Here is a 57,671-nt window from a genome sequence, read left to right as displayed (position 1 = left end):
ATCAGCGCCGCGGCCGCCGACGCCCTCGCCGACACACCGGACACACCCGCGCCCCGCCCCCGGATACGCATGCGGTACCAGGGCGACAGCGACCGCCGGGGCCTGAGATTCGATCAGCACCACGAATCCCGCACCGACACAGCGGAATCGGATGTGGGCGAGAACCCGGACGCCACCGAGCGCGGCCTGCCCGAGGACGGCCCCGCCCGCACGGCCAACCCCCCCGACCTGACGTCCGACCACAGCGAAGAGTCCACACACGACGGCCACGCCGGTTCGGCCGAGGACCGGACTCCGGCAACCAGCGGTGAATCCCCAACCGGGGACAGTGCGTCGCACTCCGGCGCGGGTCGGTCCGATACAACTCCCGTCGAATCGCGTAGCGGAGACAGCTCGTTCCTCACCGGCACTATCGGCCCGCGGGACGAGACGGCGCCGGCTCGAGTCGGCGACCGCGAATCCTCTGCCGCCGCCCATGGTTTCGACACCACCCCGTCTGGCCACGACGCACCGCCGGTCGGCGAGAGTCCGGCCGCCGGTACCGCCAGCGCCCCGCCCGCCACCGATGCCACGGATCCGGTGCGCGATGTCTCCGAAACCGCTTCGGGGGCAACCGGATCCCGTCCTGACACTCCGGCGCCCGATACGGACCGCTACCGAAACGTCCCGCCCGTGATAGGGGCATAATGGCTTCCTGGTCGTTCGACGAAGAGCAATTCGCGGCCCTGTGGTACGGGCCCGCGAACGACCGGATGCTGTACCCCCTGCACTATCTGTCCCAGTTCGGTCACGTCAACGAACGCGACCGCCACTGGGCGCGGATCCGGCACGAATACTCCGAACAGGGCCGGCTGAGCTGGAACGAGGCCGATCTGCTGCGCCGGGCCTTCACGGTCCTGACCGATCCGGAGGTCTGGGCCGAGATCCACGGGGTGTCGCAACAGGCCGGGCCGATCCGGGTCGCCGCCGCCCGGCACGACCGGCATGCCGCCCTCGCGATGCAGTTCACGCGGCGGTCGCGGATCGAGGTGTCGATCACGGCCGCCGACCGGCTGCCGGACCGGCTGGCGATGCTGCTGCCGGAGCACTCCCCCGGCACCCGGCCCGCTGAGGCATTCGCGGCCGCCGACCTGTATCCGGAACGGCAACCGATCCTCCGCTATACCGGCGAATCCACGCCGCTGCAGCGATATCGCCGTCTGGTCCGCCGTCCCGCCGCCGGCGCCGGGGTGATCACGGTGTTCCGCGGCCCGCGCCGCCAGGGCCACCGGTCGCCGCGCAAGGTCGGCACGATGCGCTGGTACGACATCGACGACGACGGCCGCTACATGGAGACCGGCAGCCGCACCCTCACCGTCCGCCCCGCCGACTCCGCCTCGGTCCGCGGCGCGATCACCCGCCTACTCGACCACGCCCTCCTCGAATACCGCGAATACGTCGAGGATCTGGGCCACGCCCGCCAGCGAGTCGTGGACGCCCCACCCGACCCGGCGGCCCCGCACCTCCGCCCATAACGACAACCCCACCGAGGACTCACTCGCCGGCGGACGCGCCCGGTCCGATCGCGGCGTACCGGGCGGCGATGGTGCGGACGGCCTCGTCGACTACCTGAGCGACGCGTTCGGGGCTCACCTCCCAGTCCGGCACCAGGAGTGTCGGCCAGAAGACGTAGTTGGAGATCATGCCCAGGAACTGGGTGGCCGCGAGGTCCGCGTCCTCGATCCGCACCGTTCCCGCCTCGTGCTCGGCGAGCAGGTAGCTGCGTACGGACTCGAAGTAGGGCATCTTCCCGCGCGAGAACTGCGCATGGGCCAGTTCGGGAAACCGGGGCAGCTCGGCGATGACAATCCTGAACAGGTCGGTCATCTGGGCGCGGCCCAGCAGCTCGGCGTACCGGCGACCAAGGAGGCTGAGCCCATCGACGACGTTGCCGGGCGGCGGAGGATCCTGCTCGTCGGCGGTCGACCAGGACTCGGTCACGATGGCGTCGAACAGGGCGGCTTTGCTCGGAAACTGCTTGAACAGGGTGGCCCGCGAAACCCCCGAGCGCTCCGCGATCCGCGCCAGTGACGTCCGGTCATAACCCAACTCGAGAAACAGTGCGGTCGCGGCCGTCACGATCAGCGCGCGTTTCTCCTGGGCGACACGCTGGTGATACGTCGTAGCGCCCTTGCCCATAGGCCGAGTATACGAGGTGAGTGGCTTGACTCACCCGCTGCCGCCCACCTAGTGTCGGGATGGTGAGTCGATCGACTCACCACTGGCCGCCGTTCACCCCGGCCTCTCACCTATGTACCGAAGGAATATCCCATGCCTCGCTTCGACAACCAGACCGTGCTCGTGACCGGTGGAGCCGGTGGTCAGGGCTCGAGCCACGTGCGCGCCTTTCACGCGGCGGGAGCGAACGTCGTGATCGGCGGCATCGACGCGGAACGCGGCGCCGCGCTCGCCGACGAACTCGGGAAACGCGCGCTTTTCGCCCGCCTCGACGTCACCGACGAGAGATCGTGGTCCGCCGCCGTACTCGCCGCCGAAAGCACCTTCGGCGCCCTGCACGTGCTCGTCAACAACGCGGGTGTGCAGAACCCGCCCGCGACGATCGAGACCACGGACCAGGCCACGTGGTCGCGCATCCTCGATATCAACCTCACCGGAACCTTCCTCGGCATCAAGGCCGCCGCCCCCGCGCTGCGCCGCGCGGCAGGCGGAGCCATCGTCAACATCGCCTCGACCATGGGCCTGGGCGGCACGGCTCACTACGCGCCGTACGTCGCCAGCAAGTGGGCCGTACGAGGACTCACCCGAACCGCGGCACTCGAACTCGGCCGAGACCACATCCGGGTCAACACCGTCCACCCCGGCGTGATCGCGACCCCCTTCATCCACGAACCAGCCGCAGGCGCCACAACGGCAATCGCCAACTTCTACACACCCGAACCGTTCGCAATCCCCCGGCTCGGAGAACCGGCCGACGTCACCCACCTGCTCCTGTTCCTGACCTCATCGGACGCGTCGTTCATCACGGGATCGGAGTACGTCATCGACGGCGGACTCCTCCTCGGCCCCGCCCTCCAGGCCGAGGCCGCGTGAGCACCCAGGACACGACCGGGTCGAACGACTCCGCCCGAGACGTCATCACGACCAGCGCGGCGAAGGTCGAACAGGAATTGCAGAGCGCGCCCATACTCACCCGTCGGGCATCAACACGAGTGACGCGATGCGCCTGGTCCGCCCTTCGCCTGGTTCGTTCGCGGCGAAGCGGGCCAGCAACTTCCCCAGTTCGGCAGTGAATTCGCCGAACTCCTGGTCCGAGAGCCACAGCGCGGATTGCCGAAAGGCGATGCCGTCGCGCTCGGGGGCGATCTCGTCACGGGCGAGGTAGCGGTCCAAATCGCCGGACAATCCCGCGACGAACACCGTGAACATCGTTCGAAGCTGGTCGGAATCGACCCCGCCGCTGCCCTCGTCACTGGCGCCGGCGCCGATCGCGTACGTGCGTTCGACCGTGCCACGGATCCGCCGTTCGGCGACGACGGCGAGTACACCGGCTTTCACCAACACTCCGACGTGGCGATACAGGGTCGTCGCCGCCACATCGGGCAGGTGCTCGGCCAGCTCACCTGTGGTGAGTCGGCGCCCGATCAACGCTTGCACGATCCGCCACCGCACCGGTTGGTGCAACAGGTCGGCCAGCGAGGGGCGAGGCGAAGACATTGCCATTACTCCCAACTTTGGTAATAATCCTTGTATCAGGATTATTCTAAGTTTTCGGGAGCAGAAGTGGCCGAGGTGTATGTCGAACAGGACAGCGTGCGAATCGAACTGCGGTGCTGGGAACGCATCTTCGCTGGTCAACGCAAGCGACTGCGCATCCCCATCAAATCGGTGATCACAGCCGAGCGTGTCGATCGGCCAACCAGATACTCGGCGACGCCGGGCGGACGTGCCGGGTTGCTCGTCACCGGCGTCGTGAAGATCGGGCGATGGGGCATCGGAACCTCCAGCAAGCTTTTCGTGAGCGTTCGCCGGTCGGTCCCGGCGCTCCGACTGGTGGTCGACACACCGACCGCTGAACAACTCGGGTACGACACCATCCTGGTCAGCACCCGTCGGGTCGACCAGCTCGTCGATTCGATCGAATCGGTGTGATGACCGCCGCGGCGCCGGCTCGGGCCCGCTGGAAACGATTGACAGCATTCGCCGTGCTCGTGGTCGTTGTCCTGCTCGCCGGATATCTGAGTACGGTCGGCGTCCTGCGTTCACGCACTCTGGTGCTGCCGATGCCTACCGGTGCGCACCAGGTCGGACGCGCGATCATCACCGCCGACAACATCGCACCCGGAACCGAAGAACCCGGCCGTGCCGCGTGGGTGTGGTATCCGGCGGACCCGCGATCCAGCGATGCCGCACCCGAGGGCGAATATGTCCCCGACGGCTGGCGTGGATCCCTCCCGCCGACATTCGGTCTCGGCTGGTTTCTCCAGGACGTGGGTTCGGTGCGGTCGTGGTCACACCACGGTGCCACACCGGCCGGGGGGCGATGGCCGGTCGTGATGATGCTGCCGGGCTTCGAAAATGCACCTTGGATGTACACCAGCATCGGTGAGGAACTCGCAAGCCATGGCCACGTCGTCGCGCTACTGGTGCCGCCCACCACACCGGCACGGGTGGTGGGCTCACAGGCCCGCACAGCCATCGAATCGGACCAGCCACCGCCGCCCGCGGAGGTCGACCGCCTCATCGGCGAGCAATCCGCCGACCTCATCGCCCTGCTCGGTGCGCTCGGTACGGCATCGGAACGAATGTTCGGCGCGCATCTCGATACCGACAATGCGGTGTTCGCCGGTCACTCCCTCGGCGGCGGTGCCGCGGTGGCCGCGTGCGAACTCGAACCCCGCTGCGCCGGATCGATCAACCTAGACGGCCCCCAACCCGACCTGCCTGGCGGTGCGCCTGCCAAACCGGAATTGCTGCTCGGAGCAGACAGCAGCTGTGCAGTTGTCACCCCTTGCTCCGCCGCGGGCGCGACCCCGGACTTCGTGCAGTGGATACAACAACGGCGCGAGGCGGTGCCCCCACAGCGATCGGCGACCATCACGGGCGCCGGGCACAACGGTTTCGGCGACCCCGTCTCCTACTTTGTCGCCATACCCTTCTCCGACATGGCCGGAACCGGCTCGATACCGGCCCCGCGCATGCACGCCGTACTCCGATCAGTAATGACAACATCGGTAGCCCAGCTCCGCACCGGCAAACCGATCAACCTGTCCAGCTCAGCGGAAACACCTGAACTTGTTCCGCGCTGATGGATCTGTACAACCATGCGGGTGGTCGGGGTCGATACGCCGGTCGCCGGAATCGGGGTGGGGCTGGCGATCCCGATCAACGCCACCTCGCGCCGCATCATCAGCACCCCGCTGGCGGACGGGCGGGTGCGCCTATCTCGGCGTCGTCGGCGTGCCCATCGAACTCACCACCGACTGATCTCCTGAACCGCCCGCGGTGTGATCAACTCAGTCTTATAGAGGCCGTGGTGAATTCAACTGGTCGTCGCAACATCTCACGGGTGAGGGGTTGTGATGGGTGTGCCGAGGCAGCGGGCCTCTGATCGGGCGACGCGACCGAAGATGCGGTCGCCGGGACGACCGTCGAGTTTGAGTCGCGAGCAGCGGCAACAGTTTTGGCGGAACATCGCCGTAGGGATGCCCAGTGAGGATGCAGCGGTGCAGGCGGGTTTCTCATCGGCGGTGGGATCGCGATTGTTCCGCGAAGCTGGCGGAATGCCGTCGATCAACAGGGACCCACTCTCGGGCGCTACCTGTCGTTGCAGGAGCGCGAGGAGATTGCGCTGCTGCGCGCCCAGGGTCTCGGCGTGCGCGAGATCGCACGGCGGATCGGTCGTTCGCCGTCGACGGTCTCGCGAGAGCTGCGGCGCAACGCTGCGACCCGCAGTGGGTACCTGCATTACCGAGCGTCGACCGCCCAATGGCACGCGCAGCGGCGCGCGTGCCGGCCCCTACCGGCCAAGCTGGCCGCGAACGATCGGCTGCGCGAATACGTCCAGGAACGGCTGTCGAGGATCGTCACCGGCCCGGATGGGACCACCGTGCCGGGCCGGCCGTGGCGTGGATCGGCCGCCGCCACGGTCCTCGCAAAGATCGCCGGTGGGCAAGTTCCTGGAGCCCGGAGCAGATCTCCAACAGGCTGAAGACCGACTTCCCGGAGGATGATTCGATGCGGATCTCGCACGAGGCGATCTACCAGTCTCTCTATGTCGCCGATCGCGGCGGGCTGGCTCGCGAGGCGACCGCATGCCTGCGGACCGGGCGGGCGCTGCGGGTCCCGCGCGCCCGTACCCGCGGGCGCGGCAAGAAATTCGTCAACCCCGACATCCTGATCGACAAGCGCCCCGCCGAGGCCGACAGCCGCCGCGTCGCCGGACACTAAGGAGACCTGATCCTCGGCGCCGACAGCTCCGCGATCGGCACCATCGTCGACCGCGCCACCCGGTTCACCCTGCTGCTGCATCTGCCTCGCATGAACGGCCACGGCACCCAGCCACGCACGAAGAACGACCCGCCCCTGACCGGACACGGCGCCGACGCGGTCCGCCAAGCCATTGCCGAAACCTTCGCGGAGCTGCATCCGACGCTGCGCCGATCACTGACCTGGGACCAGGGCTCGGAAATGTCCCGGCACGCCCGGCTGCGCGCCGACACCGGAGTGCCGATCTACTTCGCCAAACCACACAGCCACTGGCAACGAGGCACCAACGAGAACACGAACGGCCTTCTCCGCCAGTACTTCCCGAAGGGAACAGACCTCAGCCGGCACTCCGTCGACAATCTCGCCACAATCGCGCACATCCTCAACACCCGGCCCCGCAAGATCCTCGGCTGGCGATCCCCTGCCGAAGCCCTGGCAGCCCAGATACACTCGCTCCCACAGGATTGTGTTGCGACGATGGGTGGAACCTGAGCTGCGATCATTGTGGTGCACAATATTTTTCACGTCCCATCCCTCGCGTTCACGCGTCCAGAGAGCGTGGTCGATCGCGTCGAGCACCGGCGCGGCGGTCATCGACGTGGACGCGCGCCAGCCGATGATGCGCCGGACCCCGAATCCGCCGTTCGACCGGCTCAGCTCGACCTTGCGCGACCACGATGGCGCAGAACGGTTTTCGGCGGCGGCGACGTTGACCTACGCAGCGGTCGGCGAAGCGGACGTCGACAGTCACCGCAAGGAACAGGCACTGATCGACAAGCGCGCGGCGCAGCGCCAGCAACGGCGAGAGCGCGCGATCGCCGCCGGTACCGCCGCGCCACCGTCGAAACCGGCCGACCCGCGGCTGCGCGGCATGATCGACACGCTGCGGGTCGAGGCCGCCACCGTGCGCGAAGAGGTCCCCGACGCCGATCATTGCCGCGAACAACTCGCACTCGCCCAGGCCACCGTGCAGGCGGCGACCGAGGCGGAAACGCGGGCACGACGCGAGGGAAACCTGGCGGAGATCGAACACGCTCGCGTGCTGACCACCGAGGCATACGCCGGCGCGGCGTTTCTCGCTTTCTGTAGATGTCGCGAGACTTTCGCTGCCAATCGCGTCTTACCGATCCCGCCGGGTCCGACCAGTGTGATCAAGCGTGTATCGCGCAGTAGCGGTGTCACGGTCGCGTCCAGTTCGACCGCGCGCCCGAAGAAATCTTTCCGATCTCACCCGTGCGGGTCGCCGGGAACTGTCATCGTGCGGTCCTGATGAGTTCGGATCATTGCGCCTGCGAAAGATTCTTCCGGCGCCGGGGCCGCTGAGATTTCCGGCACCGCTGAGCGGAATCCGCACTCCGATCCATATCTCACCATGCGATTCGCCGTCTTCCCAAAGATGGGACGATATGGGGAACGAGAATGGGATGGCTCTCTGTCTACGCTCGGGCGGAGAAGTGATCTAGCACATAGGTAGCCGATAGGCACAAATTGTATAGGTCGCCTTCGGGTATCGATTATCCCGTCCGAATGTCCGCGATATGTGGTGCGGAGTGGCGACGATATGGATAGAATGTGCCCCGGTCGTGATCGGTAAACATTCTTTGCGCTGACCGGAAATCGCGGTTCATGTCGATTCGGTCTCGATTATGGGAAGTGCCCGCGAGCGCACTGATGCCCTCAGGACCACCGTCGTGCCTGTCGTTCGCGGAAGAGTGGGATGTCAGATGACCGAGCCGAGAGGTGACGATCTCACCGAGCGGATCGTGACCGGGTTGCGTGAACTCGCCCCGCCCGGGTGGCAGCGGCTGGATGCGTGGTTCGCGGTGACCGTCGTGGCCGAGACCGGGCTCCTGATGATCGACGACGGCACGCAGTCGGTGCAGTGCCCGGTGCCGGACACGGTGTGGACCGCCGTCCGACAGCACCGGTCGGCGTCGGTCCGCTCGAACGACGGGCCGTGGTGGCGCTTGCTGGTGCGTGTCGATGCGGACGGCTCCGACATCGTCGCCGATCACGGTGTGGAGCCCTTCCCCGTCGAGCAATTGTTCGCGCCGGATGCGTATCTCGCGGATCTGGAACGCTATCCGCGGGAACGGCTGCCGGTGTGGCTGGCGGCCTATGTCGGGCGCGGCGTACCGCAGTCGAGGCCGCCCGGGCACGCCGCCGATCGGGCGCGCGCGGATGAGCGCGCGGGTGTGCGGGCGGTGGCGGTGACCGAGGAGTTGCCGGATCTCACGGCGCTCTGGGCTCGGTGGGCGGCGCTGTCGGCGGCATTCGTAGCGGTCAGGTCGGAGCGGGGCCCGCGGATCGTCCCCTCGGTGGGCATGTTCGAGGGCGCCGCGCGCAGCGGTTCGATATTGACCCTGCTGCCCGGCGACCGGGCCGTGCTGTCGGGTGGAGTGTGGGAGGCCCCGGTATTGGATGCCGCCTACAACACGGGCGCCGCGATGCCGGATTTCTTTGCGGGAGCCCCGGAGTGGGTGGCGGGCCCGGTGCTCGATCCGCGTGCGACGGTCGGCCTGCTGTCGTTTTGTTACTGGTGGGAGGACGGGCAGTGGTACCGGGGTGAGTCGGCGCCGATGTCGGAATGCGCCGAGGCGATGCCCGCGGTGTGGACGGCCGACACCGTGGCTGGCGTCGTCGGCGGACTGATCGGCGACCGGACGAGCGGAGCGCGGGCCGCGGAGCAACTGGTCTCCGCCGCGCAGACCGGGACGGTGAATCGCGCGACGATCGCGGACACCTTCGGCCAGGACGCCGACATCGACGGCGCACTGTTCCAGTTCATGGTCGCGGGGTTGACGGCCGCGCAGACGGACCGGATCGCCGAGGCGGACGCGGTCGAGCTCGTCCGGGACCACATCCGGCAGAGGGGTTACGACACAACGGGATATCAGCTGTCGGGGTTGCAGGCCCATCGTGTCAATGTGGGCTGGCTGGTGCGTTCGCCGGTGCCCGCGGGTGAGGTCGCCGTGCACCGCGCGGTTTTCTACGTCGCCGACGACGGAGTCGTGGAACGTTCGACGTCGTCGGTACCGCTGTCGGCGTTCGTGGCCGGATTCGAGCGACGGCTCCGCTTCCGCCGGGACAGCCGGACCGGGCGGGACGGGATGGTGTCGTGAACGAGCGGATTCAGCTGGATCCGGACGATCTGCGAGATCAGGGCGCGCGGCTGGTCGACCGCGTCGGCCAGACGTATTCACGACTGCATGGTTGCCTGGCACGCGCCGAAAGGCGCTGGGGCGACGACGATTGGGGCCACGCGTTCGCCAGGAACTTCACACCCCATGCCGATCAGCCGCTCGCCGGTCTGCGGGCGATGGAGGACAGCCTCGACGGTGTGGCCAGTGGAATCACCAACGCCGCAAAACAATTCGAATCCCAGGACCTGAGCGGCGCCGGGGCGATGGACCTGCGCCTGGAGGCGTTACGCCGCGGCACGCTCGGTGAGGTGGTGCGCGGGTACCGGCAGTGGCGCGCGGAATCGACCGGCGGCACCGCCGAGTCCGGTGGTTTCGATGAGGAAGGGGCAAGTGCGCAGGCCAAGGCGTTGCATACTGCGCTGGTCGGCCGCCCGGGCGGGCGTTGATGGGCGAGCCGCTGCCGTCGAACGCCCTGGTGCAGGTGCGGGAACTATTCGACAGCTTGCCCGCCGGTGGGCGGGAACTGATCGAGATGTCGCTGTTCGGGGGGATGCTGCCGGCGCAGGACGTGCCGCGGATGCGGTGGATGGCCGCGGAATTGCGGGCCGCGGCCGCGTCGGCGAACGATCACGCGGACGACACCGAAAGCCTGCTGGCGCGGGAGAATTCGGTCGGCGCGTTCGGTGACGGGGTGCGCGAGACGTTGCGTGTGCATCGCGAAGGTGCGGGCAGGCTGCGCGACGAGGCGCTGCTCATGGCCGATCAGGTGGACGGCGCGGCCAACGACGCGGAGAAGACGCTGTGTGTGATGTACGCGTTCGGCATTCAGCTGCTCTGGCAGATCGTGCGGATCATGGCGGCGGCCACGGCGGCCGGGCCGTCCGGGCAGGTGGCCGCCGCGGCGGTGGTGGACTCGAAACTGGCCGCGGGCCGGGCCGAGATCGCGGCGATGCGGGCGGGTTTGAAACATGCGTTGGAGAAGGGGGTGGCGCATGCGGCCGCTCGGCGGTCGGCGCTGGGGCCGCTGCGGCTCGCCGTCACATTGGGTAAGTCCGCGGCCCTGCCCGTGGGTGTCGACGCGGGCGTGCAAGCGTGGCAGGTGATGCGGGGATTCCGCGCCCCGGTAGCTGTCGGCGCGAATGGTGAGAACCCGAACGGAATCGATACGACGTCGATTCTGGCGGCGGGCGTGTCGGGTGTCGGCGGCGCGCTCGGCGGAATGCTGACGAGCCGGTTCACGCCGAAATTTCTTCCCGGGCTGGCGAACAGCCGGTTGCTGCAGGGACTCGTGAACGGGACCGCCGGTGCGATATCCGGTTTGGGCGCGGCGGCATTGGTCACTGGTTGGCCGGAGAATTTCGGCCAGGTGCTGGCACCGCTGCTCAATGGCGGGTTCGCCGGGGCGGTGCATGCTCATCCGGCCGCCCACCCCGGATCGGGTGCGGCGCCGCGCACGAGGATCGACGGCGGTGGCGCCTTCACCCGGCCCGACCTGTCCGAAGCCCGCGCCGCATCGATCCCCGCTCCGCGCGAGGGGGAGGCCGCGCTACGACCCGCCGCTCCCCTGCCGATCGAGGTCCCGGCGGAGTCCAGACGAGCGTGGGAGAGCGCGAAAACGGCTTGGCGGTCAGGTATGGGCCCGGCGCCTGCCGGGCTCGCGCCGACACCGCCCAGCGAGGCGCCCCGCCGCGACCCGGCGGCCTCGCGTCCGGCCTCCGGTGTGGCCGGGCGTCCCGAGAGTCCGGCGCCGGCCGAGCCTCCGCGGCGAGACGAATCGGCGGCCCGCGCACCGGCGGCGGTACCGCGATCGGTCGAGGGCGGTCGAGAGACGTCCGCGCCGCCGAAGGTTTCGGCGAGCGCTCCCGATCGCCCGGTCGGTACTGCGCACGAAATGACTGCCGCCGCAAGCGAAGACGGTTCACCTGGGGATGGCGGACGTAGCCGGAGCGGCGAGCAGCGGACCGATGCCGCCGCGGCCCACGCGTACGAGACTCCTGCCGCGGGTGAGCACGGGTCGGCGGCGAACTCCGAGAAGGACGTTGCGGCCGCGGATTCCGGCGGTGGTGACGATTCGTCGGTGCCGCACGCCGAGGCGCAGGCGAAGGAGACATTGGCGGCATTCACCGCGAGTTCCGCTGAACAGGTGCCGGAGGAGTCGCGCCTGTCCAACCTTTCCGACGACGTTCTGCAGGCCGGGTTGTACGACCTCGACGAGCGGATGTCCACGGTCGCGACCATGGAGCTCATTCGCCGAGGCACGGTCAGTGACGACGTCCCGGACGGGAAGGTGCTGCGGCCGAAACAGCTGGAGGCGTTGTATGCGCTGAACACGAGCCCGGTGGAGATGAAGCCGGGCGAGGGCAAGTCGCTGGTGTTCATGGCGGCCGCGATTCAGCGGGCGGTGCACCATGACGCGTGTCTGCTCGTAACGACGGCCGATGGGCTGGCCAATCGCGAATTCACCACGTACCGGCGGATGCTGTCCGGCTTCGGTATCGACGTCCTACGGGCCGACCAGCGCAATGGTTTCGGGCAGTTCGAAGGGCGGCGGGCGATCGTGGTGGCCACCGGCGAGACGGTCGGACACCTGTGCAATGCCGGTAAGCAGCCGCCGCGCCGGGTATTGATCGATGAAATCGACGGGATCATCGACCGTGGCGAGCAGACATTCCTCCAATCGGAAGGAGTCGATCTGGCCGCGCCCGAGGCGACGGCGAAAGCGGTATTCGACGCGCACGATTTCCTCGCGAGAGGGCTCGCGACACCATCCGATAAAGGAGGGTTGTCACACGAGGATTTCGGGCTCGTGCGGATCACCGAAAAGGTCGATGTACAACGGTCCGACGGAACCTGGACGGTTGAAGACAAGCACTGGTACCACGGTCGAGCGGAGCTGACGCCCGCGGGGCGGGAGAAAGTCGAGGCGCTCCGGGGCGGGAACGAGCTTCTGAAAGGGATGGGCGTGTCGCGGCTCGAAATGGCCGCCGCCGCCGAGTTCACCTGCCGCAAATCGGTCCACTACGTGATGAAGGCCGGACGGATCGTCATCGTCGATCAGAGAGAACACGGCCTGCAATACAACCCGAACACGTCGAGTGAGTCTCGGTGGAGCGCCGAAAAGGGCAAGGCGAGTCTGGCCCAGGCCGTCGAGGCCAGGGAGATTCGCGCAGCCGAGGCCGCGGGCGTGAGCGCCGAACAGCATGGGATCAGAGTGCGCGCCGACGCCGAGTCCAATAGGAGGATCACCGCGGCCGAAATCTACGGCACCGATCGATTCTTCGTCGAGGTCACCGGCGCCTCCGGCACTCTCAAAGACCTCAACCCGGTACTGAAGAATATTTACGGCCTGCAAGAAGCGTATGAGGTCGGGCGGTTCACGGCGCACGGACTGGTGCAGGGTCAGCCCGAGGTGGTGCAGGACACCCGCACCAAATTGAACACCATCGCGGGATACGCCCACGAAATATCGGATGGGGGTGCCGGCCGCTTCCAGATGATCCTGTGTCACCGCAACGACCTGGTCGAGCAGCAGGTCCAGGCATTGCTGCGGAAAGGAGTGCCCCGGGAGGCGATCGAGTCGGTCGATGCCGACCGGATCGCCGGATGGGGCGCCGACTGGGAAACCGAGCTGCAGAAGATCTTCGACGTCGCCGGCGAGCAGGGCAAGATACTGGTGATCAACCGGCAGGGTCAGCGCGGCGTGGACATTTCGGTGTCCGAGGCAGTGCTGGCCGACGGCGGTATGCATGTGTGGCTGACCGAGGTCCCCGAGCAGTCCTACATCTATGAGCAGGCTACGAACCGCACCGCCCGCAAGGGGGAATTCGGCACCGCGCAGGCGTTGATGTCGCCGCAGGATGCGCTGATCCGCAATGCCATGCATCTCTATGGGGTGCGCGAAACGGTGGTCCACTTCAAACAAGCCGCCGAAGCTCACGAAAAAGCCCCGACTCCGGAAAACCGGCACAAGCTCGCCGAGGCCGGTGGCGAATTCGGCTCGCTGGTGGGCCAATTGCAGCAGCGCGCCCTCCACCACGCCAACGCGGACTTTCTCGTCCGCTATGCCGACAAGTCCGCCGACCCGGTCGCGGCGCTCGAATCCGCCCTCACCCCATGGCAACCGAGTGACGAGGACACCGGCCAACCACCGCAGAACTCGGCCGCACGCCTTTCCGCGCTCCTGACGACCCCGGTATCGGCTATTTCCGGGGCCGTAGCCGAATTGGAGCAGGCAGGCGAGGCGGATCCGCTGGGCAGGTTGCTGGGACAGGCGAAGCTACCGGCCGCCGTCGTGGAGGCGCTGCGGCAGGAGGTCGACGCGACCGCTCCCGGGGCGGCCGTGTACAACGGCCTGCTCTCCGATGAAAAAGCGCTCGAGTTGCTCACAGACCGGCGCGACAAGCTGGCCCTGCAGCTCGGGCTGAAATCTGGGGACATCGAAGGCGCCGAAGGCATGCGCAATGTCGACCGCGCGCTGACCGAGGCCAGGGCCGCCCTGGCCACGGCGCTCGTGAACAAGGTTCCCACCTCCGACATCACCCCCGCCACGGCCCGCCGCATCGTGGGTGAAGCGTTCACCGACTACCTGGCCGCCGTCACTCCGTCTCCGTCCGCTGACTCGGCCGCCGAGGACCCGGCCGCCGAGGACCCGGCCGCCGAGGACCCGGCCGCCGCGAAGGTCGTCGATGCGGCATCGGTCTACCTGGCTACGGCGGCTCTTCTCGCCCGAGTCGTCGAGATCCACCGCCGCAGCCCCAACAACTGCGTCAACAACGCCGTGACCGGGGTCCGGGTGCTGACGGAAAACGCGAACCTCTTCGAAACGCTCGACAATAATTTGCACGGCTATAACAGGCAGGACATCGGTCGGATATTCGGCGCTCCATTGGAGAAGACCACATCGCTGGAAGAAGTGGCAGAATCTCTGAAGAGGCGGCCGGGAGGCATCTCGGTTCTCGTCTACAAATGGAAGCAAACGGAAATACAGGGCGCCATCGGCGCCGACGACCATATGGTTCTCGTGGTCAACGACAGTGACTCACTCGAGCATCCGAACCTGGTGGTGGTCGATCTGGCAACCTCCAGGGACGGCGAGTACGAAACCGATTTCGGTCCGCAAGACCTGAAGAACCGCGAAGCGCTCCTGAAGAGAGCCGTCGAATTCGACGACTGGCGGGAAAAGCAGCAGAAATTCCTGGGCAAACTCTCCTCCGCCGACCGCGAGTTCTCCACCATCGAACTGACAGGGGATGGCAGTCTCGTATCCGGCACGTACCTCCGTGACGCACCCGCCGAAGAAAGCCTGCCCGAGCGCCCCGCGATCTCCCTTGAAATGGAGGCCGAGTTCGAAGGAAAGAGTCAGCCGGCGCTCGCGAAGCCGCAGGGACACCTCGAGCGGGCCCTCGCGCTGATCGACAGCTTCCGAGGTCCAGCGGAAACTGCGCGGGAGGCAAAGTCTTTCGTGAACAAGTGCTACGCGCAGTTCCGCCAGGAACTATTGGACCATGCGGGCAGTAGCGAAACGGCACTGAATATCAACCTGGCGGCCGAGACATACGTCGCCGGACTCGTCTTCGATATCCAACGCGCCGCCAATGAGACACAGGTAGCGCTCCCCGCTATCCTCGCATCCCTCGAAAAGGCCGAAGCGTCCGAGCCCGATGCGTCGAAGGCCGACGTCTCCATAACCAGATTGAGGGAACTCGCCCAACGCCTACTCTCCCCCGAAGACCTCGAGGCGCCCTCGAATACTCTCGGCGAGCCGCCGGATGTCGTCCCAGCCGAACCGAAGGAACTCATCGGCAGCAGGCCCGCGGCGGATGCGCCGGGAGGCCGCGAGGGCTGGTGGGGTGAGGTCGCCGCGGCGGTCCTGAAACCGGTCACCGGCGATGCGAAAAGGTTGGTCAGCGAAGGGGGTATCCCCGAATTCCGTTGGCTTACAGTCGCATTGGGGTCCCTCGCCGGATACTTTACGACAACGGGCGGGGTTGCGCTGCGCAGCCTCGCCGACGAGCCGTTCGCCGACATCCTGCCCCTGTGGAATCGGCTGGGCGAACTCGCCGCCGAGTTCGAAAATCGAGGGTTCGGGCTCTGGCACGAGCGAACCATGTACCAACTGGCCGAATCGATGGTCGAGCACGCGCCGATCCTGCAATACCGGAATGCATATGAGGCAGAGCACAGCGTGGACGCTCAGGGGGTCTGCGTCGGCATATCGTGGGATGTCAGCCGAGCCGGAATCATGCGGCGTGGAGTCGTCGAGGTTGCCCAGGGCACGGCACGGGGAGGGGTGATGTTCGCAGACTTGTGGAACGAAGTCGGCGACGTCGTCCACGGGATAGAGAGCACCTGGCTTGATGACCACAGGGACGTCGCGGATAACCTCCACAATTTCAACGAGGGCATCCGAGGGGGACTTCGCGAGGAAGATTCGGCGCGCGCCACGTTCACTGGGAAAATGGCAGTTCGGAGAGGGTTTACCGACGTTGTCATCCACTACCTGAATGGTGAGCCAGGAAACTACGATTCGGCTCGGTTGACATTCGTCCGGCCGACCCGGCTGCGGGAAATGCGCTGCCGCACCCTGGGTCATCGAGCGGGGGCCCGCGTTCCGGAGGCATTGGACAGAGCGGGCTGGGCCTCCGAAATCGCGCTCTTGCGTGACGAGGTCGCTCAGGAACGTGCGTCGTTGTCCGACGACGCGCTGCGTTCGGGTGCGTCCGAGGCGCCCGTCATCTTGTCGGGCAAGCGCGCGAGGGTTGAGGCGCAGAGCAAAATTGTCGAGGAGCTGGCCCAGCGCCTCGCAGAATGGTGGGGCGAACAGGACGCGCGCGACCGGTCCGCTGTTGATGCCGTCGCCGAAGACGTGATGCGGCTTTCCGGTGCTCGGCGGGTGACACCGAACACCATCCTGCTGCCCGGACCCGTCGTCGTAGCCATAGCCGAGGACGGCTGGCACGACGATGCCGTGACCGACATGCTGCTGCACAACCTCGAGCTGCGCAACGAACTCCGCGCCACCGGCTACCGTATCCGTTTTCTGAAACCCGTTGCCGCGCAGGATGTCTCAGGGCACACGACGGTGCGGTCGGAAGAGCTGGGGGTCGTCCGTGTCGAGGCCACGCGGCAACTGCCCGGAGATCCGCGATCGGCCCGGCATCGCAGGCTGCGCGAACAGGTCCGCAGCCAGTTCCAATCGTTGATAGCGGTCGGCGCAAGCCGCGCCGTTGTGGCCGAGCAGTTTCTCAGGGCCGATTGGCGGTACAGAGCGGCTCTGGCGGAACAGTGGCACGACCTGACCTCTCCGCTACCGGGGGTTCCGGCGCGGTGGCGCAACCGCGCCTACCGCCACTGGCTGGCCAGGGATCTGGAGCGACTGGGCGCCGCACGGCGGCGCTTGGACGACAGCGAGTTGCGACGACTGGCCAACCTTGAAACCGTCGATGCCACAGTGGCATACGCCGACCTGCGTGCCGGACAGATTCCCGGCCGACCGGACGTATACCTGTGGGCATTCGATCCCGGCACCGGGTACCTGGTGCTGACGCTGGACGACACGGATCTGGTGCCCGCTGCTGCCGGTATCGATCAGCACACCATCGGCGCGTCGACCGTCGGCCGGATCGAAGCCGAGATAGACCGGATCGTCGACACATTCGCCGCGGACCGGCGCGCCGCACCGGGGCACAGCCGGGCTGCCGTAGTAGTGGTAACCGGCGACGCCGACTCGCACGCCACCGCGCGCGGAGAGTCCGATCTGGCCGAGATCGCGGCCACCCGCGACTTCTATCGGGCCTACCAGCACAAGGCACTCGGTTCATCCGCTGATCGGCAGGCGCTTGCCCGTCTGCTGGAAGGTGACCGCCGTGACACGGTGTCCGAAATGCTATGGCTGGTCGAACTTCTGGCACCGGGCCATCCGGTTCGGTTGATCGGGCCGACGGCCCCGGGCTTCCCGGTCGGGGCACCGGGCGAAGAGATTGCGACCAGGGTGGGCGCCGACTGGTCGAGGGTGTTCGACAGACCCGAAGACGTGGCGACACATCTGGCAGGAAGGCCGGGCGCGTTCACCCTGCTGGCCGTCGAGAACCCGGCACGTGGCTACGGCAGCGGCGTGGATCTGGTGATGGTCCGAAACGACCGCGACGGCCTCGTGCAGATCGATCTGAACGACGTCAACCCGAACGGGGTCGAGCCCGGGGCCACGGCGCGGACGGCCCTCGCCCGTGACTGGCCCCGGTTCGAGCCCGACAGCTGGGCGGGTAAGTGGGGCAAGGGATTCGGGATCGGATTCGGGCCTGACGGGCCCGAGCGCCCCTTGGCCGATGGCGAGTCGAACGGTGTTCCCGGTCAGGATTTCCCGGTCGGCCTGATCGGGGCGCGGCCCTCGGACACGGGCTCGGCGTACGAGCGCTACTGGCATCAGATTCGGCAGCGGCACGACGATCGGACGAGATGGCTGGGCGCGAAATTCGGGGGACCCGTGCCCACGGCCCTGGGCACGGGTTCGACGGTGTTGGTGGACTGGGCAATTCGCCAGGTCGAAGATCGGGACCGCCTGGCCGAGTTGCTCCGGCTGAAACCCGGCGATCTCGTCGGCGACCCGTCCGCACGGCAGGTGTGGGCGCAGCTCGATGAACGCCGCATGCTGCGTACCGACCACGGTGACGCCGGATACGGCCTGTACGTCGATCAACGACTGACATGGACCGCCATCGCGGGCGCGTATCGCCGTGTCGGCGACGATGTGGACCTGGCTGTGGATCGGTTCGCGGAGAGCCTTCAGGTACTGGAGAGCGCCGACCGCATCGCGCTACTCGCTTGGCGGCTGGAGTGCTTCGCCGAACTGGCCGGACAGCTTCGTGCGGACGACATGCGCGACGACCAAGCCGGTCGGCCGGGCGGCTCGGCCGAGGCCGTGCGGCGGCGGGAGTTGGTGCGGCGACTGGAATCGCTGACCGCCGAACTGGAGTCGCACGAGAACGCTCTCGATGCGATGAACACCGTTGAACTCCAAACCGTTTGCGGTCGGTACGGTTTGGCCTGGTCCACGCTCCGGCCGAACCAGCCGGGCCGAACCCGGTTCGACGCCCTGCTCGCCACCGCCACCAGTGAGCTTCGCGCCGTCATCGGCCGAGACCCGGCGCGGCTGAGCGGGCAGGAGCTGAGCGACTACCTGAATTCCTCCGACGACAACGCCGTGAAGTGGGCGGGGGTCCTCGGCGATCTCACCATGGTTGCCCGCGTCACCGATGAAGCCCACCACCATGAGACCCTGATTGCCGACCTCACCGCGCGGCTGGACGACGAACTGACGCAGGCGTTCCGCGCGCCTCCCGGCTCCCTGTTCGACGGTATGACCCGGCGGGTAGGTCGCGAACTCGCGCTGCTGCACGCCGACATCATGCAACGTCAGGAGCCCCGCCCGTCCGTCCGGATGGTCGACTCGACCCGCCCTGGCTGGGCGGGCATCGTCGACGATCTGGACCGCAAGCTGGATGCCGCCCGGCTGAACGCGTTGCGGCTCGCGGCCGAGTTCGCTGCGGAGTCGGCGCAACACCTCCAGCACCACCCCGACGACCGGCAGTTGCTCGAGCCCGGCCCGGACCTGCTCGACCGGCTGCGGGCGGCGGCGGACGTACGAGAGCGCCCCGCCGATGGCGGCCGGGCCCGGAGTCTCGATCGTCTCGCCGTCCGGCGTGCGGAGTGTGTGAGGTGGGAAAATCTGTTCCGCGACCTGAACCGGCAGGCACAGCGCTGCGACGCATTCGCGGGCGAATACCGCAGGCGCCCGAGCGATCGCGTCCTGCGCAAGCTCACCGAGGCCTTGGCCGCCGCGGTTCGTATCGGCGAGTCGGCGCCCAGGGACGAGTCCCGTCATGAGGCGATGCGGCGTGCGGTGGCCGAATTCGCGCTGACGCGGTTGCCCGGAATCAGCGCCCCCGAGATGCCGTCGGGCAGTGCCGAATGGGCGGACCAGTGGCTGCGGGTGCCCGATGAGTCCGACTACCGCGGGGGCTTGACTGCCAGCGAGGCCGTAGAACTCGCGCGGCAACAGGTCGCGCGGACCCACGAGTGGTGGAACGGCCTCACCGACGACATCCTGCCTACGGATCTGCGGGATCCGGAATCGAGCGCCGACGGCCCGGGGCTCGGATATGGCGAGTTGCGAGTCGCGGTGATGTCGCAACTCGTGCTCAGCGGGACGCTCGGCGCACCGACGAACGCCCTATTGAACATGAACGAGGCGGCGGCGCTTTCGATCAGGTTGGATCCGACCGATCCTCGATATGAACTGGTCGCCGAATTGTCGGCCGCGGGCGGCGCCTCCGCGCGTTCTCCCCTGGAGACATTGCGTTACGCCGACTTCTCCGCGGGAGAGTTCGAGTTCATTCTCGGTGCGGTCCCGGAGGAGTCTAACAAGGTTGTATATCTGGTGTGTGATCGTGAAGCCGACCCCGTTTCCGCGTATTTCGACGCTGCCGCGGAACTGGTAAAGCAGACTCACGAGATCATGCCGAATTCGAAGGTCTCCGTGGTGGCATGGCGACGCGGTCCCACCGGCGACTCCGAGGAGTCCAGCCGTATCCGCGGGTTGCTGTTGCGTCAGCAGATTATTGCGGACAATCACCACCGTCATTTGGTCAACGCGGAAATGTCGGCGGATATCACCATTGTGGCTGTCGACAGTGGCTGCTATGCGGCTGGTCAGGCGGTCTCACCGGAAATAGCGGGGTTGCACACGCTGGCGATGGTCGACCCGAGTCCGCATGCTGGTGTGCCCCGGGACTTCGATGAGGCTATATATGTCGTCAGCCGTCAGGAATCCGTCGACAGCTGGCTCCGCACCTGCGCGGCGGCTTCCCTGTTCCGTGTCGGATCACCGCGGGAGTCGCGCGGACAGGCGCATGATCGAGGCGCGGCGAATATCGCTCACTTCCGTGAGCTGTACTCGGAACGCTCCGAGTGGAAGCAACTGCCCGCGCTGGTAGGTGAGGCTGATGGACTGCCCGCCAATATTCGGTCCGATATCAATAACAAGACGCTCGAGCACGCCGAGTCCTCGGGAAACCACGCCGCCGCCGTATTCAGGGAGGCGCTGCGCCAGCCGATGGCGTGGGCTCGGGAACACAACCTCCGATTGCGGCAGCCCATGCCGCACATACTGTCGGTCGACGTGTCGAACCCGAACAGCGCCGAGATGACGCTGGCCTTCGGAGAACTGGGTCCGGAGGTCCCGCTGCCCGAAACTGAGGCACTGGCCGCGGTGACGCAACTCGATCAGAGCTCCGAGACTACGGTGCTGACCTACGTATTCGATGACACCGACGACCCGGCCACACTCGACGCGCAGGTGGTGGCCGCCGCAGCCCGGCTCGAGTGGGCACGAGACCATTACGGCGCGGACGAGGTCGCGCTCGTGGCGCACGTCCGAATCCACCTGTCCGGAACCGACGACGGCACGGATACGTCCGAGGCGATGGCCCGGCGTCTGGCCCGCCGGTTGGAGGCCCTGCAGGGAGCGCGCGGCGCCAGTGAGCTGCGACCGGCGACGATATGGGTGGAGGGCAGCCCGCAGGTCGACTCGATCCTCACGGATATGATCCGCGCGGACGAGGGTGCTCCGGTCGATGAGGCCATATCCCCGGCCGCGCATCACGCCTCCAGGGAAACCTCTCGGGACCCCCTGGGTCTGGAGGGCGAACTGCAGGAGTGGGAGGCCAACTATCGCGGCGATCTCGAAGAACTCGACCGAAAGCTCAACGATGCCGCGCCGGGCGCGCGAGAATATGCGCTGCGGCAGCGACGCGTTCATGTGGAGAATTTGGCGAACGGTGTCGCTGCTGCCCTGAACCGCCACGGCATGGCGCGCAACCGGCTCGTCGAGGCCAAGGCAATGGCATCTGCGGAGTTGCTCTACTCGGCCGTCGATCTGGGCGACCTCCAGCGTCACAATACAGTCGTCGCCGAATTGGTGGCGGCCGGCCGACGTGCGAAGGATCTGGCTGATCGGTTGGAGGAACTGTACAACCTACATCTCGATTTGGTAGAGCTGGAGCCGTTTCACGATTACGTATTGGATGCCGATCCGCCGCTGCGGTTGGACTGCTCCGATCCCAAGACATACCCGATGATCAACGCGATGCAGATGATGCTGCGGGGGGTGTACGGCGATCGAAGCGAGCCCTTTATGGCTCAGGAGCAGGTGACCGACTCGCCGACTGTGACTACTGAAATCGAAACCAGCTTCGATAACGACCACGATCGGGTCATACATCACGATCTGGTTTCGGGCCACGAGCAGCGGATGTTGTGGCTGCATATCACCGATCACATTCTCGGCAAGAAAAATAGCGACGGAAAGAGCCTTCTCGAGCGAATTGCGTTTCTGTTGAGGCACGTCATAAGCCACCATGGAAAACTCGAAAGACTGCAAACCGTGCTGCGGGAAGGCTTCGGTTACTCCACCTGGCATCATCCGAACGATCCAGGAAATTCCGTCGGCAGCAGGCCGGCGGAGCACGGCGGACAATCGGACTCGTCCGAGCGTGAAGACAGTGCTGTGCCGTACGGCGCCAACCGGAAATCCGCCGAGCAACGGCGCTTCGAACACTGGTATCGCACCGGTAACGGGGAGTCGGAACCAACGCAGCCGGTAACTCGCTACGTCGAGATGCATCGCCTGGAGTTCTCACAGGTGCGTCGGTGGATGAAGCAACTCGGCGCTGACCCTGCGATCCACGACAACGAACCCGATACCCCTGTACCGCTACCGCAGGTCACCGAACTCGGTGACTGGCCCGAGCGTCTTCGCCGCTATCTTGCCCTCACTCCCTCCGGCATGGATCAGCTTATCGGCGCGCCCCGCGGCAGCTGGTCAGCCTACGAAAGACACGAAAAAGACCTCGCCATAACGCAACTCCGCGCTCTCCTCCGCCGGGTTCCGGGACTTCGCGAGGGCTACCGTGCCTACGCCCACCATCACACGCAGCTGCTCGCGAACGGTAAGCCCGCCCATCCCGAAGGCTACGACCACCTCGGCGAATACCTCAAATTCCTGCGCACGGAAGCCGGTATGACGCTGGAGCAGGTCGCGAGACGTGTGAACCTGAGTGTGAGCAGCGTTTCGAAGCACGAGTCCGGGCGGCACCTGCCGTCGCGAACGGACGTTGAAGGGTATATGAGGGTATTCCCTCCTGCCGCCGGAGTCACATACCGGGAACTGGTGGAATGCTTTCCGGAACTCGACGTCGATCGACTGGTTTTCCCCAGTTTCCGCGCCGCCGAATCATTTCATGAATACATCCGCTATTGGCGCAATATCAACGGGGACATGTCGGTCTTCAAGGCTGCCGAACGGTTCGGCGTGGTGCGCAGAACCCTGATACCGGCCGAGGTCGAAGCCCGTGAATCCGGCGCCGGGAGGCCGCGCAGGCCGGAACCGCTCGAACTCCTCGGTCTCTACGATGCATTGCTGGTCGAGTACCCCTACCTGCCGCGCGAGGCAGGTCATTGGAACGACCTGGCCGAAGCATGGGGATACGAGTACCGGATGAGCCCCGACGGAGAGCCGATACTCGACCCCGCGATCTACTCCCCCAGTGCCTGGGTCACCGCGGTCCGCCTGGGTCACCGAATGTCCCAAAGTAAGTTCGCGGCGCGCATTGGTGTATCCCTCGGCCTGATCGGAGATATCGAGAGGGGACGTCGCCCGCCCACCCCCCGTTTTCTGACAAAGCTGGGCGCCGCGTTGGACATTCCGGACGAGATTCTTGCCGCGGTGCTTCAGCGCCTGTCCGACCAGCCGCCTTCCGGCGACAACTTCAACGGCCGCGTCGGCAGCCGTCCGTCGGAGAGCGGCCCCGCCGACGCTGCCTCCAGCCTCGAGGACCGTAGAAATATTGCCGACCGGGTTCGTGGACGGGAAATCCGGCTGTGGCAGGAACTCGCCGCACTGCTCCGAGCGCACGATATCGATCCCGCGGAATTCATCGCGCCCGATTCGGGGGTTTGGCAAAATTGGCTCACGCAGCACGCGGAAACCCGGGATGATCTGGTGCGATTGCTCGGTATCGAGTTCGACCGAGGCGATGACGAATGGTTGCACCATACCGCCCGGCACCAGGCCCGCGCGACTCCGGAGTTCACGGCCACGGCCGCGCGGTTCGCGATGTCCTATCGAGTTGTCGCGCTGGTCGGCGACATCCATCGATTGCACCGGTGGCAGCGAGTGGTCACCGAGTTGGAAGACGATCTGGGCGCCGCCGAAGCTGCTCGTGGCCCGAACTCGCCCTCGGTCCGAGGTGCGCGGGAACAACGGTTGGATCGTTACGCCCATCAGCTGTATCTGCTGGGTAGAGCCGTGGAGAATGCCGAGCGGGACCGGCAGTCGTTGGATCCGATGCGACGGCGATTCCTGTCCTCGCTGCGGGAATTCGACATCGAGCCGCCGGACAGATGGCAAGGGATAATGGGTCTGCAGGTTCGCCTGCGGGGGATGCTCTCGACCGAAGTATCGAAGGCGACCAGTGGTGCGGAAGCAGAGGATCGAATCCGTCGATTGAGCTTCTTGGTCGCGGAATCGGACATGCTCGCCGCGGCGGAGGAGACTACGCGTCGACTGAATGCGGATATGGCGACATGGCTGAACCATGTCGAGGGAGTTCTGACGGGAGTTCCCGCCGTAGACCATCGGCTGCCCGTCGAGGCACTGCCCTCGGAAAATCCCGATCCAGCCTACGTGGAAAATGTCCGGGAACTGTCAGCCGCGGTGCGTGAAGAGATTGCGTGGCAACGTCGTCGTGATCTCGTGGCTCTGCTGGACGGGTATGGACCGGAGTTCCATGTCGATGTCACCAGGCTGGACGCGGGTGCGCTCGGCGCGAGTGAACTATTGCGGCTGACCAGCCTGCGCGCGCAGGAGCCCGCCGGCATCGCGGGAGAACTTGATGGCGCGGACTCCCGAGAGGCGGTGGCGCCCGAGCGGTTCGGCGTCGTCTCGTGGGCGGATCGGCTCGACGCCGCGATCGAGCTGGCTCGTGGGATCGTCGCCGCAACCTCCAGGATCCGGAGGATCGACACGCTCGCAGGCGTATTGGATCAAGCAGATCGCTGCGGCAGGAAGGCCAAATCCTGGACGAAGGATCTGCTGGAGGAGCATTTTCGGAAATTTCCGCACGATCGTTCACTCCGCGATGTCGACGGTGGTATCGACTACAGAAAATTGGTTGCGTTGATAAATAGTCATAAAACGCAACTGCGCTCCGAAGGCTGGCCCGTCGACAACGATCGGCTATCTCCGATATTGGCCATGGATCAGCAATACCAGGGTTGGTGTCTACTCCGCGATGCCTGGTCGGTCGCGCATTCCTGGGAAATGTGGTGGCACGGCGCGTGGCGCGCCCAGATCGACCTCGCCAGACGAGCGAGCGACTGGCGTGCGGCGGAGGATCGCAAGCTCGCGGCCCATGAAAGACTTCGAGGACTCGACGTTGCCGCCGATATCGACCTGGACCGCCTGGAATCGCCGGCGTATCTGAGCAGCCGGCTCAGGCAAGCTCTGAAGAGTCTTCTTCGGGCATTCGACTCGCCGGTGCCGGGAAAGCTCGGCGAGCTCGACGTCGAGCGAGAGTTGCGAGTGGCCGAAGTGGCAGAAGCAGTCCGGGAGCTGTTCGAGCAGGTCGATCTCAACCGAACGCAACACGCATATGCCGAACTCTGCCGGCAGCTGACCACCATCGGATTCGCCGCTGTCCGCTACACACACTTCACGAATCGTCTCGACATGGAGGTACCTCAGGCGCCCCTGGGATCCCCCACCAGCGTCGAGGTACCGCCGGACAGTTCTCCCGACACGCCCGGTGTGAGCCGCGACCGGCCGGGATGGCCGGGAAACGCCTTCAGGGGAGACGACCCGTTCATCAACCTTCAGGCGCTCGTCGACCGGGCCACCGGTTCCAGCCCCAATAGTAGGGCCCGGGCGAGGTCCATCGACGAAGCAATGGAGGAGTGGTACATCGAGGCGGTTGAACAGGTAGCGGAGTTCCGCACCGGTGTGCCCCATCGGTCCGCCCGAGAAATGGCGGTCACCGCACGGGTGCTGAACGCCCTGGTGTGGAAGCTGACGCAGCGGCTGGCCGAAGAATTTTCCGAACTTGCGGACTCACCTCCGGCCTCGGTGGATCCGACCGAGCTGCGGTCGAGGTACTCGGCGCTGCACCACAGAGCGCGCAGACTGCGAATGCAGGCCGATGCCGTCTGCGAGCTAGTTCGAAGTCTGCCCGAAGAATTGCCCGCCGGGTCGCTCGAGCCTGTCGCGGGGCATCCTGCTGCGCCGGAGTTTCTGGACGATTTCCCGAGGCTTCTCGGGCGTGTGACGAATGCGTTGGTTCAGCCGCCGGGCGCAGCATCGGAATTCACCCCGTCCGCGGACACCATGGCGACTTCGGCAGCGAATGCGGCGACGAGCCTGACTGCGTTTATCGGCACGAACTTTCCGGGCCAACCGAGAAATTGGTTCACACATGTCGACCGGTACGCGCTCGCTCGCGTAAGCCTACGGTTCGATCACGCCCTGTTGCGGGCGCTTCGGTCCGCGTCGGCAGCGGAATCTGCACAGCTGGAGGCATCGGGTCCGGTGCGGTCGGGGTCGACGATGGATGCCGCTGAACTATCCGATCTGTCGCTTGCTGCTCGGTTCTACGTGACGAAGACCAGCGCCGTCGAGATCGCGATGAATCTTGTGGCACGAGCGGCGTCGGCATACGAAAGTGTCGCTCAGCGCATGACAGATCCGGCATCCGCGTCGTTTTCGGCGGAAGTCTTCAAAAAACTGAACGAGCATCTTGCCGAAGAAATCAGCGGACGTACAGGCCCCGAGGTTTCGGTACTCATGCGTCGTGGCGGGTTCGAGCGGCTGGTGCGGGACAGCGCGGCGGCGGATGCGTTCGACGAGACGATTCGGCGTCTCGAGATATCGGATTCCTACGAGGCCGCCAGGGAAGGGTTCGTAGCCGAAGCTCTTCGGCGTCTACATGCGGACCCGAGCGAAGCGAGTGCCGTCAGAGAATGGTTCACCGAGTCGGTCTATTCGGCTTATCTCGATGGGTTGCGGTCGGTTCGCGCGGCTACTCTCTACTTCGCTCGGTCTCTGGCGACGCTGGAGTGGCAGGACCTGATTCATTCGTTCACCCGGGGTAGAACGATGCTTCGGGCGCGAGAGCTGGTGCGCACGTCGCATGGTGAATCGCTGGAGTCACTGATAGCTGCGAAGCGGATCGAAGTGGGCGAACCTCGCGGGATGTATCTGCCCAGGGACCGCGTCCCGGTGCGTGTTCCGGTTCACGATTTCTACGATGCGTACTGCATTGTCTTGCAGGCCGCGTTCGAAGACGTGCGTCGTGAGCTGGGAATCGGTCAGGAATATATCGGCACCGAGAATGCGGTGTTCTACTCCGAGTGGAGTCGCGCCAGGGAATTCACTGATGCCGGGCCGGAGGTATTGGAAGCACTGATATTGCGGTGGGAAGGGTCCCGGGCGACCGAGCTGTTCGGATCATTCCATTTCGCGTCGTCCACGCGTCGGGACGCAAAAGCCGATTTGTTCGATAGGTCTTACCCGGCTCTCGAGGTCGTCTTGCGGGCGCCGGCGTCGCTGGCGGGACCGCGAGCGCGGTTCATTCGTGAGCTTCTGGAATCGGACCCGAAGTTGCATGTGCTGGTCCCCGCGGCGCGCGAGATCTACGACCGCGGTCCCACCGAGGATCTGATATCGCCGCTGGTGGCAGGGGACTTGAAATCGTATCCCGCTCCCGCCCCAGGCGTCGGCATGGACCATGAGGCGGCCCGGGCGGTCCTCGAGGTCATTGCCGCTGTCGCGCGCGCCACCGCCTGGAAGCCGCGCCCGCCGGATTCCGACGGCCCCGATCTGCCGGATAATTTGCCGAACGGGCCGACGGGCGAAGTCGGCAGCAAGCCGTCGGACAGCGCAATTGGGCCTTGGGCGGCCCCGGCGATTTCCACGCCGTGGACGCGGCGGCCGACACCATGGTCGTCCCGGCCGCAAAGCCGCACCGAGGTGGCAAACGAGGGACCGACGGGGAATGTCGGTGACCGGCCGCATGACGAACGAGCCTCCGGGGAGGAGCGTGCCGCCCGCCTGGCGAGGCTTCTCAACCGCGTCGAGCCGCTCGTTTTCGAGGAGGGCCGGATTTTTGTCGGTGATGCTTTGTTCGTGTATCCGATGGAGATGCGTCGCTGTATCGCTCAGCTCTCCAGAAGACAGCGTGTACTTGTTGTGCAGTTGTTCGATCAGGGTCTCGATGTGGCGCAGGTAGCAGAATTTCACAGTGGTACGCGTGACGCTGTTATCGCACTGGGCCGGGATACGTTTCGGCGTTTGGTCGAGTTGTTGCGTGTGGAGCTGGAGCGGCCCACTGATCTGTCGGAGTTGCTTGCCCGCGGGAAGGCACTCAGCTTTGATGAGGCGATGGTCACGATCCGATTGGCGATGATCGACGAGGAGGCGGCTCTGAGGAATTGCCTGGATCGGCTGGGTACGCGTCAGCGCGAGTGTATCGAGTTGCGGGTGCTGCAGGATCGGAGCCGGGCCGAGGTAGCGGCCGTGACGGGCACGTCGGAAACGAACATCATCATTGCTAATAGCGCTGCCGTGCGCAATGTGATCGAGTGGCTTCCGGGTGAGCTCGATCGGCCCGGGCGGCTGGCCGAGCTCCTTGCGCGGGTGGAGCCGCTGGATTTCGAGGACGGCCGGATTTTCGTCGAAGACGCCTTGATCGTGTATGAGGTCGAGATGCGTCGTTGTTTCGCTCGTCTTCTGAGAACACAGCGCGAATTTGTTGTGCAGTTGTTCGATCAGGGTCTCAGCCTGGCGCAGATAGCCGAACTTCGCGGTAATAAGCTTCCGGCTGTCATCGCGCTGGGCCGGACCACGTTTCGGCGTTTGGTCGAGTTGCTGCGCGCAGAGCTGGAGCGTCCTACCGATCTGTCGGAGTTGCTTGCCCGCGGGGAGGCGCTGACTCTCGACGAGGCGATGGTTGCGATCCGTCTGGCGATGATCGACGAGGAGACGGCCCTGAGGCATTGCCTGGATCGACTCGGTGAGCGCCAGCGCGAATGTATCGAGTTGCGGGTGCTGCAGGATCGGAGTTCGGCCGGGACAGCAGCCGATATGGGTATATCCGAAGCTAATGTTATATACGCCAATCGCCTTGCCGTGCGCAATGTAGTCGAGTGGCTTCCGGGTGAGCTCGATCGCCGTGGGCGGGTGGCCGATTTTCTTGCGCAGACCGAACCACTGAATTATAAGGAAGGGAGGTTGTTCGTCGAATACGGCTTGTCCGCGTATCCGATGCAAATGCGTTTTTGTTTCGCTCGACTCCCCGTGCAAGAGCGGATACTTATCGGGGAACTGTTCGATGAAGGTCTCGGCGTGCCGCAGGTCGCCGAGTTGCATGGGAAAACGGTCGGCAACTTCATGAGAGTGGGCTGGATTACGTTTCGGCGGTTGGCTCGGTTGCTTCGTAGCGAACTCGAGCGGCCTACCGAGTTGTCCGAATTGTTTGCCCACGGAAAGGTGATATCTGCTCGTGAGGCGGCGGCCGCCGTCCGTGTGGTGATGATTGCTCAGCCAGATGCATTGAGGCGCTGTCTCGATCGGCTCCCGGACCATCAGCGTAAATATATCGAACTACATGTACTGCAGAATCAGAGCCTGGCCCGGACAGCAGCGGCGGTGGGTGAGACTGAATATTCAGTCAAAGGTGAGTACGCCCGTGCCATGCGCCGTGTGATCAAGTCGCTGCGTGCGGAGTTCGGCCGGATCCGCGCAGCGGACAATGATGCCGAGGGGGCAGAAGGTGCGAACGATAATTCGGAAGCCGCCCGGTCTCCGGAGGAGCGCCGATTCCGGAAGTGGTATCGAATGCGAACGCACGCGGCGGCCGGATCGGCAACCCAGAGCCTGGCCCAGTATGCGCGCATGCACCGCCTGAGCACGGAACAGATGCGGCGCTGGTCGAGTGCAATCGGCGCGGATATCGGCCGGTACACAGCGGAAAAAGATACCCCGGTCCCGCACCCCAGGGAATACGACGATGCCCGCCACTGGCTCGACGCTGTTCATACCTATCTGGCGTTGGAACCCGAGCAGATGGACGAACTCCTCGAGGGAGCGCCGGGAACGTGGCGCGCCATCGTGAGTAGTGTCGCGCAGTCGCCCCAGCGGCTGCCCTCGTTCGCCATCCGCCAGGTGCGCGCCCTACTGCGACGTGTACCCGACGCTCGTCACCTCTATACGCCGATCGCTCTCCGCTTTCTCCCCGAGCTTGCGGAACCGACCCACCTCGGTACATACTTGCGCTATCTGCGTGAATCCGCTGGCATCTCGCCACAGCAACTAGCCGAAAAGATCGGTGTCCCCGTCGATGCGGTCTGGAGACGTGAATCCGGGCGCCGCTACTTCAGATCGGTCGAGTGGTGGGAGACATATCTTCACGCATTGATCTCGGAGACCGCCGGATACGTGTATGGGCGAGGTCTCGGCAGCATCGGTGACAGTCTTCGATATCTCCGTGAGCGGGTCGGACTCACCGCACAGCAACTTGCGATCGCACTATCCGAACCGGCGGAGGCTGTTATCGCCATCGAAACCGGGCGATCCAGGCCGACGTTACAGATGGTGGAGGCATACGTTCAGGCCGTGACTCCAGGCGTAGCCCGCTACCCCGAAGGTCACGACTACCTTGGTAGCTACCTGAAGTATCTCCGTGTATCGGCGGGTTTGTTGTGCAAACAGCTCGCCGACCGGGTAGGAATTGCGGAATATTTGGTCGCCGCCTGGGAGAGCGGAAAAAAGCCGAGCCGTGGCCTCGCACCCTACCTTCGGGTCTTGCCGAATGCCGCCTCCGCTGCCGATGTCGCCGAGGTGTTTACTTTCTTGCCGAGGCCTGTCTTGCGGTTCCCGAATCCGTATACAACGCTGAATTTCGATGAATATCTGGAATACTTCGGCCGCCTGAACCAGCTCAGCAACAGGGCCGCTTCCAGAATTTTCGGAATGAGAGGAGCGCACGGCGAACGAGAGTTGGTGGGGCTATCGGAATTGCGGGTGCTCCGAGCGCACGATGAAATCCGTGATCACCCGGGAGCGCCCTCGTGGAACGATTTCGCCGGGGCGTGGGGATTTGGATACAGGATGGACCCGGACGGGGAACGGCAACCCGATCCGGAGATCTTCGCCGCGCAGCTCGGTACGGACTTTTGGATAAACGACTGGATGAGGGCTACCCGCCTGTACCACAGAAAATCCCGGCCAGAATTCAGCCTCGACATCGGCCGGGCAGCCCGTTGGGCAGACGGTGTGGAGCAATATCAGTATTCTGTCACGTTGTGGGCGGTTCGAGCCATGCGGGACGCCAATCTGATTTCGCGTGAGATATCGATTGCGGTGATCAAGAAATACTTTTTCCGGTCCGACTTCCATCCCGCTGAGCCGCGTGAGTCGGAGAAGTTCTGGAACTTCATCGCCGCCCGCATCGGGTCCGATGAAGAAACTCAGATCAGAAATGATATATTCCTGAGCTTCCGATGGATGCTCGAGATCGCGGCGCGGCGTTGGGCTCCGCGCGAGCTGCGCGAGGACTTCGCCCAACGACTCTTCTTCACGATGCGGGCAACGATAGAGAGACACGCCCCTTTTCATTCTTTCGCCCAGCATCTCTGGGCGAACTGCCGTGGTGCCGCCTACCTGTACCTACTCGAGCGCAGGTTCGGGAGAAAGGTATCTGGCTATACGGATCTGGTACTGGTTGGCAAGATCGACTACTATCTCTACCGGCTCGGTGAGTCCGGGACGCGGCCGCCGAGTGATACGGAAATCGCGCGAGCGCTGGAGCTTACCCCGGAACAGGTCGGCTGGGGGCGTCAGCTGATCGCGCAGTCGACCGTCTATCTCGACGCGCCACTGCAGGATAGGTCGGGCGAATTCGGGAAGGCCGGATCGCGCGAGATAGCCGATCCCGCCAAGCCCCCGGTCGAAAATGACGTGGTTGTGCACGAAACCCTCCGGGGCCTCCTAGCCGAACTGCCTGATTCCGACCTGGTAGCGACCCTTGTCGAACTATGCCAGGTGCAGGGTACGTCGGTGCACGAGGCTGCCGCTGAGGTGGGAATCGGGTCGGAGCGCGCGGAACAACTGCTGGAACAAGCCGGTCGAATACTTCGAGGCGCCAGAGACGCACTGACAAACGAGGAAGAACCGCCCGTCGTGGACGACGACAATGATCGAGGGCGCGCCGGTGACGAGGCGAGTGCCGACAGCGAGCACGGCGGGCACTCGCTCAACCGATGTGGGCACCTTACGCTGCGTCTGCAAAAGAGCCGGACCGGCAGACTGGATGTGATAGTGCCCGGTGAGGTAGACCGGTCGGGACTGTTGGCGATGCACTGTGCGGCTTTACTGCACGGACACGGGAATCCGGATGACCTGACACCGGATGAACTGCCGCGCGGGTTCCGTATCGAGCCGACACGATCGCATCTCAACCTTGCCAAGGCCATCCTGGAAGCGGTCGGCAATCTGCCTCCCGCAGCGCGAAACGGCGTCTCTGTCGTGGTATTCGACCAGACTCGTACCAGGGATCGGCACGGAGTCAGCGGACACATTTATCGGCTGGTGTACCGATGTGACGAGACGGGAAACGATGGACGCATCGAGCTGCAGGATCCCGGGATGCGACGGATCGGCCCGTGGAACGCGCGCACGAATGTGAGCGACCTGACACAGATCTGGGCCATGGCGTTCGATCGGAACGGTTATGCGTTGCCCCTGTCCGGAGATACCGATCCAGCCCTGCGTCCCATCTTCAGGGTCGGGCACGACGCCGCGGGCAGCAACCGGTGTTCTTACAAGACTGGGTAACGGAGCGTCGGGAGGCGGGAGCAGACTCGCGCCGACAGGGGACGGAACCTGACTCGCGGTGCCGGGCTGTTGTCAGGCTGTAGCGGCGAGAGTTGCCGACTGCCAGATGTCGGCCAGTTCCTGGAGGGGGACGTCCAAGGCACGGCTCAGGCCTACCACGGTGCCGAAGGCAGGGCTGGGCAAACGGCCCGATTCGATCTTGCGCAGCGTCTCCGGCGAGATGCCCGCGGCGCGCGCCACTACCGCCAGGTCCCGCTCGGCCCGCGCGGCACGCAGACGGCTGCCGAGGCGGCGACCGGCCTCGACCTGAGCGGGCGTGAGGGGTAGTCGAACCATGCGGCCACACTACGACTGGTATATAAATACCGCAACCGCTACCGTCGGTATTAAAATACCAATTGGAGGTTGCACGTGGTCGAGTTGAAGACGCCCGCCGAGATCGAGCGGATGCGCGTCACCGGGCAGTTCGTCGCCGAGGTACTGGGCGAACTGCGGGAGCGCGCCCAGGTGGGCGTGAATCTGCTGGATCTGGAACTGCATGTCCGCCAACGGATTCGCGAACGCGGCGCCGTCTCCTGCTACTGGGATTACGCGCCCTCGTTCGGCCGCGGCCCGTTCCGCAACACCGTCTGCCTGTCGGTGAACGACGCCGTGCTGCACGGCCTGCCGTTCGACTACGCGCTGCGCGACGGCGACGTGCTCACCGCCGACCTCGCCGTCGGCATCGACGGCTGGGTGGCCGACTCGGCGACCACGGTCATCGTCGGCGCCGCCGACGAGCAGGACCGCCGCCTGGTGCGCGCGACCGAGGAGGCGCTGGCCGCCGCCATCGCGGCAGCGGTGCCGGGCAACCGGATCGGCGACATCTCCGCGGCCATCGCCGCCGTCGCACACTCCTACGGTTACCCGGTCAACACCCAATTCGGCGGCCACGGGCTGGGCCGCACCATGCACGAGGATCCGCACGTGTCCAACGACGGCAGGCCCGGCCGCGGTCTGAAGTTGCGGCCGGGCCTGACCATCGCCCTCGAGCCGTGGTTCGCCCGCACCACCGACCGCATCGTCGTCGATCCGGACGGCTGGACGCTGCGCTCGGCCGACGGCTCCCGCACCGCCCATTCCGAGCACACCGTAGCGGTCACCGAGGACGGCCCGCAGGTCCTGACACTGGCCGCCTGACCTCAGGACTCCAGCACGCCCGGGTACTCGTGGGCGAGTAGATCGCGGTCGTCCTGCGACAGTTCCAGCGCCGCCAGTTCCGCGCGCCGTTCGGCGACCTGCGCCGAATCGCCCGCTGCCGCATGCATTTCGGCGAGCATCGCCAGCGCCCGGCCGCGCTCCAGCGGGGACGCCAGCAGCGCGAACCGGCGCAGGCCGACCTCGAGCACCTTCACCGCCTTGGCCTCGTCGGTCTTGAAGTCCCGCAGAATCCGCGCGTTGTCGAGCACCCGCGCGAGCCCGGGGAGATCCCGCGCACCGCCGTATTCGATATCGGGTTCGTCCTGCTCGATGTAGATGACCGAATTACCGGCCGGGTCGACGACGGTGAAGCGGGTCTGCCCGGGCCGGAAGCGGGTGATGCGCGGCAACCCGCGCCCCGGAACCCGGCCGTAACGCTCGCGCAGCCCCTCGCTGAACTCCTTGTGCCAGCGCTCGGCGTCGTCGATCAGCACCAGACAGCCCACATGGGCCTCCTCCGCGCTGCCCGCACCCTTCGGCATCGGACCGAGATGCACCTGGTAGCCGTCCCGCGTCACCACCGCGTAGGCGTAGGGCCGGGTCTGCTCGTCGGTCACCGTGTAGCCGAGCGCCCGGTAGAAGTCGAGCGTGACCGACAGGTCGCCGCTCCACAGCACGGGGATCGAGGTGGCGCCCATATCATCCACTCCTTCGCGTCACCTGGTAATCAAATGCGGGCGAACAGGAGTTCGTCGAACGCCTGGAGGCCGCCCTCGGCAGCGTCGATATGGAGGAACACGGCGCCGGAATCGCCTTCATGCAGGCCCTGCCGCGCGCCCGGGTGATCGAGTTGCTGACCGCGCAGCGCCGCTACACCGCCGAGATCCGCGACGATCTGCTGGCCATGGTGCCCGAATTTCCCGGCCGCTACGACGCGCCCCACTCCCCCGACGTACTCGAGCTGTGGAGCGGTGTCTTCGACAACTTCTCCGGCTGGACGGAGCGGCTGCTGGCGCGACTCGAGGCCGGTGAGTACCGCATGGCCGACGACGGCCCACCCCATTAGGCTGCGACCGTGGACAATCCCTTCGGCCCCGCCGGGACCGCGAACTACGTTCTGCTGACCACCTTCCGCAAGAACGGCAGCGCGGTGGCCACCCCGGTCTGGGCGACACTCGACGACGGCAAGCTCTACGTCTGGACGGTGACCGACAGCTGGAAGGTCAAGCGGATCCGCCGCGATCCCGCCGTGACCCTGCATCCGTGCAACGCCACCGGCAAGCCACGCGGCGCCGTGATCGACGGCACCGCACGGGTTCTCGACGACGCGGGCAGCGAGCGGGTACGCGGCCTGATCAAGCGCAAGTACTCGGTGCAGGGCTGGCTGGTCGTGACCGGCAGCGTGCTGCGGCGCGGGCGGCAGGGCACCGTCGGCATCGAGATCACGGCCGGGCGCTGATCGACAGAGTGCGCCCCGGGGACACATCGGCCCCGAGGCGCATATCGCCGATACACCGCGTGACGTAGTTCAGGTCCGGCGCTCGTCCGGACGGTCATCGCGCGACAATTCTTATACTGCTCCTACCGACCGCGCAGACCAAGCCCCAGATTTTATGGGGAATGGGGCACGGAGGTATTCGAAACCGTTATCGCACAGGCGATTCGATCGTGATCCCGGACTCGCTACTCCAGCTCGCCCTCGGTCTCCAAATACACCTGGCGCAGCCGTTCGAGGGTGTCCGGCTCCGGATGCTCCCACAGCTTGCGCTCGGCGGCCTCCAGGAGCCGTTCGGCGATGCCGTGCAGCGCCCACGGATTCGACTGCTCCATGAACTTGCGGTTCACATCGTCGAACACGTAGCTCTCCGAGAGCTTTTCATACATCCAGTCGGCGACGACATTGGTGGTGGCGTCGTAGCCGAACAGGTAGTCGACGGTGGCCGCCATCTCGAACGCGCCCTTGTATCCATGCCGCCGCATCGCCTCGAGCCAGCGCGGGTTCACCACCCGCGCGCGGAACACGCGGGTGGTCTCCTCCGACAGCGTGCGGGTGCGCACCGCATCGGGCCGGGTGCTGTCGCCGATATAGGCCTCCGGGTTGCTGCCGGTCAGCGCTCGGACCGCCGCGACCATGCCGCCGTGGTACTGGAAGTAGTCGTCGGAGTCGGCGATGTCGTGCTCGCGGGTGTCGGTGTTCTTGGCCGCCACAGCGATTCGTCGATAGGCCGTGCGCATATCCTCGGCCGCGGGCGCGCCGTCCAGGTCGCGGCCGTAGGCGTAGCCGCCCCACGCCGTGTACACCTGCGCCAGGTCGTCGTCGGTGCGCCAGCTCTTGGAGTCGATCAGCTGCAGCAGACCCGCGCCGTAGGTGCCCGGTTTGGAGCCGAAGATCCGGGTCGTCGCGCGGCGCCGGTCGCCGTGCCCGGCCAGGTCCGATTCGGCGTGTGCGCGTACGTAATTGAACTCGTCCGGCTCGTCCAGCGCCGCCACCATCCGCACGGCGTCGTCCAGCAGCGCGAGCACGTGCGGGAACGCGTCGCGGAAGAACCCGGAGATGCGCACCGTGACGTCGATGCGCGGGCGGCCCAGTTCGTCGAGCGAGATCGGCTCCAGCGCGGTCACGCGGCGGCTCGCCTCGTCCCACACCGGCCGCACCCCCAGCAGCGCGAGCACTTCGGCGATATCGTCGCCGGAGGTCCGCATGGCCGAGGTCCCCCACACCGACAGCCCCACCGAGCGCGGATAGTCGCCGTGGTCGGCCAGATACCGCTGCAGCAGCGAATCCGCCATGGCCTGACCGGTTTCCCAGGCCAGCCGGGACGGCACCGCCTTCGGATCGACGGAGTAGAAGTTGCGGCCCGTGGGCAGCACATTGATCAGCCCGCGCAGCGGCGACCCGCTCGGCCCGGCCGGGATGAAACCACCGTCCAGCGCATGCAGGATCCGCGCGATCTCGACCCCGGTCCGGCGCAGCCGAGGAACCACTTCGGTTGCCGCGAAACGCAATACGGCGCGCAGCGTATCGATCCGATCGGCCGGGAGCACGATGGCGCCGGCACCCGGTGCGCTGCCCTCGCTCGCTCGGGGTTCCGGTTCACCGCCGTCGCCGCGCGCGGGCAACCCCGTCCCGTTGAGTGCCGGAGCGCCGCCCGCCGTCACGTATCGATCGATCACACCGTCGACGGCATCGACCGTCCAGTCCGCGGCCTGCAGCGCGGCCAGCAGCGTCCGGGCGCGCGTCTCCACCGCGTCCACCCGCTCCCGCGATTCGTCCCCGGATTCGCTGAGCCCCAGTGCCTCTCGCAACCCCGGGACGGCGTGCTCGCCACCCCACAGCTGCCGGGCGCGCAGCATGGCCAGCACCAGATCCAGCTCGCCCTCCCCCACCGGCGCCTGTCCCAGGACATGCAGGCCGTCGCGGATCTGCACATCCTTGATCTCGCACAGCCAGCCGTCGACGTGCAGCAGCATGTCGTCGAAGACGTCCTCGTCCGGGCGCTCCTCGAGACCCAGGTCGTGGTCCATTTTGGCGGCCCGCATCAACGTCCAGATCTGCTGCCGGATCGCGGGCAGCTTCGCCGGGTCGAGCGCCGAGATGTTGGCGTGCTCGTCGAGCAGCTGCTCCAGACGCGAGATGTCGCCGTAGGTCTCGGCGCGCGCCATCGGCGGGATCAGATGGTCGACCAGGGTCGCGTGCGCGCGCCGCTTGGCCTGCGTGCCCTCGCCCGGGTCGTTGACCAGGAACGGGTAGATCAGCGGCAGGTCGCCCAGCGCCGCGTCGGTGGCGCAGGCGGCCGACATGCCGAGGGTCTTGCCGGGCAGCCACTCCAGGTTGCCGTGCTTGCCCAGGTGCACCATGGCGTCGGCCGCGAAACCGTCGGGGGCCGAGATCCACCGGTAGGCCGCCAGATAGTGGTGGCTCGGCGGCAGATCCGGGTCGTGGTAGATGGCCACCGGGTTCTCGCCGAAGCCGCGCGGCGGCTGCACCATCAGTACCACATTGCCGAAACGCAGTGCGGCGATGACGATCTCACCGGCCGGGTCGGCGGAGCGGTCGACATACAGTCCCCCGGGCGGCGGACCCCACGCCGCGACCACCGCCGTGCGCAGCTCCTCGGGCAGGGTCTCGAACCATTCCGTGTAGCGGGCCGCGCCGATGCGAATCGGGTTGCCCTCCAGCTGTTCCGCGGTCAGCCAGTCCGGATCCTGGCCACCGGCGGCGATGAGCGCGTGGATCAGCGCGTCACCGTCCCGCTCGTCCAGTCCGGGGATCTCCCCCGGCGCACCGAGATCGTAACCGGCCGAACGCATCTCGGTGAGCAACCGGATGGCGCTGGCGGGGGTGTCCAGGCCCACGGCATTGCCGATGCGGGCGTGCTTGGTGGGATACGCGGACAGCATCAGCGCGATGCGCCGCCGCCCCGTCGGCAGGTGCCGCAGCCGCGCGTGCCGCACCGCGAGTCCCGCCACCCGCGCCGCGCGCTCCGGGTCCGGCACGTAGGCCGACAGACCCTCGGCGTCGAACTCCTTGAACGAGAACGGCACCGTGATGATGCGGCCGTCGAATTCCGGCACCGCGACCTGGGTGGCAACGTCCAGCGGCGACAGCCCGTCGTCGTTGGCCTCCCACTGCGCCCGGCCGCTGGTCAGGCACAGGCCCTGCAGGATCGGCACATCCAGCTCGGCCAGCGCCCCGATGTCCCAGGCCTCGTCGTCGCCGCCAGCCGACGCCGTCGCCGGTTTGGTGCCACCGGCCGCGAGCACGGTGACCACGAGCGCGTCGGCGCCGCGCAGGGTTTCGATCAGTTCCGGCTCCGCAGTACGCAGCGAGGCGCAGTAGAGCGGCAGCGGCCGCCCGCCCGCCTCCTCGATCGCGGTGCACAGCGCGTCGACGTAGGCGGTGTTCCCGGCCAGATGCTGGGCCCGGTAGTACAGCACGGCCACACGTGGGCCGTCCACGTCGCGCGCGTCCCGCTCCAGCTCGCCCCAGTCGGGCAGGTGCACGGGCGGCTCGAAGCCGTGCCCGGTGAGCAGAACGGTGTCGGACAGGAAGTTGTGCAGCTGGCGCAGATTGGCCGGCCCGCCCGCCGCCAGGTAGTTGTGCGCGTCCGCCGCGACGCCGCCGGGCACCGTGGAGCATTCCATCAGCTCGGCGTCGGGCGCCATCTCGCCGCCGAGGGCCACCACCGGAATTCCGCTGCCGCGCAGCGCGTCGAGTCCTTCCTCCCACGCGCGGCGGCCGCCGAGGATGCGCACCACCACCAGGTCGGCGCCCTCGAGCACGCCCGGCAGATCGTCGGGCAGCAGCCGGGCGGGGTTGGCCAGCCGGTAGTCGGCGCCGCTGGCGCGGGCGGACAGCAGGTCGGTATCGGAGGTGGACAGCAGCAGAATCACGGTTCGGCCTTCCTCGGGTGACGCGCCCATCAGGGAGTTGGCGCTCGCCAGGAGGGTCTGACTGTCACAGTGGCGCGACCGCACCGGAATTGCACCGGTTTCCTCGTGCTGCGCGAGCCCCCGGATGCTACCGCGCCGGTCGTCCGCCGCCGGAGCCCCGGCCCCGGTGCCCGCCGCCGGGAACTATGCATCGAACTCGCAACGACCTGCTGTTTCAGCATTTTCCCGTCCGGCACAGCGGCGTACGCTCGAAATATGCCGAACTCCCCGGGATGGGCCAGGCGGAATCGCTTCGCCGCCTGGTCAGGAATTGTTTGCATGATGGTTGCCGTTGCGTTGCTGGCTATGGCGCTGGCGGCAGCTGCCGGAAATCGCGGCGATCTGTTGCTGATTGCCGCGGGCGTGTGCGCGGCGGTCGCGATCTTCGGTCTGCTCGTCTTCCAGACGACCAACCGCCGCGATCACGCCGACCACCACGAACGGCCACATCTGTTGGACGACAGCTACGTTCCGATCCCGCCGTGGAAGGGCCATACCCGCGGCGAGGCCGACGAGAGAGGACGCTGATCGTATGCCGGTAACCCCGAGCTGGGTTCGACGCAATCGCTTAGTCGCCTGGTTGAGCTACTTCGGCGTGCTGGTCACCTTCGCGACGCTCGCCATGGCGTTGACCGCCGCGGGCAGCGGCCACCAGGGCTGGGCGATGCTGTCCGGCGAAGTCTGCGCTGCGACGGTGATTATCGGGCTCACCCTGTACGGCACGACGGTGCGCCGCGACCGTGCCGACCGACATGCGGCGCCGAGTCTGCTCAACGATTGCTGGGAGGAGACCCCCACCTTCGCCCACCGCCAGGGTTCCCCCGCGCGGACGACCGGATCGGAGGGCTGAGCCCATGTCGAGCGCACCGCACCACACCGGACCCGCGCCGAGATGGGTCAAGCGAAACCGGATCGCGGCCTGGACCGGGTATTTCTGCCTGATGCTGGCCTTCGCCGCGCTCGGGGTCGGACTCACCTCGGCCGGGCGCGCCGAGGACGGCTGGGCGATCCTGTGGGGCGTGGTATTCCTGATCGCCGTCGGCCTGGGCATCGGAATCGCGGGCACCACCGTGCACCGCGACCACGTCGAGGGGCACAAGCCGCCCCACCTGCTCTGAGTCCGGCCCGACGTCTGGTCCGCCGCGGCGGCGCCGACTCGCGGGGCGAATCGTAGGCTGAAGGCATCATGACTCGCTCCGCGCCCGATTCCTGCCCCGGCGTCCTGCGGCTGCACCAGGCCGCCGACGGTCCGCTGGCGCGGATTCGACTGCCCGGCGGTATGCTGCGGCCCGACCAGTTGCGCTCCCTCGCCGAGGCGGCGCGCGAACTCGGCAACGGCGATATCGAACTCACCTCGCGCGGCAACGTGCAGCTGCGGCAGATGCACGACGCCGACGCGCTGGCGGCCCGGCTCGATGCCGTCGGGCTGCTGCCCAGTCCCACGCACGAGCGGGTGCGCAATATCGTCGCCTCGCCGCTGTCGGGCCGGGTGGGTGGCTGGACCGATGTGCACGCGCTGGTCCAGGGACTGGATGAGCGACTGCGGGCGACGCCGACGCTGGCGGAGCTGCCGGGGCGGGTGTTGTTCACCCTCGACGACGGGCGCGATGATGTGAGCGGCCTCGGCGGCGATATCGGCGTCCACGCGGTCGGCGGCGACGACTACACCCTGGTGCTGGGCGGCCGCGATACCGGTATCCGGTTGCCGGGCACGGAGGTTCTCGACGTGCTGCTCGCGGCGGCACGCGCGTTCCAGGAGTTGCGCGGCGAGCAGTGGCGTCTGCACGAGATCGAGGACGGGCCCGCCCGGGTCGCCGCGCGGCTCGACCTCGCCGCCGCCGCGGAGCCACTGGAATTCGGTGCGGGCCACGACATTCCGATCGGCTGGCTCACCCAGTCCGACGACCGGGTGGCGCTGGGCGCGGGCGTCCCGCTGGGCAGCCTCCCGGCGCGTACCGCCGAATTCGTTGCCGCCGTGGAACATCCGATCCTGGTGACACCCTGGCGCAGCCTGGTGATCGCCGATCTGGAAGAGTCGCCCGCCGAGCAGGTGGTGCGCGTACTCGCCCCGATGGGCCTGATCTTCGACGCGCACTCGCCGTGGCTGCTGGTCACCGCGTGCGCCGGAAAACCCGGATGCGCCAAGTCCCGCACCGACGTTCGCGCCGACGCCGCTGCGGCGGTGACCACGGGCCGTATCACGACCGCGGGCCCTCCCGCCACCGGCACGCGCGGCGGCCTCGAGGCCGCCGACCTCGAGGTCTCCGGCCGCCAGCACTGGTCCGGCTGCGACCGCCGCTGCGGCCGCCCCCGCGGCGCCCGCACCGATGTGATCGCCGAACCGGACGGCTACCGCATCACCCCACCACACCCCGACATCCGCTGACCACCCGCGCGGTCGGCCCACCGAAGCTGTCCTCTGCGTCTCGCCGTCGCCCCTGAAGGGTTTCCCGTCTGTGCTACACCATGGATCGTGGCCACCCTCGGTGGGGAGGGCTCAACCCGCTGCCGCCTCGTCGCGCGCAGCTCGCTCGGCATGCCATTCCAGGGTGCAGCATTTGACGCTGCCACCGGCCTTCAGCAATTCCGACAGGTCGATGCCGATCGGTTCGTAACCGCGAGCGCGCAGTTGGTCGGCCAACGCCGTGGCACGGTCGCTGAGGAATACGCGGTGACCGTCGCACACACCGTTGAGACCGAGCACCCGCGCGTCGGCCGCGGTGGCGACGACCGCGTCCGGATACAGCCGCGCCAGCACCCGCGCGCTCGCCGCGTCGAAGGCATTCGGGTAGTAGGCGACGGTGCCGTCGAGCACCATGAGGGCGGTGTCGAGGTGATAGAAATGCGGATCGACCAGTCGCAGCGACACCACCGGCAGCCCGAAGAACGCCTCCACCTCCCGGTGCGCCGCCCGAGAACTCCGAAACCCGGTCCCGGCCAGCACGCGGTCGCCGACCACCGCGAAATCGCCCTCGCCCTCGTTGATTTCGGTCGCCGCCGCGACGCGGGACAGGCCCTGTTCGCTCAGCCAGCGGTGATACGCCGGGCCCTCCGCGACCCGTTCCGCATTCGCGAACCGCGCCGACAAGGCGCGGTCGCCGATCACCAGGCCGCCGTTGGCGGCGAACACCATATCGGGCAGATCCGGCTCGCCCGCGATCACGTCGACGCGGTGGCCGCACCGTTCGAACGCCGCGCGCAGCGCCTCCCACTGGGCGAGGGCGCGAGCCCGGTCCACCGGCGCGGCGAGGTCCATCCAGGGATTGATCGCGTAGCGCACGTCGAAATGCTCCGGGCGGCACATCAGGTATCGGCGGGGCGTGGACCAGCGGACGGCGGCGGGTTCGGGCGCGTGCGGGGCGGTGACGGAGGTCAACGGGACTCCTCGGGATCGGCGATCACGCGACGTTGAAACGAAGATAATGGGCGTACTGTTGCGCTCGGAATATCGATTCATTGCGTGTATCGAGTGAACCTCGGCGAATCATTGCGCAGGGAAGGAGGCGGTATGGATGAGCTGGACCGCCGGATTCTCGCCCACCTGCTGCGGCAGGCTCGCGCGTCGTTCCAGGACATCGGCGCGGAGGTCGGACTGTCGGCCCCGGCGGTGAAGCGGCGGGTCGACAAGATGGTCGCGGGCGGCCAGATCACCGGATTCACCGCACTGGTCAACCCCGCGGCGCTGGGCTGGAAGACGGAGGCCTACGTCGAGGTCTACTACCGCGACAACATCTCCCCGGCCGCACTGCGCCGCAGCCTGGAACCGATCCCTCAGGTCGTCGGGGTGTGGACGATCGCGGGCGAGGCCGATGCGCTGGTGCACGTGATGGCGACCGATATGGCGGAGATCGAGTCGACCGTCGAGCGGATCCGGGAGAACGCCCGCGTCGGGCGCACCCGCAGCAGCATCGTGATGTCGCGGCTGCTCGAGCGGCCGCGCACCTGATCGCGCGCGGGCCGATGCGGCCAGGGCGGCGCACGGGGACGTGCGGGCCGCCGCTTAGGGTGGATGCCATGTCCGACGTACGCACCAGCTACCTCACCGACGGGCCCGAGATCTATCGGCGCTCGTTCGCGACCATCCGCGCCGAGGCCGAACTGGACCGGTTCCCGGCCGATGTCGCGCAGGTGGTGGTGCGCATGATCCACGCGTGCGGTCAGGTCGACCTCGCCGCCGACGTGGACCACAGCCCCGACGCGGTCGCGAAGGCGCGGGCCGCGCTGCGTGCCGGGGCGCCGATCCTCTGCGACGCCACGATGGTGGCCTCGGGCGTGACCCGTCGTCGCCTCCCCGACGACAACGACGTGCTGTGCCTGCTCGCCGACCCTCGGGTGCCGGAGCTGGCGCGGTCCATGGGGACCACGAGATCGGCTGCGGCGCTGGAACTTTGGCGTGATCGACTGCACGGCGCGGTGGTCGCGATCGGCAACGCCCCCACCGCGCTGTTCCACCTGCTCGACATGCTCGACGCGGGCGCTCCCCGGCCCGCAGCGGTGCTCGGTATTCCGGTCGGATTCGTCGGCGCCGCCGAATCCAAGCAGGCCCTCGCCGAATACGGTGATGTCGGGTATCTGACGGTACACGGGCGCCGCGGCGGCAGCGCCATCACGGCGGCGGCACTGAATGCGATTGCGAGCGAACAGGAATGACCGGTCCGGGTGCGGCGACGAGGCAGCGCGGGAAGCTGTGGGGCATCGGGCTGGGCCCAGGCGACCCGGAACTGGTGACGGTGAAGGCGGCACGGCTCATCGGAGCGGCGGATGTCATCGCCTTCCACAGCGCCCGGCACGGACGCAGCATCTCCCGCGGCATCGCCGCCCCGTACATGCGGCCGGGACAGTTGGAGGAGCACCTCGTCTATCCGGTGACCACCGAGACCACCGCGCATCCGGGCGGGTACCAGGGGGCCATCGACGAGTTCTACGAGCAGGCGGCCGCCACGCTCGCCGCGCATCTGGAGGCGGGGCGCACGGTGGCCCTGCTGGCCGCCGGTGACCCCTTGTTCTACAGCTCCTACATGCATATGCACCGCCGCCTGGCCGACCGCTTCGAGGCCGAGATCGTCCCCGGCATCACCTCGGTCAGCGCCGCCGCGGCCGCTCTCGGCACCCCGCTCGTCGAGGGCGAGCAGGTACTCACCGTGCTGCCCGGCACCATGCCCGCCGACCAGCTGGCGCGGCGACTGGCCGACACGGACGCGGCCGCCGTCATGAAGCTCGGGCGCACCTATCCCGATGTGCGCCGGGCTCTTTCGGACTCCGGCCGTCTCGACGACGCCTACTACGTCGAACGGGCCAGCACGGGCCGCCAGCGCGTGCTGCGCGCCTCCGACGTCGACGACGAGGTGCCGTACTTCGCCATCGCCGTGCTCCCCGGGCCTACACCGACCACGGCCGTCCCACTGACCCGCGGCGCAGGCAGCCTCGGCGTGGAGCCCGCACGCTCGTCGTCCAAGTCCGCGACGCTGACCGGCGCACACACCTCGGCGCCGGCGGCCTTGAACCAGGAAGCCAGTGGGCCGCAACGGATTCCGCCCACGGCATCGACTCAGGACTCCGGCATTCCCTCCGGTCCGCAGCACGGGCCGCGCTCGACTCACAGTGCCGCAGCGACGGTGGAGGCCATGGCCGGTCCCACTGCGCGGCACCATGTTCCGGAAAGGGGCGGCGGCACAACCGGACACCGTGGCGTCTCGTCGGGCGCTGCGCGCGAGGGAAACGGCGCTCCGCGAACATCTTCCGATGCCCCGGGCGAAGTCGTGGTCGTGGGGCTGGGGCCCGGCGCGCCGGATTGGACTACGCCGGAGGTGAATCGGGCGCTGGCCGAGGCCACCGATATCGTCGGCTACTCCACCTACATCGACCGGGTGCCGATCACGCCCGGGCAGCGGCGGCATGCCAGCGACAACCGCGTGGAGTCCGAACGGGCCGCCATGGCACTGGATCTCGCTCGGCGCGGCGGACGCGTGGTCGTGGTGTCCTCCGGTGATCCGGGCGTTTTCGCCATGGCCGCGGCGGTCGTCGAGGAGTCGGCGGACCCGCAGTGGCGCGATGTGGCGGTGCGAGTGCTCCCGGGCATGACGGCCGCGAGCGCGGTCGCCGCCCGTGCCGGCGCGCCCCTCGGCCACGACTTCGCGATGGTCTCGCTGTCGGACCGGCTCAAGCCTTGGGAGGTGGTGGCGCGGCGACTGTCGGCGGTGGCCGCGGCCGATATGGCCGTCGCCGTGTACAACCCGGCGTCCTCGCAGCGCACCTGGCAGGTGGCCGCCATGCGCGACCTGATGCTCGAGCACCGCAAGCCTGATACCCCGGTCGTGCTCGGCCGCGACGTCGGCGGGCCGACCGAGTCGGTGCGCGTCACCACGCTCGCCGACCTCGACCCCACCGCTATCGACATGCGCACGCTGCTGGTCATCGGCGCCTCGACCACCACGACATTCGAGACGCCCACCGGCACCCGCGTCTACACCTCGCGGCGATACGCGACACGGTGACCGACCACCGAGCTACCGGGAGCGCACGGCACGGGATGCCGCGCCCCCGCGGCGGGTACACACTCCTACTGTGCGCGGGAGTCCCGCCTTCGGGCGTACCCACCGCTAATATTCCAATGTAGAGGGTCAATGTGTGGGAAGGGGCAGGTGTGGCCGAGGGCTCGTCGAAGCGGGGGCTGAACTCGACCGCGGCATCGCTGCTGGGGTTTCTGCATGAGGGGCCGATGTCGGGGTGGGATCTGGTGAACCTCGCTCAGGACCGGATCGGGGATTTCTGGACGATCACGCAGAGCCAGGTGTATCGGGAGCTCGGGACAATGGCCAAGACCGGGCTGGTGCGCAAGGGCGAGACCGGGGCGCGGGACCGGACGCCGTACCACCTCACCGACGCCGGCCGGGAGGCGTTCGCCGAGTGGATCGCCCGCGATCCGGGGGCCGAGACCATCCGGGTGCCCCTGCTGCTGACGCTGTCGTTCGGGGAGTTCGTGGAGCCCGCACGCCTGGACCGGATCATCGCCGCCAACCGGGAGATCCACGAGCAGCGCCTGGCCGGATATCTCGACAGCCGAGGCGACGAGCGGTCCCACGGCGAGCGCGCCACGCTCGATTTCGGGATCCGCTACGAGCGCGCGGTGCTGGAGTGGTTCGACCTGCTGCCGGAGCTGCTGAGCCGTCCGGTCACCGATCACGCCTGAGCGCGCAGCCAATCCCACGCCGCCCCGGCGGTTTCCACCGTCCGCGCGCCCGCGGGCAGCGGGGGCCGGTCCACCATCACCACCGGCAGGCGCAGGTCTCGGGCGGCGGTCAGCTTGGCCGCGGTCAACTCGCCCCCGCTGTCCTTGGTGACCAGCACGTCGATATCGCGTCCGGTCAGCAGGCGCGCCTCGTCCGCGACGGCGAAAGGACCGCGGGCCAGCAGTAGTTCGTGATCCGGCGGCAGCTGCCCGGACGGCGGGTCGATGGCGCGGATCAGGAACCACTGCTCGGTGAGGTGGGCGAACGCGCCCACGCCTTGGCGGCCGATCGTCAGAAATACCCGAGTCCCGGTGCGCGCCACCGTTTCCGCGGCGGTCACCAGGTCGGGTACGCGCATCCATCGGTCGCCCGACTCCTCCCGCCAGCCCGGGCGACGCAGGTGCACCACCGGTATGCCGAGGCTCGCACCGGCCGACGCCGCGTGCTCGGTCATGGCCCCGGCGAACGGATGGGTGGCGTCCACGACGGCCTGGATGTCGTTGTCCGACAGCCATGTTCGCAGGCCTTCGGCTCCTCCGAATCCCCCGACGCGCACAGCACCCGCGGGCAGTACGGGCGCACGAACCCGTCCGGCGAGCGACGACACGATCTCGAAACCTCGCTCACCGGTGGCGGTCTCGGCGAGTTCCCTGGCTTCCCGGGTGCCGCCGAGAATCAAGGCTTTCAGGACCCCCGCCCGCTCGAATACGCCGCGGCGGTTTTGGTGACCGACCACTGGGTGACCGGCAGCTGCGGGCGCCAGGTGGTGAAACCGCCCAGCGGCTCGGCGCGGTAGACCTGAAACTTCTTCAGCACGCCCCCGTGCGCGGCCGCCCACTCCAGCAGCAGTGCTTCCGACTCCGCGGTCACCGCGTTCGCGACCATGCGTCCGCCGGATCGCAGTCGGGCCCAACAGGTTCCGAATACGCCAGGCTGGGTCAGCCCGCCGCCCAGGAAGACGGCGTCGGGTTCGGCGAGAGCGCCCTCGCGCAGCGCACCGGGCACTTCGCCCCGGATATCGATGCCGGGCACCCCCAACGCCATCGCGTTCTCGGCGATCTGCTGCCGCCGCGTCTCGGCTCGCTCGAAACTGACGGCGCGGCAGGAGGGATGCGTGCGGCACCATTCGATGGCGATGGTGCCCGAGCCGCCTCCGACGTCCCACAGCAGTTCGCCCGGCGCCGGGGCGAGCGCCGCGACGGCCAGCGCCCGCACCTCCGCCTTCGTGAGCTGGCCGTCGCCGCCGTAGACCCCGTCGGGCAGCCCGGGCATCCGGGTCCGCCGCGGGGTGCCCGGATCGGCGGCGCATTCGACAGCGACGATGTTCAGCGGGTCTCCGGGCGATTCGACCCACGTCCCGGCAACACCGGAGACCGCCCGCTCACCCGGCCCACCCAGTTGTTCCAGCACCGTGAGAGTGGACCGGCCGAAACCGTTGCGCGCCAGCAACTCCGCCAGCCGCGCCGGGGTCGACTCGTCGGGCGCGAGCACCAGGACCCGGCGTCCGTGCACCAGCTCCGGCAGCACCGTCTCCAGGCGCCGCCCCACCACACTGACCACGGGGGTGTCCGCGACGGCCCAGCCCAGCCGCGCGCAGGCCAGCGCCGCCGACGACGGCTGCGGCAGCACCCGAAGTGCCCGCGGCCCCACCAGTTTCGCCAGCGCCACCCCGATCCCGTAGAACATGGGATCCCCGCTGGCCAGCACGCACACCCGCGAACCTCGGTGCGCCGCAAGCAGTTCCGGTAGTGCCGGCAGCAGCGGCGACGGCCACGCCTGCCGCCACGGCTGGTCCACCTCCTGCGGCACCAGCTCCAGCTGCCGCGCCGAACCGAAGAGCACCTCCGCGTCGGCGATCGCGCTGCGGCTCAGTTCGCCGAGCCCGCCCCACCCGTCGGCCCCGATACCGACGACGGCGACGGGAGTCCCCAGCGGCCACACGAGTGTCGTCGCGGAGCCCGTCATCACCCTGCTCCTCCGTCGTGCCACCACACGCCACGGCCGGGAGGCTCGATCGGCCACATGATCGTCGTCGCCCAGCCCCTCAGCACCACGCAACTCCGCGATGCCATCACGCGTCGCGGTTGTCTCCGCCATCGATCACCATGCCCGCCACCGGCACCTATCCGAAGTCGGGCCGGGCGGCCGACGAACGGCTCGACAAACCTAAGGTCGTATAGCGCGCACATCCTCGAATTCACCGCCGAGACAACGCGATTCGGCCCCGATCCGAACGGGATCGGCGAGAGGTCCGGGCCGGTGAACCGGAGGGCGGCGCTCATCGCGGCAGCCACCGCCAGATCGACCGCGGCACGAAGCGCGCCACCAGATACACCCCGCGCAGCAGGCCGGGCACCCAGACGCAGGTCGTGCGCCGCCGCAAGCCGGTGACGACCGCCGCCGCGACCTGCTCCGGTGTGCTCGAGAACGGGGCCGGGTCCATACCCGCGGTCATCGCCCCTATGACGAACCCGCAGCGGATGAGCAGCAGGCGCACCCCGCTGCCGTGCAGCGCGTCCGAGAGCCCGCTGGCGAACCCGTCGAGACCGGCCTTGGTCGATCCGTACACATAGTTGGCGCGGCGCACGCGAAAGCCCGCCACCGAACTGAACACCACGAGCTGCCCGCCGCCTTGCGCCCGAAGCAGAGTGGCGAGCGTCGTCAGCACACTGACCTGGGCGACGTAGTCGGTCTGGACGACGGCGAGGGCGGCGGCCGGGTCACGCTCGGCCCGGGCCTGGTCACCCAGCACGCCGAAGGCCGGGATCGCCACCCCGATGCGGCCGTGGTCGGCGGCGATCTTCTCCAGCAGCGGCTGGTGGCTCGCGACGTCGTCGGCGTCGAATTCCACGCGGTGCACCGCGGTCGCGCCCGCACGCTCGAGCCGGGACTGCTGAGCGTCCAGGTCGCCGCTGCGACGCGCGGCCAGGATGACCACGCGCCCGGCGGCCAGCCGCTCCACGATCTCGAGCCCCATCTCACTGCGCCCGCCCAGCAGCAGGATCGCACCCTCGTCGACGTCGTGTCCTCGCGCTCCCATGGGCCTCAGTCTGCCAAACCGCCCGGACGCGGACGCCGCCACCGCGACCCACCTTGCTACCGTCACGGTCATGACCAGCGCCGACACTCGGATCGAACTGTCCCCCGCCGCACTCGAGTTCGTGACCGAGCGGCATCTCGCGACCCTCACCACGCTGCGCGCCGACGGCAGCCCGCACGTGGTCGCGGTCGGGTTCACCTGGGACGCGGAGGCCGGGATCGCGCGAATCATCACCTCGGGCGATTCGGTGAAGGCCCGCAACGCGCGCCGGTCGGGACACGCCGCCGTATGCCAGGTCGAGGGCAGGCGCTGGCTCACCCTGGAGGGTCCCGCGGAGGTGCTCGCCGCGCCCGCCGATGTCGCCGAGGCCGAGGACCGGTACGCGCGGCGCTACCGCACCCCGCGCGAGAACCCGCGCCGCGTCGTCATCGCCATCCGTGCCGACCGCGTGCTGTCCAGCAACACCCTGCGCGATGACCGCGCCGACGCGTAGCGCCGCAGCGGGACCGGACAGGCGACCCGGCGCTCAGACCACCGTCAGCCCGTGCGGGCGCTTGTTCATGGGCTCGCAGCCGTCCTCGGTGACCACCACGATGTCCTCGATGCGGGCACCCCACTCGCCGCCGAAATAGATGCCGGGCTCGATGCTGAAGGCCATGCCCGGCTCCAGCACGATGTCGTTGCCGACCATGATGTAGGGCTCCTCGTGCACCGACAGGCCGATGCCGTGGCCGGTGCGGTGGATGAAATTGCTCCCGAAACCGGCCTCGGTCAACGGGTTTCGCGCGGCGGCGTCGACGGACGCGGCGGTCACGCCCGGGCGCACGGCGGCCACGGCCGCGGCCTGCGCCCGCTCCAGTTCGCCGTAGCGCGCGGCGATCTCGGGGTCGGGCTCGCCGAGCACGTAGGTGCGGGTGGAATCGGAGTAGTAGCCGGGCTCGACCGGGCCGCCGATGTCGACGACCACCACATCACCGGCCCCCAGGCGCCGTTCGGACACAGCGTGGTGCGGGTTCGCGCCGTTCGGCCCGCTGCCGACGATCACGAACGCGGCCTCGGTATGGCCCTCCTCGACGATCGCCGCCGTGATGTCGGCGGCCACCTCCGCCTCGGTGCGGCCCGCGCGCAGCCATTCGCCCACCCGCGCGTGCACGCGGTCGATGGCCGCACCCGCCCGGCGCAGGGCCTCGATCTCGCTGGCGTCCTTGAGCGTTCGCAGCCGCCGCAGCACCGGGGTGGCCGAGACGGGCAGCGCGGTGAGCGTATCGGCGATCGGCAGCAGATGCAGTGCGGGCATGGCGTCGTCCACCGCCACCCGCGCCCCGGCGTTCAGCGCGGACTTCACCACCCGGTACGGGTCCACGCCGTCGGTCCAGTCGAGCACCTGCAGCCCCAGTTCCCCCGCCGCCGACCCGGCCAACCCCGCCAGCTCCAGCTTCGGGATCACCACCGAGGGCGTCTCGCCGCTGGCCGGGATCACCAGGCACGTCAGCCGCTCGAACGACTGTGCCCGCGACCCGATCAGATATCGCAGATCCGGCCCCGGAGTGATCAGCAGCGCATCCAGCTTCGCCGCCCACGTCAGCTCCGCCGCCCGCTCCAATCGCCTCCCGTAGACCTCTGCTCCGAACCGTGCCTCCGTCTCCGCGCTCATGTAGATCGACATTACGCCGACCCACACGCCCTCATTCCAGTCACTCGTGACGGATCCGAGCCACGGACCGGTCCCGACCCGCGCTGGCTACCTTGCCTCCGTGTTCGACAATCTGAAAGACCAACGGCGCAGGCGGCAGGCTCGGCGCAGGCAGAACATGCTGGACGAATTCGTGGCGCGGAGGGACCCCCGAGGAACCGCTCGGGACCGAAGCGTCGCTGCGACACGACCGCGGATTGTCGGGCGGATCGGCTAGCGTCTGGGCTATGAGTTCACCTGCCACCGGACCGCTGCTGCTGCTCGACGGGGCCAGCCTGTGGTTCCGCGCCTTCCACGCCATTCCGGAGAAGATCACCGCGCCCGACGGGCAGCCGGTGAACGCGGTACGCGGATTCACCGACATGGTGGCGGCGCTGATCACGCGGCACGCCCCGGCGCGGCTGGTGGTGTGCCTGGATCTGGATTGGCGGCCGAAGTTCCGGGTGGAGCTGCTGCCCTCGTACAAGGCGCATCGGCTGGCCGAGCAGGGTGCGCACGAGGCCGGACCGGATGTCGAGGAGGTTCCCGACACGCTGACCCCGCAGGTCGACATGATCCTCGCGGTGCTGGCCGCGGCGGGCATCGCGACCGCGGGCGCCGAGGGCCTGGAGGCCGACGACGTCATCGGCACCCTCGCCACCCGCGAGCACACCGACGAGACCATCGTCGTCAGCGGCGACCGCGACCTGCTGCAGTTGGTCCGCGACGCCCCGGCACCGCCGGTGCGGGTGTTCTACGTCGGCCGCGGCCTGGCCAAGGCCGAGCTCTGGGGCCCCGCCGAGGTCGCGGCGAAATACGGTGTGCCGGAACGCAATGCCGGTCCCGCCTACGCCGATATGGCCACCCTGCGCGGTGACGCCTCCGACGGGCTGCCCGGGGTCGCGGGCATCGGCGACAAGTCCGCCGCCACCCTGATCTCCCGCTTCGGCAGCCTGGACGCGCTGGTAGCGGCCGTCGAGGATCCGAATTCCGATCTCGCCCAGGGCGTTCGGGCCAAGCTCCGGGCCGCCGAGGGCTATCTGAAGGCGGCGGCGCCGGTCGTCCGCGTGGTCCGCGACGCCGACGTCGACCTCTCCGGCCCCGACGTACTGCCCACGGCCCCAGCCGATCCCGACCGCCTGCGGGCCCTCGCCGCCGCCTACAACGCCGAGAGCCCGATCAAGCGCCTCGTCACCGCCCTGGGCTCCCGCTCCTCCTGACCGTCGTTCCCACTCCCGGGAGGGCGGGTGACCCTCAGCTCGGGCGGCCGACCTCGTAGGTGCCGTCGTCCTTGGTGACCTTGACGGCGACCTTCTTCTGCTCGCCGCCGACCTTCAGGGTGCAGTCGAAGGTCTTGCCCACCTCGACCTTCTGGCCGGAGGGGCAGTTGACGTCCTGGACGTCATCGATGCCGTAGGAATCCTTGAGCACCTTCTGCACGCCGTCCTGGACGGCCGCGTTGTCGAGCTTGTCGCTGGAGAAGAACACGAAACCCAGCACGACCGCCACCGCGACTACGACCGCGGCGACCGCGCCGCCGATGATCGGGCCCTTCTTCGACTTCTTCGGGCTGCTCAGCTGCAGGGGCTGCTGACCCCACTGCTGCTGTCCGGGCTGCTGCGGCTGACCCCACTGCTGCTGACCGGGCTGCGGCTGATTCCACTGCTGCTGGGTGGGCTCCCAGGACTGCTGCCCGGGTTGCTGCTGCGGCCACGACGGCTGACTCTGCTGACCCCACTGCGGTTGCTGGGGAGGCTGGCCCCACTGCTGACCGGGCTGCGGCTGGCCCTGCGGCGGCTGTCCCCACTGCTGGGCGCCGCCCTGCTGACCCCACTGCTGCTGCGGCTGCGGCGACCCGCCCGGCTGCTGGCCCCACTGCTGGGTGGGACCGACCTGCCCGGGGGGCTGCTGCCCGCCCCACTGCTGGGTCGGATCGTTCGGGCGTCCCTCCCCTGGACCAGGGGTGTCGCTCGGTCCGTACGGGCCGCTCATCTGCCTGCCTCCACTCGCACTCGTCGTACACACGCTTGCCCCCCGCGTGAGAAAAGCCTCACCACGGTCGGTACACGCAAGCATCCAATCACAGTCGATTGCGCCGCGTCCGGATTGGCGGCGTTCACGCGGCATCCACCGCCACCACGCCGCGGCGAACGGCTCGCACCGCCTTGGCCGCCGTGGCCGCCACCTCGGCGTCGTCGGCGGTCTGGTGGATCTGGTCGAGCAGGTCGATCACCTGTCGGCACCACCGCACGAAATCGCCCGCCGACAACGCGTTTCCCTGATCGCCGCTGGCGAGCAGCGAGTCGGCCAGACCGTCGCCGCGGGCCCACTTGTAGACCCCGGTGACGAACCCGAGATCCGGTTCGCGGGTGGGCATCAGCTTGTGCCGGGCCTCGTCGGTGCGCAACTGGCTCCACACCCCGACCGTCGCCCCGACGGCCCGGCGGATCGGCTCGGTGGGCCCGGCCGGGCCCAGGTAGCCGCCGGTCTCCTGCCGGGACTCGTACACCAGGATCGATACCACCGCGGCCAGTTCGGCGGCGCCCAGCCCGCGCCACAGCCCCTGCCGAAGGCATTCGGCGACAACGAGATCCGCCTCGGTGTAGATGCGCGCCAGCCGCCGCCCGTCGGCGGTTACCTCGCCCGCGTCCACGTATCCGCGCTCCTCCAACAGCCCGACGATGCGATCGAAGGTGCGAGCCAGCGAATTCGTCGTGGCCGCCACCTTCTGCCGCATGGACTCGGTCTCGCGCTGCAGCCGGTGGTAGCGCTCGCCGACGCGCGCCAGCTGTTCGCGATCGGGCCGGGTGTGGGCCGGATGCGAGCGCAGCGCGCGCCGCAGCGTCTGCAGTTCCCGGTCGTCACCGCCCTTGGAGCGCGTGCCCCGGCGCTGCCTGCCCGGTGCGCTGATGCCGGTACTGCGCAGCGCCGACGCCAGATCGCGGCGCGTGCGGGCGGTGCGGTGGTCGACGTGGCGGGGCAGCCGCATCCGGCCCAGCGGCTGGGCGGGGGTCGGGAAATCGGCGGCGGAGATCCGCCCCGCCCACTTGTCCTCGGTCAGCACCAGCGGCCGCGGGTCCCCCGGCGACGCATCGGGTTCCAGGATCACCGCCAGGCCCTGACGGCGGCCCGACGGAATCGCCACCACGTCGCCGCGGCGCAGCGAGGTCAGCGAGGCGACCGCCGCGCCCCGGCGGTCGGCCCGGCCCTGTCGCTCCAGATCGCGTTCGCGCTGCTTCACGCGCTCGCGCAGCGACAGGTACTCGAGGAAGCCGTCGTCGTCGATCTGCGTGTTCAGCTTGCGCAGCTGCCCCTCGTTGCGCTCGATCCCGCGCACCAGGCCCACCACCGACCGGTCGGCCTGGAACTGCGCGAAGGACCGTTCCAGCAGCGCCCGCGACTCGGCCGCGCCCATCCGGTCGATCAGGTTGATCGACATGTTGTAGCCGGGCCGGAACGAGCTGCGCAGCGGATAGGTGCGGGTGGAGGCCAGGCCCGCGACCGCGCTGGTGTCGACGTCGGGATGCCACACGACCACGGCGTGGCCCTCGATATCGATCCCGCGGCGCCCCGCCCGGCCGGTCAGCTGTGTGTACTCGCCCGGAGTGAGTTCGGCGTGCGTCTCGCCGTTGAACTTCACCAGCCGCTCCAGCACGACCGTGCGCGCGGGCATGTTGATGCCCAGAGCCAGTGTCTCCGTGGCGAATACGGCCCGCACCAGCCCGCGCACGAACAGCTCCTCCACGGTGTGCCGGAAGGCCGGGAGCATACCGGCGTGGTGGGCGGCCAGGCCGCGGTGCAGCGCCTCCCGCCACTCCCAGTAGCCGAGCACCTCCAGATCGGTGCGGGGCAGGTCCCCGGTGTGCTTCTCGATGATCTCGTCGACGATCTCGTCGTCGCCCTCGCGGCTCAGATCCAGTCGCGACCGCAGGCACTGGTTCAGCGCGCCGTCGCACCCGGCCCGGCTGAAGATGAACGTGATCGCCGGGAGCAGGCCCTCCTGGTCGAGCACGGCGAGCATCTCGGGACGCGGCAGCGGCCGGTAGAAGCGGCGCGGGCCGCCCCGCCCGCGCGGGCCGCCCCAGCTGTCCATCCGGTCCGCCTGCTCGCGGTGCTTGATGTAGCGCACCAGGTCCTCGTCGACGATCACCTTCTGGTCGCCGGACTTCTGATCGAACAGATCGAACATCCGCCGCCCCACCAGCACGTGCTGCCACAGCGGCACCGGCCTGGTCTCGTCCACGATCACCGCGGTGTCGCCGCGCACGGTCTCCATCCAGGCGCCGAACTCCTCGGCGTTGCTCACCGTCGCCGACAGGCTCACCAGCCGCACATCAGGAGGCAGGTGCAGGATGACCTCCTCCCACACCGCGCCGCGGAACCGATCTGCCAGGTAGTGCACCTCGTCCATGACGACGTACGAAAGCCCCTGCAGCGCATCCGAACTCGCGTAGAGCATATTGCGCAGCACCTCGGTGGTCATCACCACGATCGGCGCCGTCGCGTTCAGCGACTGATCGCCGGTCAGCAACCCCACCGCGCCGCGGCCGTAGCGCTCGACCAGGTCGGCGTACTTCTGATTCGACAGCGCCTTGATCGGCGTGGTGTAGAAGCATTTGCCGCCCGCGGCCAGCGCCAGGTGCACCGCGAACTCGCCGACCACGGTCTTACCCGCGCCGGTCGGCGCGCACACCAGCACGCTGTGCCCGCCCTGCAGCGCGGTACACGCCTGCTGCTGAAACGGGTCGAGGGTGAATTTGAGCTCCGCGGCGAATGCCGCGAGTTCGCCAGTCAGCGACCGAGATGTCACTTGTCAGAGGGTATCGGAGTAGTCCGACACGGGCCGCTGTGTTTTCTCGGCCGGTGTCGCGACCGGCTCGGCCGCGCCCACCGGCTCGGGCGCGTCGACCGCCGCCGCGCCGCCGACGTCCCGTGGCCGCTCGTCCAGCGGCGAGGCCTCGTCGTCGGACAGCTTGCTCCAGTCGTCGCGGCGGGCGCGCCGCTTGTCGTTCAGGCGCGCGATCTGCACCGCGACCTCGAACAGCAGCGTCAGCGCGAACGCCAGCGCCAGCATCGAGAACGGATCCTGCGGGGTGACGATCGCCGCGAAGACGAACAGGCCGAAGATCAGCCCGCGCCGCCACTTCTTGAGCTTCTCGTAGCTCAGCACGCCGATCATGTTCAGCCCCACGACCAGCAGCGGCGTCTCGAAGCTGACGCCGAAGATGATCAGCAACCGGATGATGAAGTCGAAGTACTCCGAGCCTCGCAGGGCGGTGATCTGCGCGTTGTCACCGATCCCCATCAGGAAGCTCAGGGCGTGCGCGACCACCCAGTACGCCAGCACCGCACCCGCGACGAACAGCACCGCGCCCGCGCCCACGAAACTGATCGCGTACTTGCGTTCCTTCGAGTACAACCCCGGGGTGATGAACGCCCAGAGCTGGTACAGCCACACCGGGCAGGCCATGACCACGCCCGCGGTCAGGCCCACCTTGAACCGCAGCATGAACTGCTCGAACGGTGCGGTCGCCAGCAATCGGCAGGCACCGTCGGTGCTCAACTGGACGCGCTTGGCCGCGGGCAGCTCACAGTAGGGTCCGCGCAGGATGTCGCCGAGGCTTTCGACGCCGAGGAAGCCGTGGCCGTACCACAGGAACCCGAGCACGGTGGTGAGCGCGACGGCGAACAGCGACTTCAGGATCCGTGACCGCAGCTCGTGCAGATGCTCGACCAACGACATGGTGCCGTCTGGATTGACCCTGCGCCGGCTGCGGCGGGGGTCGAACGGAATGCGCATGGATGTGACTGCCTCGCTGATCGCCTGGCCCGTTACCTGGACACGCGCGTCGCCCGCCGCCGCCCGGCGCACGACAGCACTTATCCCGGGATGATCGACTCATCCCGGGATCGACACTTCGCCTACGCCTTGTGCGTTTCCGGATTCACCTGCGGCACCGAATTCGTCGGCTGGACCGGGGGCAGTTCCTGGGCCGCGGGCTTGGCGGGCTGCGCCGACTGCTCGGACTTCTTCTCGCCGTCCGACTGCATCTCGCTCATCTCGCTCTTGAAGATGCGCAGCGAACGGCCGAGGCCGCGGGCCGCGTCCGGCAGCCGCTTGGCGCCGAAGAGCACCAGCACCAGCACCGCGATGATGATCCAATGCGTCGGGCTGAGTGAACCCATCGATTACCTCCAAAGACTGTGGTAAGTCCGATGCTACCGGACCTGGTACGGGACGAACGCGCTCGTCAGCTCTCGTTTGCGGGGTGTTCGGCGCGGCGGTCCCTCGCCGCCCGCAACTCTGCCAGCAACTGCGGACCCGACCATCTCCGGGGGTCGCCACGCTCGGCGGCCTCGATGAGTTCCACCAGCCGCGCGTTCACCGGCGTCGGCGTCGCGACCATCTCGCCCAGGGACACGATCTCCCCCGACAGCCAGCCGATCTCGGTGCGGCGGCCCAGGGCCAGATCGTCGGCCATCGACGAGCGGGCCATCGGATCGACCGCCAGCACCCGCGCGGCAACCCGCGTGAAGACGGCATCGGGCA

General features: G+C 67.8%; 38 protein-coding genes, 1 pseudogene and 1 riboswitch (2 of these 40 only partly in view). Of the genes and pseudogenes, 24 read left to right on the top strand and 15 right to left on the bottom strand.

Annotated features, from left to right (window positions below):
• Together ACYVLQ_RS09095 and ACYVLQ_RS09090 are read left to right on the top strand one after the other, a co-directional pair.
• A protein-coding gene (locus tag ACYVLQ_RS09095; RefSeq protein ID WP_460696946.1) for a hypothetical protein crosses the window boundary here: on the top strand, nucleotides 1-687 show its end. It extends 1,731 nt beyond the left edge of the window; 687 of the gene's 2,418 nt are visible here — the last part of the coding sequence; its start codon lies beyond the left edge, outside the window; its stop codon occupies nucleotides 685-687.
• A complete protein-coding gene (locus tag ACYVLQ_RS09090; RefSeq protein WP_460696945.1) occupies nucleotides 687-1,514 on the top strand; it encodes an ESX secretion-associated protein EspG in 828 nt (275 codons plus the stop codon). The genes ACYVLQ_RS09095 and ACYVLQ_RS09090 overlap by 1 nt, the downstream gene beginning before the upstream one ends.
• Nucleotides 1,515-1,533: 19 nt before the next feature.
• Here the strand turns inward: ACYVLQ_RS09090 and ACYVLQ_RS09085 are convergent, their stop codons facing one another.
• Nucleotides 1,534-2,178, bottom strand: coding sequence for a TetR/AcrR family transcriptional regulator (locus ACYVLQ_RS09085; protein WP_460696944.1), 645 nt, complete (start codon nucleotides 2,176-2,178; stop codon nucleotides 1,534-1,536).
• A 132-nt stretch (nucleotides 2,179-2,310) separates the two neighbouring features.
• On the opposite strand from ACYVLQ_RS09085, the gene ACYVLQ_RS09080 reads away from it, so the two are divergent.
• Nucleotides 2,311-3,090: a glucose 1-dehydrogenase gene (locus ACYVLQ_RS09080; protein ID WP_460696943.1), complete on the top strand. Its 780-nt coding sequence runs from the start codon at nucleotides 2,311-2,313 to the stop codon at nucleotides 3,088-3,090.
• 96 nt (nucleotides 3,091-3,186) lie between these two features.
• Here ACYVLQ_RS09080 and ACYVLQ_RS09075 read toward each other — a convergent pair whose 3' ends face one another.
• Entirely contained in the window at nucleotides 3,187-3,714 is a 528-nt protein-coding gene (locus ACYVLQ_RS09075; RefSeq protein ID WP_460696942.1) for a helix-turn-helix domain-containing protein, read from the bottom strand.
• A gap of 66 nt (nucleotides 3,715-3,780) precedes the next feature.
• Between ACYVLQ_RS09075 and ACYVLQ_RS09070 the strand changes: the two genes are divergently transcribed.
• The 8 genes and pseudogenes from ACYVLQ_RS09070 to ACYVLQ_RS09035 all read left to right on the top strand — a co-directional run bounded on the left by ACYVLQ_RS09070 (nucleotide 3,781) and on the right by ACYVLQ_RS09035 (nucleotide 32,568).
• Nucleotides 3,781-4,149 carry a hypothetical protein gene (locus ACYVLQ_RS09070; protein ID WP_460696941.1) on the top strand — a complete coding sequence of 123 codons (369 nt, stop codon included), beginning with the start codon at nucleotides 3,781-3,783 and terminating at the stop codon, nucleotides 4,147-4,149.
• Entirely contained in the window at nucleotides 4,149-5,306 is a 1,158-nt protein-coding gene (locus tag ACYVLQ_RS09065; RefSeq protein ID WP_460696940.1) for an alpha/beta hydrolase, read from the top strand. Before ACYVLQ_RS09070 ends, ACYVLQ_RS09065 begins: the two co-directional genes overlap by 1 nt.
• Nucleotides 5,307-5,321: 15 nt before the next feature.
• Nucleotides 5,322-5,492, top strand: a complete 171-nt coding sequence (locus tag ACYVLQ_RS09060; protein WP_460696939.1) for a hypothetical protein — start codon at nucleotides 5,322-5,324, stop codon at nucleotides 5,490-5,492.
• 87 nt (nucleotides 5,493-5,579) lie between these two features.
• Nucleotides 5,580-6,978: pseudogene (locus ACYVLQ_RS09055) on the top strand (IS30 family transposase).
• A 106-nt stretch (nucleotides 6,979-7,084) separates the two neighbouring features.
• Complete coding sequence (locus ACYVLQ_RS09050) at nucleotides 7,085-7,756, top strand: hypothetical protein (protein ID WP_460696938.1); 672 nt, start codon at nucleotides 7,085-7,087, stop codon at nucleotides 7,754-7,756.
• A 454-nt stretch (nucleotides 7,757-8,210) separates the two neighbouring features.
• Nucleotides 8,211-9,608 carry a hypothetical protein gene (locus ACYVLQ_RS09045; RefSeq protein ID WP_460696937.1) on the top strand — a complete coding sequence of 466 codons (1,398 nt, stop codon included), beginning with the start codon at nucleotides 8,211-8,213 and terminating at the stop codon, nucleotides 9,606-9,608.
• Entirely contained in the window at nucleotides 9,605-10,075 is a 471-nt protein-coding gene (locus ACYVLQ_RS09040) for a hypothetical protein (protein ID WP_460696936.1), read from the top strand. The genes ACYVLQ_RS09045 and ACYVLQ_RS09040 overlap by 4 nt, the downstream gene beginning before the upstream one ends.
• A complete protein-coding gene (locus ACYVLQ_RS09035) occupies nucleotides 10,075-32,568 on the top strand; it encodes a sigma factor-like helix-turn-helix DNA-binding protein (protein ID WP_460696935.1) in 22,494 nt (7,497 codons plus the stop codon). Before ACYVLQ_RS09040 ends, ACYVLQ_RS09035 begins: the two co-directional genes overlap by 1 nt.
• A gap of 72 nt (nucleotides 32,569-32,640) precedes the next feature.
• Here the strand turns inward: ACYVLQ_RS09035 and ACYVLQ_RS09030 are convergent, their stop codons facing one another.
• Nucleotides 32,641-32,904, bottom strand: a complete 264-nt coding sequence (locus ACYVLQ_RS09030) for a helix-turn-helix transcriptional regulator (protein WP_460696934.1) — start codon at nucleotides 32,902-32,904, stop codon at nucleotides 32,641-32,643.
• Nucleotides 32,905-32,979: 75 nt separating this feature from the next.
• Between ACYVLQ_RS09030 and map the strand changes: the two genes are divergently transcribed.
• A complete protein-coding gene (gene map, locus ACYVLQ_RS09025; protein WP_460696933.1) occupies nucleotides 32,980-33,747 on the top strand; it encodes a type I methionyl aminopeptidase in 768 nt (255 codons plus the stop codon).
• Nucleotides 33,748-33,749: 2 nt separating this feature from the next.
• On the opposite strand, the gene ACYVLQ_RS09020 is transcribed toward map, so the two are convergent.
• Nucleotides 33,750-34,445, bottom strand: a complete 696-nt coding sequence (locus tag ACYVLQ_RS09020) for a VOC family protein (RefSeq protein ID WP_460696932.1) — start codon at nucleotides 34,443-34,445, stop codon at nucleotides 33,750-33,752.
• Nucleotides 34,446-34,534: 89 nt separating this feature from the next.
• On the opposite strand from ACYVLQ_RS09020, the gene ACYVLQ_RS09015 reads away from it, so the two are divergent.
• Together ACYVLQ_RS09015 and ACYVLQ_RS09010 are read left to right on the top strand one after the other, a co-directional pair.
• The gene (locus ACYVLQ_RS09015) at nucleotides 34,535-34,813 is read left to right on the top strand and encodes a hypothetical protein (protein ID WP_460696931.1); all 279 of its coding nucleotides are present in this window, start codon (nucleotides 34,535-34,537) and stop codon (nucleotides 34,811-34,813) included.
• 9 nt (nucleotides 34,814-34,822) lie between these two features.
• The gene (locus ACYVLQ_RS09010) at nucleotides 34,823-35,206 is read left to right on the top strand and encodes a PPOX class F420-dependent oxidoreductase (protein ID WP_460696930.1); all 384 of its coding nucleotides are present in this window, start codon (nucleotides 34,823-34,825) and stop codon (nucleotides 35,204-35,206) included.
• Between the two features lie 224 nt (nucleotides 35,207-35,430).
• Here the strand turns inward: ACYVLQ_RS09010 and cobN are convergent, their stop codons facing one another.
• On the bottom strand, nucleotides 35,431-39,141 hold the full coding sequence (gene cobN, locus ACYVLQ_RS09005) for a cobaltochelatase subunit CobN (RefSeq protein WP_460696929.1): 3,711 nt from the start codon (nucleotides 39,139-39,141) through the stop codon (nucleotides 35,431-35,433).
• A 42-nt stretch (nucleotides 39,142-39,183) separates the two neighbouring features.
• Nucleotides 39,184-39,259, bottom strand: a riboswitch (adenosylcobalamin-variant (AdoCbl-variant) riboswitch).
• 200 nt (nucleotides 39,260-39,459) lie between these two features.
• On the opposite strand from cobN, the gene ACYVLQ_RS09000 reads away from it, so the two are divergent.
• The 4 genes from ACYVLQ_RS09000 (at nucleotide 39,460) to cobG (ending at nucleotide 41,566) form a co-directional block, all read left to right on the top strand.
• Nucleotides 39,460-39,708 (top strand): hypothetical protein, encoded by a 249-nt coding sequence (locus ACYVLQ_RS09000; RefSeq protein ID WP_460696928.1) that lies wholly within the window; start codon nucleotides 39,460-39,462, stop codon nucleotides 39,706-39,708.
• Between the two features lie 4 nt (nucleotides 39,709-39,712).
• Nucleotides 39,713-40,030 (top strand): hypothetical protein, encoded by a 318-nt coding sequence (locus ACYVLQ_RS08995; protein WP_460696927.1) that lies wholly within the window; start codon nucleotides 39,713-39,715, stop codon nucleotides 40,028-40,030.
• Nucleotides 40,031-40,034: 4 nt separating this feature from the next.
• On the top strand, nucleotides 40,035-40,298 hold the full coding sequence (locus ACYVLQ_RS08990; protein WP_460696926.1) for a hypothetical protein: 264 nt from the start codon (nucleotides 40,035-40,037) through the stop codon (nucleotides 40,296-40,298).
• A 68-nt stretch (nucleotides 40,299-40,366) separates the two neighbouring features.
• Complete coding sequence (gene cobG, locus ACYVLQ_RS08985) at nucleotides 40,367-41,566, top strand: precorrin-3B synthase (protein ID WP_460696925.1); 1,200 nt, start codon at nucleotides 40,367-40,369, stop codon at nucleotides 41,564-41,566.
• A gap of 111 nt (nucleotides 41,567-41,677) precedes the next feature.
• Here the strand turns inward: cobG and ddaH are convergent, their stop codons facing one another.
• The gene (gene ddaH, locus ACYVLQ_RS08980; RefSeq protein ID WP_460696924.1) at nucleotides 41,678-42,556 is read right to left on the bottom strand and encodes a dimethylargininase; all 879 of its coding nucleotides are present in this window, start codon (nucleotides 42,554-42,556) and stop codon (nucleotides 41,678-41,680) included.
• Nucleotides 42,557-42,688: 132 nt separating this feature from the next.
• Here ddaH and ACYVLQ_RS08975 point away from each other — a divergent pair, with 132 nt between their 5' ends.
• From ACYVLQ_RS08975 to ACYVLQ_RS08960, 4 genes are all read left to right on the top strand, one after another.
• The gene (locus ACYVLQ_RS08975) at nucleotides 42,689-43,126 is read left to right on the top strand and encodes an Lrp/AsnC family transcriptional regulator (protein ID WP_460696923.1); all 438 of its coding nucleotides are present in this window, start codon (nucleotides 42,689-42,691) and stop codon (nucleotides 43,124-43,126) included.
• A gap of 68 nt (nucleotides 43,127-43,194) precedes the next feature.
• A complete protein-coding gene (locus ACYVLQ_RS08970) occupies nucleotides 43,195-43,830 on the top strand; it encodes a precorrin-8X methylmutase (protein WP_460696922.1) in 636 nt (211 codons plus the stop codon).
• The gene (locus ACYVLQ_RS08965; protein WP_460696921.1) at nucleotides 43,827-45,674 is read left to right on the top strand and encodes a precorrin-2 C(20)-methyltransferase; all 1,848 of its coding nucleotides are present in this window, start codon (nucleotides 43,827-43,829) and stop codon (nucleotides 45,672-45,674) included. The genes ACYVLQ_RS08970 and ACYVLQ_RS08965 overlap by 4 nt, the downstream gene beginning before the upstream one ends.
• 149 nt (nucleotides 45,675-45,823) lie before the next feature.
• Nucleotides 45,824-46,369, top strand: a complete 546-nt coding sequence (locus tag ACYVLQ_RS08960) for a PadR family transcriptional regulator (RefSeq protein ID WP_460696920.1) — start codon at nucleotides 45,824-45,826, stop codon at nucleotides 46,367-46,369.
• Here ACYVLQ_RS08960 and ACYVLQ_RS08955 read toward each other — a convergent pair.
• The 3 genes from ACYVLQ_RS08955 to ACYVLQ_RS08945 form a co-directional block, all read right to left on the bottom strand.
• Nucleotides 46,360-47,145: a cobalt-precorrin-6A reductase gene (locus ACYVLQ_RS08955; protein WP_460696919.1), complete on the bottom strand. Its 786-nt coding sequence runs from the start codon at nucleotides 47,143-47,145 to the stop codon at nucleotides 46,360-46,362. The two genes, ACYVLQ_RS08960 and ACYVLQ_RS08955, sit on opposite strands and share 10 nt — an antisense overlap.
• Nucleotides 47,094-48,374 (bottom strand): precorrin-6y C5,15-methyltransferase (decarboxylating) subunit CbiE, encoded by a 1,281-nt coding sequence (cbiE, locus tag ACYVLQ_RS08950; protein WP_460696918.1) that lies wholly within the window; start codon nucleotides 48,372-48,374, stop codon nucleotides 47,094-47,096. The genes ACYVLQ_RS08955 and cbiE overlap by 52 nt, the downstream gene beginning before the upstream one ends.
• A 313-nt stretch (nucleotides 48,375-48,687) precedes the next feature.
• Entirely contained in the window at nucleotides 48,688-49,449 is a 762-nt protein-coding gene (locus ACYVLQ_RS08945) for an SDR family NAD(P)-dependent oxidoreductase (RefSeq protein ID WP_460696917.1), read from the bottom strand.
• Between the two features lie 70 nt (nucleotides 49,450-49,519).
• On the opposite strand from ACYVLQ_RS08945, the gene ACYVLQ_RS08940 reads away from it, so the two are divergent.
• The gene (locus ACYVLQ_RS08940; protein ID WP_460696916.1) at nucleotides 49,520-49,942 is read left to right on the top strand and encodes a PPOX class F420-dependent oxidoreductase; all 423 of its coding nucleotides are present in this window, start codon (nucleotides 49,520-49,522) and stop codon (nucleotides 49,940-49,942) included.
• A 33-nt stretch (nucleotides 49,943-49,975) separates the two neighbouring features.
• On the opposite strand, the gene ACYVLQ_RS08935 is transcribed toward ACYVLQ_RS08940, so the two are convergent.
• Nucleotides 49,976-51,103, bottom strand: coding sequence for a M24 family metallopeptidase (locus ACYVLQ_RS08935; RefSeq protein WP_460696915.1), 1,128 nt, complete (start codon nucleotides 51,101-51,103; stop codon nucleotides 49,976-49,978).
• A gap of 266 nt (nucleotides 51,104-51,369) precedes the next feature.
• Here ACYVLQ_RS08935 and ACYVLQ_RS08930 point away from each other — a divergent pair, with 266 nt between their 5' ends.
• Nucleotides 51,370-52,341, top strand: a complete 972-nt coding sequence (locus tag ACYVLQ_RS08930) for a 5'-3' exonuclease (protein WP_460696914.1) — start codon at nucleotides 51,370-51,372, stop codon at nucleotides 52,339-52,341.
• 34 nt (nucleotides 52,342-52,375) lie between these two features.
• Here ACYVLQ_RS08930 and ACYVLQ_RS08925 read toward each other — a convergent pair whose 3' ends face one another.
• From ACYVLQ_RS08925 to ACYVLQ_RS08905, 5 genes are all read right to left on the bottom strand, one after another.
• Nucleotides 52,376-53,113: a DUF4333 domain-containing protein gene (locus ACYVLQ_RS08925; protein WP_460696913.1), complete on the bottom strand. Its 738-nt coding sequence runs from the start codon at nucleotides 53,111-53,113 to the stop codon at nucleotides 52,376-52,378.
• A 124-nt stretch (nucleotides 53,114-53,237) separates the two neighbouring features.
• Nucleotides 53,238-55,931: a DEAD/DEAH box helicase gene (locus ACYVLQ_RS08920; protein ID WP_460696912.1), complete on the bottom strand. Its 2,694-nt coding sequence runs from the start codon at nucleotides 55,929-55,931 to the stop codon at nucleotides 53,238-53,240.
• A 3-nt stretch (nucleotides 55,932-55,934) separates the two neighbouring features.
• Nucleotides 55,935-56,921 (bottom strand): twin-arginine translocase subunit TatC, encoded by a 987-nt coding sequence (gene tatC / locus ACYVLQ_RS08915; RefSeq protein WP_460696911.1) that lies wholly within the window; start codon nucleotides 56,919-56,921, stop codon nucleotides 55,935-55,937.
• 122 nt (nucleotides 56,922-57,043) lie between these two features.
• Nucleotides 57,044-57,307 carry a Sec-independent protein translocase subunit TatA gene (tatA, locus tag ACYVLQ_RS08910; RefSeq protein ID WP_460696910.1) on the bottom strand — a complete coding sequence of 88 codons (264 nt, stop codon included), beginning with the start codon at nucleotides 57,305-57,307 and terminating at the stop codon, nucleotides 57,044-57,046.
• Nucleotides 57,308-57,372: 65 nt separating this feature from the next.
• Nucleotides 57,373-57,671: the final stretch of a 2-dehydropantoate 2-reductase gene (locus ACYVLQ_RS08905; RefSeq protein WP_460696909.1), read on the bottom strand. It continues 748 nt past the right edge of the window; only the last 299 of its 1,047 coding nucleotides appear in the window; its start codon lies beyond the right edge, outside the window; the stop codon is at nucleotides 57,373-57,375.

Source organism: Nocardia thraciensis (genome assembly GCF_054782435.1).
Note: the sequence above shows the minus strand (reverse complement) of the source record. Positions and strands in the feature narration are given on the sequence as shown.

Excerpts from the sequence above, each read along its gene's own strand:
- ACYVLQ_RS08945 (WP_460696917.1), bottom strand. The coding sequence starts at position 49,449 with ATGGGAGCGCGAGGACACGACGTCGACGAGGGTGCGATCCTGCTGCTG.
- ACYVLQ_RS09060 (WP_460696939.1), top strand. The coding sequence starts at position 5,322 with ATGCGGGTGGTCGGGGTCGATACGCCGGTCGCCGGAATCGGGGTGGGG.
- ACYVLQ_RS09080 (WP_460696943.1), top strand. The coding sequence starts at position 2,311 with ATGCCTCGCTTCGACAACCAGACCGTGCTCGTGACCGGTGGAGCCGGT.
- ACYVLQ_RS09030 (WP_460696934.1), bottom strand. The coding sequence starts at position 32,904 with ATGGTTCGACTACCCCTCACGCCCGCTCAGGTCGAGGCCGGTCGCCGC.
- ACYVLQ_RS09045 (WP_460696937.1), top strand. The coding sequence starts at position 8,211 with ATGACCGAGCCGAGAGGTGACGATCTCACCGAGCGGATCGTGACCGGG.
- cobG (WP_460696925.1), top strand. The coding sequence starts at position 40,367 with ATGACTCGCTCCGCGCCCGATTCCTGCCCCGGCGTCCTGCGGCTGCAC.
- ACYVLQ_RS09085 (WP_460696944.1), bottom strand. The coding sequence starts at position 2,178 with ATGGGCAAGGGCGCTACGACGTATCACCAGCGTGTCGCCCAGGAGAAA.
- ACYVLQ_RS08925 (WP_460696913.1), bottom strand. The coding sequence starts at position 53,113 with ATGAGCGGCCCGTACGGACCGAGCGACACCCCTGGTCCAGGGGAGGGA.
- ACYVLQ_RS08935 (WP_460696915.1), bottom strand. The coding sequence starts at position 51,103 with ATGAGCGCGGAGACGGAGGCACGGTTCGGAGCAGAGGTCTACGGGAGG.
- tatA (WP_460696910.1), bottom strand. The coding sequence starts at position 57,307 with ATGGGTTCACTCAGCCCGACGCATTGGATCATCATCGCGGTGCTGGTG.
- ACYVLQ_RS08930 (WP_460696914.1), top strand. The coding sequence starts at position 51,370 with ATGAGTTCACCTGCCACCGGACCGCTGCTGCTGCTCGACGGGGCCAGC.
- tatC (WP_460696911.1), bottom strand. The coding sequence starts at position 56,921 with ATGCGCATTCCGTTCGACCCCCGCCGCAGCCGGCGCAGGGTCAATCCA.
- cbiE (WP_460696918.1), bottom strand. The coding sequence starts at position 48,374 with ATGACGGGCTCCGCGACGACACTCGTGTGGCCGCTGGGGACTCCCGTC.
- ACYVLQ_RS09000 (WP_460696928.1), top strand. The coding sequence starts at position 39,460 with ATGATGGTTGCCGTTGCGTTGCTGGCTATGGCGCTGGCGGCAGCTGCC.
- ACYVLQ_RS08990 (WP_460696926.1), top strand. The coding sequence starts at position 40,035 with ATGTCGAGCGCACCGCACCACACCGGACCCGCGCCGAGATGGGTCAAG.
- ACYVLQ_RS09090 (WP_460696945.1), top strand. The coding sequence starts at position 687 with ATGGCTTCCTGGTCGTTCGACGAAGAGCAATTCGCGGCCCTGTGGTAC.
- ACYVLQ_RS08995 (WP_460696927.1), top strand. The coding sequence starts at position 39,713 with ATGCCGGTAACCCCGAGCTGGGTTCGACGCAATCGCTTAGTCGCCTGG.
- ACYVLQ_RS09035 (WP_460696935.1), top strand. The coding sequence starts at position 10,075 with ATGGGCGAGCCGCTGCCGTCGAACGCCCTGGTGCAGGTGCGGGAACTA.
- ACYVLQ_RS08940 (WP_460696916.1), top strand. The coding sequence starts at position 49,520 with ATGACCAGCGCCGACACTCGGATCGAACTGTCCCCCGCCGCACTCGAG.
- ACYVLQ_RS09075 (WP_460696942.1), bottom strand. The coding sequence starts at position 3,714 with ATGTCTTCGCCTCGCCCCTCGCTGGCCGACCTGTTGCACCAACCGGTG.
- ACYVLQ_RS08965 (WP_460696921.1), top strand. The coding sequence starts at position 43,827 with ATGACCGGTCCGGGTGCGGCGACGAGGCAGCGCGGGAAGCTGTGGGGC.
- ACYVLQ_RS09015 (WP_460696931.1), top strand. The coding sequence starts at position 34,535 with ATGGAGGAACACGGCGCCGGAATCGCCTTCATGCAGGCCCTGCCGCGC.
- ACYVLQ_RS09020 (WP_460696932.1), bottom strand. The coding sequence starts at position 34,445 with ATGGGCGCCACCTCGATCCCCGTGCTGTGGAGCGGCGACCTGTCGGTC.
- ACYVLQ_RS08970 (WP_460696922.1), top strand. The coding sequence starts at position 43,195 with ATGTCCGACGTACGCACCAGCTACCTCACCGACGGGCCCGAGATCTAT.
- ACYVLQ_RS09065 (WP_460696940.1), top strand. The coding sequence starts at position 4,149 with ATGACCGCCGCGGCGCCGGCTCGGGCCCGCTGGAAACGATTGACAGCA.
- ACYVLQ_RS08975 (WP_460696923.1), top strand. The coding sequence starts at position 42,689 with ATGGATGAGCTGGACCGCCGGATTCTCGCCCACCTGCTGCGGCAGGCT.